The following is a 57,671-nucleotide window of genomic DNA, read 5'->3' as shown; positions in this document are numbered from 1 at the left end:
AAAGCGAATTTAAAACAGTAGCTGATTCCGGCTCATAAATATATTCCAGATTCTGGCCGGGAGGCAATTCCAGCGGCACTACCGGCAAAAGCTGCTCAAGAACAGGCTTCTGTACGGCGGTAGTTACAAACTGAGTATAGGCAATAAAAACCTGGTCAATTTCCCCACTCATAAAGTCATCCATAATAACTCTGGAAATGGGGAGGGTATCCAGGTAGCCGGGCCTATCCCCCAGATTTATAAACTCTGCCCGCATCTGCTGTTTGATACGGCGGATGAAATCCACACCCTTACGCCCTACAACTACGGCAGATACCGGAATCTTCTGCTCCAGCATAAACGTACCGGTCTTGCGGTTGATATTGGCAACCAGGCCGCCGCACTGACCCCTGTCAGGGGTTATGTGAAGTACGGCTATCTTTTTAACCGGCCTGCGTTCAAGCAAGGGGTGCAAAATTTCACCGCTCTGGGGTAAAGCCGCCAAAGCAGCAATAACCTCGGTGATTTTTTCACTGTAAGGCCTACCTGCCAGACCGCGTTCCTGGGCCTTTTTCATTTTGGAGGCCGCAATCATTTCCATAGCCCTGGTAATCTTGGCTATGTTACGGACACTGCGGATACGCCTTTTTATTATTCTTATATTAGCCATTTAACTTCCCGCCAGGTTCGAAATTTATACTACTAAACCCTTCTTGTAATCATCCAAAGCGGTCTTAAGGGCTGTCTCGGTTTCAGCAGAGATGGCATTTTCCTTGGTGATATTGTTCAGCACTGAAGCAAAGTTCGCTTCAAGGAAGCGATAAAGCCCGCTTTCAAAATCACGTACTTTAGCCACTTCTACACTGTCAAGGTACCCGTTGAGTGCGGCATACAGGATAGCAACCTGATTAGCCATAGGTACCGGCTGGTACTGTCCCTGTTTAAGTACCTCGGTGATTCTTTGACCGCGTTCAAGCTGCATACGGGTAGCTTTATCCAGTTCGGAAGTACCAAACTGGGCAAAAGCGGCCAGTTCACGATACTGACCCATATCCATCTTCAGCTTGCTGGCAACCTTTTTCATGGCCTTAGTCTGGGCGCTTGAACCTACTCGGGATACCGATATACCTACGTTGACCGCAGGGCGGATACCGGAGTTAAACATATCAGGTTCAAGGTAAATCTGACCATCAGTAATGGAGATAACGTTGGTAGGTACATAAGCCGAAACGTCTCCGGCCTGAGTTTCAATAATAGGCAAAGCAGTCAGCGAACCGCCGCCGAGCTTGTCGTTAAGGCGGGCAGCCCGTTCCAGCAACCGGCTGTGCAGGTAAAACACGTCACCCGGATAAGCCTCACGGCCGGGCGGGCGGCGCAGAAGGAGGGAAAGCTGGCGGTAAGCCCAAGCGTGCTTGGTAAGGTCATCATAGACTACCAGAGCATCCTGACCCTGTTCCATAAACTCTTCGCCGATAGCGCAGCCGGCATAAGGTGCCAGATACTGCAAAGCAACCGCATCAGAAGAGTTGGCCGCAACCACAATAGTGTGCTCCATAGCGCCGTACTGCTCAAGCAAAGCTACTGTCCGGGCTACTTTAGAAGCTTTCTGGCCGATAGCCACATAAATACAAACCAGGTCTCCGCCCTTCTGGTTAATAATGGTATCCAGGGCAATGGCGGTTTTACCGGTTGAACGGTCACCAATAATCAGCTCACGCTGACCGCGGCCGATGGGTATCATGGCATCAATAGCCTTAATACCGGTCTGAACCGGGGTATTTACCGATTTACGGTCAACTACGTTGGGGGCGATGCGTTCAAGAGGACGGACTGTTTCAGCCTTGATAGGACCTTTGCCGTCCAGAGGGCGGCCCAAGGGGTCTACCACGCGGCCTATCATACCTTTACCAACCGTAATTTCAGATATACGGCCGGTAGCCTTTACTTCATCGCCTTCTTTAATATTGGCATCATCACCCAGGATAACAGCGGCTACGCTGTCTTCTTCAAGGTTAAGGGCAATGCCCATAACACCGCCGGGAAATTCCAGAAGTTCGTTGTACTTGGCGTTGGAAAGACCATGAATACGGGCGATACCATCGCCTACTTCGATAACCGAACCGACGCTGGTCATACTGACCGGAGCCCCGAATTCTTTTATCTGCTCTTTAATAATAGATACTATATCTTGACCACGTGCGCTCAATTACGCCACCTCCTGAGGGTTATCAAATACGTCCCTGACTGATTTCGTTTTGCAGTAAGACCAGCCTCCGGCTGACAGAACCATCTATCAGTTTATCCCCGATTCTGGCTTTCAGACCAGCTATCAAGCCGGGGTCTGTTGCAGTTACTACATTTATCTTTTTCCCGGTTATCTTGCTTAACTGCTGTCTGATTATTTCAATATCCGCTTCGCTGGAAGGCTTGGCAGTGGTTACAATAGCATCCTCCACCCCTCTGGCCTCATTCAGCAAACGGTTATACTCACCTGAAACAGCCCTCATGATACCCAGCCTGCGGGTAGCCACCAGCATATCCACCAGGTTCAGCATCAGCGGATCTATATTGCTCAGCTTGGCAAGGACCTTGTGTTTTCTGGCAGAGGCAATTTTGGGGTTGCTGAGAAACTCTGCAACCGAAGCATCCTCTGTGAGGCTGGAAAGATCCTGTAAATCTTCCTGCCACTTATCCAGAGACTTTTGCTCCTTAGCCAGTTCGTATAATGCCTGCGCATAACGCATGGCTATAGCATAAACTCTTTTGGCCACTGCTTCTCCGTTGCTCTCTTTTAATTTTTCCGCAGGTTGGTGCTATTTTCAAGCACACTGTCAATCAGCGCCTGATGCGCCTTTTTATCTAAAGATTGGTCAATAACCTTACCGGCCGCCAAAATGGTCAGTTCGGCAAATTCCTTGCGCAGCTGGTCCACTACTTCATCCCGCTCCTGACGTATTTCAGTCCGGGCGCGGCTAAGCATGGCTTCAGCTTCAGCCCTAGCTTCTTCTATGGCTTTCTGGCGGATTTCATCACCGGTCTTTACAGCCCGTTCAATCACCAGTTGCCCCTGCTGGCTGGCTTCGCCAATCTTCTTTTTAAACTCTTCTTCCGCCCGCTGGGCCTGCTCTTTTACCTGGTCTGTCCGTTCCATGCTTTCCTTGATACGGGCGGAACGCTCGTCAAGTTTAGCCAGAATGGGCTTATAGGCAAACAGATACAGCAGACCTAAGAGTAAACCGAAGTTTACAACCTGGGCTATGAAAGAAGGTATATTTATTCCCAGTTCTGCCAGTTTTTCCACCGGTTTCCTCCTGTATTATGCCCCTTAGGCAACGAAAATAAGTACGATAGAGATAACCAGTGCAAAGATGGCGATGGACTCAGCGAAAGCCACCAAAAGGATCATGTTGGTAAAGATAGAACCCTTGGCTTCAGGATTGCGGCCAATAGCCTGCAAAGCACCAAAACCCAGAATACCTACACCGATACCAGGGCCAATTGCACCCAGACCCATTGCCAAGCCAGCCGCTAAGAGTTTGATTACATCAGCTTCCACTATTGTTTTTCCTCCCTTGTTCTAATTGCATAATACTTGATTAATGATTTTCTTCCCCGTGAGGCGTAACCGCTATCAGGGAGAAGACCAGAGCCAAATTACAGAACACCAGCGCCTGTACGAAGCCTACCAGCATTTCAAGACCGTAGAAAGGTATGCCGATGATGAACGGCGCAAGGAATGTAATCATAAGTATCAGGATTTCGCCGCCTATCATGTTGCCGAAAAGACGGAAGGTCAGGCTGATAATACGGACGAATTCCAGGAAGAATTCCAGTAAACCTACAAAGATGGTAATAAAGCCGTTAAATATACCAATTACCCCTTCTTTGTGCCGGAAAGCGTTTATCAGGGGTTTGAAGTTGAAAAATTTGCTGAGATAATGGAAACCGCCCAGAGTTTTAATACCCCAGTACTCTACCATAACAAAGGTTATGGCGGCCAAAGCCAGCGGCAGGTTGATATCGGTATTGGCACCGCGAAGCAAGTGGGCTTCGTGGCCGTTGCCCAGCTCTATAAATATGGTATTGTAACCGGGCAGCAGGTTCATCCAGGCATTTACGATAATAAAAAGAAAGATAGTGGCTACCAGGGGGAAAAACTTGCGGCCGAATTTTTCACCGGCAGCATCTACGCACATATTGTAAATCCAGCTAAGCACCATCTCCAAAGCACCCTGAAGACGGCCGGGGATAAGTTTCATTTTGCGGGTGGCGGCAATACTCAGCCCCACCAGTACCAGAATGGTAACCCAGGCAGTAAGGATAGTGTTGGTTATTGCCACCGGGCCTATGCTGAAAATTTCAGCAGACGGAAGTTCCGGTTTGGGAGTGGTAATTTTCATCCAGTCAGGAAATCCAAGATCACCAAAGAGGGCGACACCTATAGGGCCGGACAGGAAACCGACCACTAACATTGCCAGTATAACTATCATTACTGGCCAGAATACCGCTTTGGGCATACCTAAAATCTTTTTCTTTGGCACTGTCAATTCCCTTTACCGTTGTTAGTTATCTTCGGCAGCAACCGATAAACGCCGTAAAAGGCCAGAAAAACTCCGCTTAAAAGACCGATCAGTAAGAACAGGGGTGAAAGACCAAGTGCCTGATCCAGCCACCTGCCGCCCAGCGTCCCCAGCAATATGACAAGGGCAATGTACCAGCCCAAACCAAGATACTGAAGACCTGTACCCCATTTGTTCATTACAGCCTCAAAACGCAAAGTAGCATACCAGAATTAGTTCTTTAGGTCAAGAATGCCCGGTTGTACTAATACTTTTCAGGATTTGCGTTTGTCAAAATCTTCAAGGTCAAGGTTATCTACAAAATCACGGAAGGCGGACAGCCTCTTAATCTCTTCGTCACTGGCCTTGCGGGTTTTTTCACCCTTGCCGCCGGCGGGTGGTTCGGGCAAATCCATTTAGTCCATGGCCCGTTTATCCTGTTCGCGGTCCAGCATGATGCTGGCTTTTTCCAGTACACTGTCAGCCGCATATATAGGTACATTCACCCTTACCGCCAGTGCCAGAGCATCTGACGGGCGGCAGTCTATTTCCATCTGCTCGCTGTCTACCTCTAGTAATATCTTAGCGTAAAAAGTGTCATTTTTAAGGTCATCTACCACTATGGAACGCACCTTTGCCCCCAATACATCTATAACTGTACCGAGGAGGTCATGGGTAAGGGGACGGGGGACTGCCACACCCTGAAGTTTGACGGCGATAGCCTCAGCTTCGGCAGTGCCAATCCAAATAGGCAGATAGCGGTCGGCTGTTTTTTCCTTAAGCAGTACCACTCTCTGATAATTCATCAGGCTAACCCTTATGCTGTCTATCGTCATTTCTATCATAATTATATGCCTCCTAAGTTTGCCTGACGGCGTACCATGAATTCTACCCCCAAAGAAATAGGGTGTCAATTTGTGTAGCTGATTATAACAATCTAAGACCTCTGGCAGTATTGTAGACATATTAGCCCAAATCCTTAGTGCTCTACAGCCCTCTAATCTATCTCAATATTTCTCAAGCAAAACTTTGCAAAGATGGGGGACTTTGTGAAATAATACAGAGCTCCAGAATAATGATTTTAAATATCTGGGTGTGCTATCATAAACTACCTGAACCGTCATAGATGAAGGAGATCTACCGATGCAAAAAGGTCATGAGGCTATTGTCTGGTTTAACGAAGTTACGAAGAACGATATCCCTCTGGTCGGCGGTAAAGGCGCTAATTTAGGCGAAATGACCGGCGCCGGTATCCCTGTACCCCCCGGATACATCGTAACAGCCAATGCCTACTTTGACTTCATAAACAGCTCCAACCTTCGCCCCTCTATCAGCAAGGCTCTTGAGTCACTGGATATCAATGATTCCAAGCAACTGGCTGTTGTGGCTAACAGCGTGAAAGAAATGATTATGGCCACTCCTCTGCCTACCGAACTGGCCAGCCAGATTAAGGCTGCCTACGAGAAAATGGGCCAGGGTCTGGTGGCGGTAAGGTCATCAGCTACTGCCGAAGATTTGCCGGAGGCATCTTTTGCCGGACAGCAGAGCACCTACCTTAATATAGAGGGCGGTGACGAGGTGGTTGAAGCCGTGCAAAAATGCTGGGCTTCTTTGTTTGAGGCCAGAGCTATTTACTACCGGGTACAGCAAAACTTTGACCACCTGCAGGTAGGTATAGCCGTACCGGTACAGAAAATGGTACAGTCACAGGCTTCGGGAGTATGCTTCACTATTGAGCCCATTACTTCAGACCCCACTAAAATAGTAATTGAAGCTATATACGGTCTGGGAGAAGGTCTGGTGTCAGGGGAAATTACACCGGACCTTTATATTATAGATAAAGAAGGCCCGGCGGTTCTTTCGCGGACTATCAGCCACCAGGAGAGGCGGCTGGTACGCAAAAACGGCAACTCCGCCTCCGGCCCCGAAGATGAATCCGGCAACAACTACTGGCAGCCGGTTCCCTCCACCAAACAAGAGCAGCAAAAGATAACTGAAGATGATATTATCACTCTGGCCAAACTGGCCATGCTTATTGAGAAACATTATAACGGCCCTCAGGATATTGAATGGGCTAAAGAAGAAAATACAATCTATATTGTTCAGTCCCGCCCTGTTACCGCCCTGAAGGACGCCAGTGAACTGGAGCCCGAAATTGAAGCGCCTATCATGCTGCAGGGTGCGGCGGCTTCACCCGGTCTGGCTACCGGCGAAGTCAAAGTACTCCAAGACCCCTCTGAAATAGACCTGGTGCTTCAGGGTGATATTCTGGTAGCCGAAATGACCACCCCGGACTTTGTACCGGCCATGAAAAGGGCGGCAGCCATTGTAACCAACCGCGGCGGACGCACTTCCCACGCCGCCATTGTCAGCCGTGAACTGGGTATCCCCTGCGTGGTGGGTACCGGAGAAGCTACCAGACTGCTTAAGAACGAACAGATAATTACCGTTGACGGTACTCACGGCAAGGTTTATAACGGCAAGGTTACCCGGAATGTAAAAACCAGCAACATAGCTTCCATTGTACGGGAAGCTATCCGCACCAAGACCCGTGTTTATGTAAACTTAGCCCAGCCTGAACTGGCTGACAAAGTAGCCGCCCGCAATGTAGACGGCGTAGGTCTGCTGAGAGCCGAATTTATATTCAGCCAGATAGGCAAACACCCCCGCTACATGATAGAAATGGGTCAGCAGGAAGAATATATCCAGCAGGTATACGAAGGTGTTTTGTCCTTCGCCAAAGCCTTCCATCCCCGACCGGTAGTTTACCGTACCAATGACTTTAAGACTAACGAATACCGTGACCTGCTGGGCGGTGACAAATACGAAGGCCAGGAAGAAAACCCCATGCTGGGCTACCGGGGTGTTTCCCGCTATATTAAAGATATTGAAGTATTCAAGATGGAAATAGAAGCCATCAAACGGGTACGCAAGGACTACCCCAATGTCTACGTTATGCTTCCCTTTGTCCGCACCGTAGATGAACTGAAAAAAGTAAAGCAGATACTGGAAGATGAGGGCTTAAAGAGAGGGCCTGATTTCAAACTCTGGATGATGGTGGAAGTCCCCTCCAATATCTTCCTGATTGATAAGTTTATTGATGCCGGTATAGATGGCATTTCCATAGGTTCAAATGACCTTACCCAGCTGATACTCGGCGTTGACCGTGACAGCGAAATGCTGCGTGAAACCTTTGACGAACGCAACGAAGCGGTTCTGGTAGCCCTGGAAAAAGCCGTTACCACCGCTGCCCGCCGGGGTATTACCGCCTCTATCTGCGGACAGGCACCTTCGGTTTACCCGGAACTGACTGAAAAGCTGGTCTCATGGGGCATAACCTCAGTTTCCGTCAGCCCTGATATGATAGGCACCACCCGCGAGATTATTGCCAAGGCAGAGGCCAAATTAAAGATTAAATGATTAGCGAGCTTCGCATAAGGGAGCGCATTGAAGCAAGAGAGGAGAGCCTCTCCCCTTACGCAGTCAAGAGCCGCCTTTCCCGTGGCAGGCAAAAAGCTGAAGATCCGGACCCGGTTCGCACCTGTTTCCAGCGTGACCGGGACCGGATTATACATTCCAAGGCCTTTCGCCGCTTAAAGCACAAAACCCAGGTCTTCATTGCCCCTTTGGGTGACCACTTTGTGACCCGCCTGACCCATACGCTGGAGGTTACCCAGATAGCCCGGACTATTGCCCGGGCGCTCAACCTTAACGAAGACCTGACCGAAGCTATTTGCCTGGGGCATGATCTGGGGCATACCCCCTTTGGACATGCCGGCGAAGAGGTTTTAAACGAACTTTACCCCAAGGGTTTTCACCATAACGAACAAAGCCTGCGGGTGGTAGACCGTCTGGAGAAAAACGGGCAGGGCCTTAATCTCAGCTGGGAAGTACGTGACGGTATACTCAACCACTCCAAGTCACGCTCAAACATACTCGGAGAAGCCCATAACAAGGCCGCAACTTTTGAAGGGCAGATTTGCCGGATTGCAGATGCGGTGGCCTATATAAACCATGACATTTTAGACTCTATCCGGGCAGGCATTATCAAAGCAAATGACCTGCCGCTGGGTGCGGTTTCGGTGCTGGGAAACAGCCATTCCCAGCGGATAAACACCATGGTGTGTGATATCATAAAAAGTTCGTGGTCATGTACCGGGCTGATTCCCGGTGCGGAGCCGGAAGTTACCATGAGCAACAAGGTGCTGAGTGCCAGCAATACCCTTCGGGATTTCCTGTTTGAACAGGTATACCAGAGCAAAGACCGTAAGGCCGAACATGAAAGGGAAATAGTCCGTTTGTTATACAAATATCTGGTAGACCATCAGGATTTGCTGCCCATGGAATATATAGCCCTGTCTGATAAACCTGAACAGAGGGTTGTTGATTATATTGCGGGTATGACAGACCTATTTGCCCTGAGGCTGGCTAAAGAACTTAATCTGGCTGAATAATATGAATGACGCTGTAGAAGAAATAAAGCAAAAACTGGATATCGTGAGCTTTATCGGCCAGTATACCAAACTGACCAAAGCAGGCCGCACTATGCGCGGAATCTGCCCTTTTCACAGCGAAAAACACGGCTCTTTCTTCGTTTACCCCGAAGCCCAAAACTGGCACTGTTTCGGAGCCTGCAATACCGGCGGGGATATTTTCGCTTTCGTAATGAAAAAAGAAGGGCTGGATTTTAAAGGGGCACTGGAACTGCTGGCTGAAAAAGCGGGCGTAAGCTTGCCCAGCCAGATAAACCCGCAAATCAGAGACCAGCGTGAGCGTCTGTATGAAATAAATTTGGCAGCCGCCCAGTATTACCATAACCTGCTTTTAAACAGCCCCCAGGCGGAAAGTGCCCGCAGTTACCTTAAATCACGCGGCTTAAATGAGCAGTCTCTGGCAGATTTCCAGTTGGGATACGCCCTGCCTGAATGGCAGGGGCTTTATGACTATCTGAAAGAACGCAGTTATACAGATGAAGACCTGCTGAAAGCCGGTGTAATAGTCCGCTCTGACGAGGGGCGGATTCATGACCGCTTCCGCAATAATATTATTTACCCCATTGCCAACTACAAAGGGCAGATAGCCGGTTTCGGGGCACGGGTGATGGATAACTCACAGCCCAAATACCGCAATTCCCCCCAGACAGACCTTTTTAATAAAAGCAGCCTGCTGTACGGTTTGCATCTGGCTTCCGCCAGCATACGGGAAAAGAACCAGGCCATTATAGTGGAAGGCTACATGGATGCCATTATGTCCCACCAGGGCGGTTTTACCAACACAGTGGCCTGCATGGGTACTGCCCTGACTGACCGCCAGATAGCTTTGGTAAAACGCCAGACTAAGCACCTTATACTGGGGCTGGATGCGGATTCAGCCGGTGAGGAAGCCACCCTGAGGGCTATAGATTATGAAAACCAGATAGAGTCCGAAATACGGGTAGCCGTACCCGAAGGCGGCAAAGACCCGGATGAAATTATCCGCCATGCACCCCAGACCTGGCAGGAAATACTGGATAATGCCCGCCCCCTGCTGGACTATATATTTGAACACAGCCAGAAAGGTCTGGACCTGAGTTCCGCAGCAGGCAAAGCCGGACTGACCGACCGCCTGCTGCCCATAATATCCAAAATGGAAGACGGGGTACGCCAGTCCCATTACCTGGGCAAGCTGGCTGAAATGGTAAGCACCAGCCAGAACCGTATACTGGAGCGGATGAAAAAACTGAAAAATGAAACCCGGATTACCAAAGTTTTGGAAAAGGAAGCCCCTTCTAAAACAGTTTCAGCCGCCAAAAACCCGGCTCTGGAAGAGTATGCTCTTAGCCTGCTTTTCAAATCACCGGAACTCAGCCGCTTTGCCGGAAAACTTCACCCGGAGTATCTTGAAATACCCCAGTACCGGGAATTGCTGGCCGTTTATAGCCAGTCTGCCGAAAAAGACAACCTGCGGGCAGCACTTGATGAAAACCTGCGGGAATATTATGACAACTTGATGAATAAAAATCCGGCAAATGATAATATAGAGGATAAGTTTTATGACCTATGCCTGAGGCTGAGAGAAAGATACCTCAGGAACTTGGCGGTAAAACTTAATCAGGCCCTAAATGAAATCAGCCAGCCGGAAACTGCTGAATACCAGACGCTTAATGACCAGTGTGTAAAGGTCAACGAAGAATTGCGGAGTGTATTCAGCCTTAAAGACAGGCGAAACCAGAAACAGAGGAGACAATAAATGCCCGCTGAGAAAGATAAGAAAGAGTTCAGCCCTGACGATACTTATGATGACAAAGATATAGAGGATGGGCTGGAAGATATCCATGAGGAACAGGATGCCGAAGCTGAAAATGACAAAATGGCGGAGCCTGACCTCAAAGATATAGCCGATACCGACATCCCGGCCGAACTAACCGAAGAAGAGCTGGCAGCCGAAGCGGATATGATGCCGGACACGGACGAAGAAATCGGCCCGCTTAATATTGACCTTGAAATACCGCTTGAGCAGATAGATACCCAGGGTATAGTAGATGACCCGGTGCGCATGTATCTGCATGAAATCGGGCGGGTACCCCTGCTTTCCGCTGAAGACGAAAAAACCCTGGCCAAGAAAATGGAAGAAGGCAAACGCATACGCGAAATCCGCCAGGAGTGCCTGGAAAAACGCGGGCGTTACCCTTCGGCTGCGGAGTCTTTCCTGTGTATGCTCAGGGAACTTTCCCAAGCAACCGAAGTCCTGTTCCAGTTAGGACAGGAACTGGGTATGGATACTTCTGCCAGCTTGAAAAATGTTATCCATGACCCCAAACTAAGAACAGCTATTGACCATGAGATTGACCAGCAGCTCACTAAAAATATTTCGGATAATACCGGCAAGAGCATGGCGGAAATTGAGCAGTCATTTATCAATCTGGCTATCAACAGCTCTCTCCTGCCTAAGGTTATACTGGATGCCATACCTGAAAAAATGACTATCCCTGAAATAGCCACCTATACCAATGACCCCGCCTTTATAAGCCATCTGGAGCGGCATGAAGCCAGCCTTAAGTATTATCTGGACAACCTTGAGATAGACGCCAAACGGGCGGAACGCCACCTTATTCAGGCTAACCTCCGTCTGGTAGTCAGCGTGGCTAAAAAACACATCGGCAGAGGCATGCCCCTGCTTGACCTTATACAGGAAGGCAATATCGGCCTTATACGGGCAGTGGAAAAGTTTGACTTCCACCGCGGTTTCAAGTTTTCCACTTACGCCACCTGGTGGATACGCCAGGCCATTACCCGGGCTATTGCAGACCAGGCCAGAACTATCCGCATACCTGTCCATATGGTTGAAACTATCAACAAACTGCTTTCCATAAGCCGCCAGTTATCCCAGAAACTGGGGCGTGAGCCTACTCCTGATGAAATAGCGGTTGAGATGGACCTGCCGCCGGAAAAGGTGCGTGAGATTGCCAAGGTTTCCCAGCTGCCGGTTTCGCTGGAGTCCCCCATCGGCGAAGAAGAAGACAGCCACCTGGGAGACTTTATTGAAGACCAGAATGCACTGGCTCCGCCGGATGCCGCTTCACGCCAGCTGCTCAAAGAGCAGATAGATACAGTGCTTGGCAGCCTGACCCCGCGTGAACGCCGGGTACTTCAGCTGCGTTTCGGGCTGGAAGACGGCCGCAGCCGTACGCTGGAAGAAGTAGGCAAAGAGTTTAACGTTACCCGTGAACGTATCCGCCAGATAGAAGCCAAGGCTCTGCGTAAACTCCGCCACCCCAGCCGCAGCCGCAAACTAAAAGATTATCTGGAATAACCGCCAGACCCATTCATAACCAAAGGCCGCCCTTGCCCCAAACGGCAGGGGTTTTTTATCTGTGTTTACCGGATTATGCAAAATAAGTGGGTATTCCACCGACCATCCGCATGGCAGATGGCTTTATATTCCCCTTTTTATGCTAAAATATAGGCAGCAAAACTGGAGAATATTATGATTCCTGTCAAACTCAAAATAAAAAACTTTATGTGCTACCGCGGCGAAATTCCGCCTTTTTCTTTTAACGGGGTGCATACCGCCTGCATCTGCGGCCAGAACGGGGCCGGCAAATCTGCCCTGATAGATGCCATTACCTGGGCACTCTGGGGAAAAAGCCGGGCTAAAAGTGATGATGACGTGGTCTCTTTGAACGAACAGGAAGCCGAAGTAAGCCTTGATTTTGAAATTTCAGGGGAACTGTATCAGGTTATCCGCCAGCGGCAGCGGCCTAAAAAAGCAGGGGCAAACGGACAAAGCCTGCTGAGCCTGTTTGCCATTAAGGACGGGAAACCCCTGAATATCACCGGGGATACTCTGACCCAAACAGAGAAGAAGATAATTTCCATATTGCATATGGACTATGACACCTTTATAAACAGTGCTTTTCTGCGGCAGGGGCATGCCAACCAGTTTACCCAGCAGCCCCCCGGCAAACGCAAGGAAGTACTCTCCAATATACTTGGGTTAGAAATATATGACCAGCTGGAAGACCTGGCCAGACAGGCCGTACGCGAGGCAGAGGCTAAAAAACTGCTTATAGAGCAGAGTATTGCAGACGGCCAAGAAGGGCTAAAATCCAGACCGGAACTGGAAGAAACTTTAAAAAATACCCGCCTGGATCTGACAGATGGTGAGGAGAAACTGAAAACCCATCTTGCCAAACTGGAAATCCTAAGGCACAAAAAACATGCCTTTGATGCCAAACAAAGTGCCTGCCTCCAGATAGAAAAAGACCTGCGGGATATATCAAAAGACCAATCCCTTTGGCTTCAAAACCAGCAGGAAATAAAAGAGCGTATCAGCACCTTTGAAACACTCATCGCTCAGGAAGAAGCGATTCTCAAAGGCTATAAGGAATACTCAGACTGCCAAAGCCTGTATGAAAAACACAACCGAATACTGGCAAAACTAAGGCAGCTGGAAAAAGAAAAAAAACCGCTGGAAGATGCCGTTTATAAAGAAGAAAACAGCCTGAAAAACACCCTGACTAAATATCAGGAACACCTCAAAATGCGGCAGGAAACCGCCCAGACTTTGGGCACACTGGAACAAGAAAAAACCCTGTCAGACCAACTGCACCTGGAGCTGGAAAATGAAGAGACTGCCTTAAAAGCCCGGCAAACCAGGCTGGCGGATATGCAGGGGAGTTTAGCCGGACTAGAGACCGAGTATGCCGGTACAGCCAGGGAAATAAACTCTCTGGAAGAAAAACTAAAACTGCTTACCGAAGCAGGTGAAAGCCGCTGCAACTGCCCCCTGTGCGAAACCGAGCTGGGGCATGACAAACTCAAACTGGTATTCGGCAAATACCGGACAGAACAAGATGCTAAGGAAAAACAGCAAAGCAGCCTGAAACTAAAGCTTGAGCAGCTGAGGCTGGATATACAGACCCTAACTGCCCAAATTGAAACTGAAACCAAACGCTTAAACCAAAAGCGCAGGCAGTATGAGGGACAGCTGAGCGTACTGGAAAAAGGGATTGCAGACGCCAAAGATGCCGGAACCAAAGCGGCAAAAGGCAGAGAGCTGATTTCGGATATTGAGAAGCAGCTGAACCAACGCAGTTATGCCGTTTCCGAGCAAGCCAGTCTGGCAGTAATTGAAAAAGAAATACAGGAACTTAATTTTGATAACGCCGAATACACCCAAAACCAGCAAACTTTGGCCGGCCTGACCCATTTTGAGGAGCAAAAACGCAAACTGGACGATGCACAAAGCCGCCTGCCACGGGAAAAAGATAGCTTGGAAAAAACGGCTTCAGCACTGGCAGAACTCACCGCCCGCCATAATACTAAACTGAGTGAGCAGCAAACCCTGCAAAGAGAACTGGCTGAACTGCCCGCACTGGAGCAGGAGCTGGAAACCGCCGAAGCCGGATACAAGTCACTCAGCCAAACGCAAGATACCTTGAGGCAACAACTGGGTTCGCTCAGCCAGAAAGAAGAACAGCTGAACGAACTTGAAAAGAAGCTGAAAAAACAGGAGCAGGATAAAGAGCAAACCGCCAAAGAAATATACTACTTTGGTAAACTGGCCAGAGCTTTCGGCAAGAAAGACGGCATCCAGACCATGCTTATTGAAGACACCCTGCCGGAACTGGAAAGCGGGGCAGACCTGCTGCTGTCACGGATGACTGACGGGCGTATGCATCTGAGTATAGAAACCCAGCGTTCCACCAAAAAGGGAGACCAGACCGAGACGCTGGATATAAATATCTCGGATGAGCTGGGCACCCGCAACTACGAAACATTCAGCGGGGGTGAGGCTTTCAGGATAGATTTTGCGGTCAGGATTGCCCTGTCACGCCTGCTGGCAAACCGTCTGGGCGCACCCTTGCGGACGCTGATTATTGATGAAGGCTTCGGCACACAGGACTCAACCGGTATTGAACGTCTGAAAGAGGCTATAAACTCTATTCAGGATGAATTTGATAAAATACTGGTCATAACCCATATAGATGACCTGAAAGATTCTTTCCCCACCCGCATTGAGATAGATAAAACCCCGTCAGGCTCAGCTATACGCTTAAACTAAACATCCCGCAGGATAAAAACGTCATCTATATCTGCGTGCAGGGCTTTGGCTACTTTGTGAGCCAGAATAAGCGAAGGATTGTAAGTGCCCTTTTCAAGGTAAAGCATAGTCTGGCGACTGACACCCACCGTTTCAGCCAGCTCAGCCTGAGTAAGATTGTATCTTGCCCGCAGTTCCTTAATACGGGTACGCAGTATCATCAGAAGTTTCCCCTTGCTCTTTCTGTCCGTTAGCATAAAGTATTTATGTTAGAATTATATTACGTATGCGGGACAAAATGCAAAGGGTTAAAGTGTTTGCTGAAAATATTTAAAGCCCCAAATCAGAGGCAACAGCTTGCATAGCACCCAGAGAAATACGGATAAACTCATCCAGTTCCAAACCCAAATCGGAACAGGCGGCTATCTGTTCCCGGTTTGCACCGGCGGCAAAAGACTTTTCCTTAAAGCGTTTGGATACACTTTTAGCTTCCACACAGGCCAGCTTTTTATCCGGCCTGACTAACGCAGCGGCTGTAATAAGGCCGGTTATAGGGTCAGAGCAGAACAAAGCTTTTTCCATACGGCTTTCAGGAAGGATGCCATGAGCCGAATTATGCACCAGAATTGCCCGGCAGACATCTTCACTGGCACCCAAACCGGCGGCAATTTCGGCACCGCGTTTGCTGTGAAGCGACATATCGTCTTTTACTTCACCCAGGTCTATATCATGTATAAGCCCGGCCAAAGCCCATTCATCTTCGTTTTCACCGAAATATGCAGCCAAACTTTTCATGACGGCCTCAACCGCCAGCATATGTTTGACCAGATTTTTATTTTCTATCCGTTTTTCTACTTCAGCTAAAGCAAGCTGCCTGTCCATATTTATCTCTCCGCTGATTAGTCTTCACAAATTTGCCACTGCGCCTGACAGCAGACCGTAATTTATTAAGCCGGTTTAAGTTTCGGCAAAACCCGCCGCAAGTATTTGCCGGTAAGCGAAGCTTTATTTAAGGCTACATCTTCAGGCACGCCCTCAGCCACAATCTGCCCGCCTTTTACGCCCGCACCCGGCCCCAGGTCTATAATCCAGTCTGCATTTTTAATAACGTCCAGCTGGTGTTCAATCACAACCACCGTATTGCCGCTGTCCACTAGCCGCTGAAGCACCCGTAAGAGCGCCGCCACATCTTCAAAAGAAAGCCCGGTGGTGGGTTCGTCCAGTATGTATAAAGTCCGCCCGGTAGCCCGCTTGGAAAGCTCGGTTGCCAGTTTGATGCGCTGGGCCTCGCCCCCGGATAAGGTGGGTGCCGGCTGGCCGATGCGGATATATCCCAAACCCACGTCCTGCAATGTTTGGAGCTTGGAGCTGATTTTGGGGAAATTTTCAAAAAATTCCAGTGCCCTGTCTACCGTCATATCCAGCACATCAGCAATGGTCTTGTCTTTAAATTTTATCTCCAGCACTTCGCGGTTATAACGCGCCCCGTGACAGACCTCACAAGGTACGGTCACATCCGGCAGGAACTGCATTTCTATCTGGATAGAACCCTCACCGCCGCAGGTCTCACAGCGGCCGCCTTTTATATTAAATGAAAACCGCCCCGGCCCGTAGCCTTTTACTTTGGCTTCAGGTACAGAGGCAAACAGTTCCCTTATATGGGTGAATGCCCCGGTATAGGTGGCCGGATTTGAACGGGGTGTCCGCCCGATGGGTGACTGATTTATCTCTATTATTTTATCAATATGTTCAGTACCGGTTATAGCGTCTGAGCCACCCGCCCGGTCTTTTGCCCCGTAAAACACCTGGGCCAGATGTTTAAAAAGTATATCGGTAACCAGTGTGGATTTGCCGCTGCCGGATACGCCGCTGACACAGACCAGCTTGCCCAGCGGAATATGTACGTCTATATTTTTAAGGTTATTCTGTCTGGCACCCTGTATTATTATTTCCTGCCCGTTACCATTACGCCGCTTTTCGGGTACGGGTATTACTCTGGCACCGGATAAATACTGCCCGGTTAGCGAAGCCGGATTTTGCATTATTTCAGTGATATTACCGGTAGCCACTACCCGACCGCCATGTTCACCTGCCCCCGGCCCCATATCTATAATATAGTCCGCTGCCCGCATCACGGATTCATCATGCTCCACCACCAGTATGGTATTGCCCAAATCACGCAGCTTTTGCAGGGTTTCCACCAAACGGGTATCATCTGCGGGGTGCAAGCCTATAGTAGGTTCATCACAAACGTAAAGCACCCCCATCAGCCCTGAGCCTATCTGGGATGCCAGGCGTATCCGCTGGGCTTCACCGCCGGAAAGCGTCCCGGCAATACGGTCTATAGTCAGGTATTCCAAACCCACATTGTTTAAAAAGCCCAAACGTGAACGTATCTCCTTGAGTATCTGGGCGGCAATAAGCTGTTCGCGTTTGTTAAATATGGTATGTTTGCCAGCCAGTTCATTTGCCCATTTAAGCTGCTCATCTACAGACATGGCCGCAACATCAGCAATATTAAGCTCGCCTATTTTTACTGACAAGGCTTCCTTGCGAAGCCTTTTACCGCCGCAGGCCTGACACGGGCTGGCCAGCATGTATTTTTCAATGCTTTCCCTTACCCCCTGAGATTCGCTGTCACGGTAAAGTCTGTCCAGGCGGGGGATTACTCCCTCAAAGCCGCTGGTATATTCCCGTACCCGCCCGTAACGGTTGCGGTATTTATGGATATCACCGCCCTCACCATAAAGCAGCACCTGCATCTGGGCTGGCGTAAAAGTAGAGACAGGTTTATTAACCGAAAAACCCGCCCGGCGGGCTAAATCTTCAAGCTGCCCGAAATACCAGTTTTGGGTTTGATATGGGCTGATCGCCCCGTCAGCCAGAGACAAACTTTTGTCCGGTATAATCAAATCAGGGTCAAGCTCCATCTTGGCACCAAGCCCCATACAGGTGGGACAGGCACCGTGGGGGGTATTAAAGCTGAAAGTCCGGGGTTCTATCTCCCCCAGACTCACCCCGCAGTCCGCACAGGAAAATTTCTCTGAAAAGAGCATGTCCTGCCCGTCTACCACGGATATTATTACCAACCCGCCGCCCAGTTTCAGGGCAGTTTCAACCGAATCTGCAATCCGCCCCTGCACACCTGCCTGACCGACCACCAGCCGGTCTACTACGGCTTCTATATCATGTTTTTTATTTTTATCCAGCTCTATTTCTTCGGACAAATCCCTAATCTGCCCGTCTACCCTCACTCTGGCATAACCTGACTTACGCAGGTCTTTAAACATCTGGGCATACTCGCCCTTGCGCCCCCGCACCAGCGGCCCCAGAATAAGTATTTTTGTACCCTCCGCAAGAGTTTGAACGGCATCTGTTATCTGTTCCACGCTCTGGGCGGAAATCTCCTTGCCGCACTCAGGGCAGTGAGGGTGACCAGTGCGGGCAAACAGCAAACGCAAATAATCATATATTTCAGTCACTGTCCCCACGGTGGAACGGGGGTTGTGGCTGACGCCCTTCTGGTCAATGGCTATAGCCGGTGAAAGCCCCTCTATATGGTCTACGTCCGGTTTTTCCATCCTGCCCAGAAACTGGCGGGCGTATGATGAAAGAGACTCCATATAACGGCGCTGCCCTTCGGCATAAACGGTATCAAAAGCCAGTGAACTCTTGCCTGACCCCGAAAGCCCGGTCACAACCACCAGCTTGTCACGGGGAATCTGGACATCTATATTTTTGAGGTTGTGTTCGCGGGCACCTTTTATCTTTATATATTCCTGAGCCACAGGCTTGGTCTCCTGTTCATTTATATTAGTCCGGACAAATCAAAACATGTGTTCTAATATTTTACACCATAATGCTTAACAAGCCAAGACCAAACCCCTATTGGCGGTGTATCAGTTTAAAATCAAAAACCTGCCTATCCAAGCGTAAAAAAATAGTCTTTAAGCCATTACAGCAGAACGGCAAATGGTATTTAAGGTGGGTTTGGGATATAATCAGGTCAATGTCAGATAACAATCTTGCCAATATCAAAAGTGCTGTTATTAAAATGATTGACACTGAAAAGGGCAGTTTGGAAGAACTGTCTCTTAAGCTGCATGCCAACCCTGAGCTGGGTTATCAGGAATACAAAGCAGTGGAATGGCTGTGCGAATACCTGTCCAGACACAATTTCAGTATTGAAAGAAATACCGGCGGCCTTAAGACTGCCTTTAAAGCCACTTTCGGTCAGGGTAAACCGGTTATAGGTTTTCTGGCTGAATACGACGCCCTGCCCCAGCTGGGTCATGCCTGCGGCCATAACCTTATTGCCACCGCGGCAGCGGGTGCGGCTGTAGCCGCCCGTCTGGCCGCCAAACTTTACGGCGGTACGGTCTGTCTTATCGGCACTCCGGCTGAAGAGCTTAGCGGCGGTAAAATACAGATGGTGGAAAAAGGTGTATTTAAAGAGCTGGAGGCGGCGCTTATAGCCCACCCCGGCAATGATGATATTGCTACCACCCAGGCACTGGCCTGTGTAACATTAAACGTAGAGTATTTCGGTAAAGAATCCCATGCCGCCGCCCACCCGGACAAAGGCATAAACGCACTTGACGCCATAGTACTGGCATATACCAGCCTGAATTCCCTACGCCAGCACATAGAGCCGGGTGCCCGTATTCACGGCATTATTACCGACGGGGGCAAAGCCGCCAACATTGTACCCGGGCATTCCGCCGGCACTTTCCTGATACGTTCCCAAACTCTGCCCTACCTAAGAGAGCTGATGGACAGGGTACTGGACTGCTTTAAATCTGCCGCCCAGGCTACCGGTGCCCGTTTGGAGTACCGCTTTGATAAATCCATATATGCCCCCATGAATAACAACATGGCTCTGGCAAACCTATATGTAAAAAATATGGATATGCTGGGTCACCGGACTTTGCTTGAAGACCCTGAGATGAATTTTGGGAGTACCGATATGGGCAATGTCAGCCAGGTTGTACCCAGCCTGCACGGTTATTATGCCATTACCGGCAAAGATGTCTCCGGCCATACTCCGGAATTTGCTTCTGCCGCCTGTTCGGCAAAGGGTATTAAGGGTGCTTTAGATGCCGCCAAGGCTATGGCTATGACCGCGGCAGATTTATTCGGCAGCTCAGCCAATCTGGAAAAAGTAAAAACAGAATTTCAAAAATCTACCCGGCCATCCGCCTGACCCTTCCGGCCACAGGTTATTTAGATGAACATTTTTCTGGGCATTGACAGCGGTTCCGTATCTACCAAAATAATATGCCTGTCACCGTCTGCCGAACTGGCAGACTGGATATATCTGCCTACGGCCGGAGACCCGCTAAGTACACTGCGGACGGGGCTGAGGCAATTACAACACCGTTTGCCGGAAGATACCAGCGTACTGGGAGTGGCCGTAACCGGCAGCGCCCGTGAGCTAGTGGCAGATGCAGTGGGTGCAGATATGGTCAAAAATGAAATCAGCTCACAAGCCAAAGCGGCTGCCCACCTGATACCCGAAGTAAAAACAGTAATAGAGATTGGCGGGCAGGACAGCAAACTTATCCTGCTGGAAAACGGGTTTGTATCTGATTTTGCCATGAACACTGTCTGTGCCGCCGGCACCGGCAGCTTTCTGGAACACCAATCCCGCAGGCTTAACCTTTCACTGGAGGAAATGGGGAAACTGGCTCATTTCAGCCAAAACCCTATTGAACTTAAAGGCCGCTGCACGGTATTTGTAGAATCAGATATGATTCACTTCCAGCAAACCGGCAGCAGCCGTCCCGATATTGTTTACGGTTTATGTAAAGCTCTTGTCAGAAACTATCTGAATGACCTGGGGCTGCACAAGGAAATCCGCCAGCCGGTGGTTTTTCAGGGCGGGGTTGCCCGAAACCCGGCTATGAAAAAAGCCTTTGAAGAAGAACTGGGTTTTTCACTGATAGTTCCGCCCCGGCCGGAAATAACCGGGGCTTTGGGTGCGGCTTTGCTGCTTTGTCAGGAAAGAGAGACAGATAGTCCAGCCAAGCCCACCAACTTTCGGGGGTTTGAAACCCCTTTTCTCCGGGAGAAAGTATAGTCCCGGTTTTATTAAGATGAATTTTCAAAGAGGATATAGATGATAATAGCGGTAGATGTAGACGGGGGTGACTACGCCCCAAAGGAAATCATAAAAGGTGCGCTTAAGGCTGCCCAGGAGTACAAGATTGGTCTTATCCTGCTGGGTAAAAAAGAGGTTATTCACGTCCATGCGGGGCACTACCTGAAGAAATACCCTATAGAAATAGTCCATTGCCCCCAAACCATTACCTTTAACGAACACGCGGTGGAGGCAATCAAGGGCAAACCTAAGTCAGCTATTGTTATAGGCACTTCCCTGGTCAAACAGGGCAAGGCAGATGCCTTCATCTCTGCCGGTAACACCGGTGCGGTGCTGGCTGCCGCCTTTTTTATTCTGGGCAAAATAGACGGGGTTGAACGCCCGGCACTGGGTGCCATCATCACCACCCGCCCCCACATCCCTTCCCTGCTGATAGATGCCGGGGCAAATGCAGAGTGCCGCCCCAATCATTTAGATGAGTTCGCCCACCTGGGCAATATTTATGCCAAACAGGTGCTGGGGCTTGAAAAACCCCGAATCGGGCTGCTGAATAACGGCGAAGAAGAGGCCAAGGGTACCAAGCTCACACTGGAAACCCACCAGCTACTCAAGAAAAGCCAGCTGAATTTCATCGGCAATATAGAGGGGCATGATATCTCCCTGAATAAAGCGGATGTGATTGTAACAGACGGCTTTACCGGAAACGTTGTGCTCAAAACTCTGGAGGGGCTGGGGGATGCCCTGCTTAAGCTGCGGAAAGTAGGCCATGCCATTGACAGTGCCGCCCACCTGCGGGGCAGAGCTTTGCTGGCTGACGTGGGCTTGGGCTCTATGGTAAAAGGCATGGATTTTGAAGAATGCGGCGGTGCCTGCCTGCTGGGGGTAAAAGGAACAGTTATTGTTGCCCACGGCCGAAGCCATGCCAGAGCTATTAAAAATGCTATCGGGCTGGCTAAACGCACTGCCGAAAAAGGGGTGGATAAACTGATTGCCGAAGATGTCCGCTTGCGCACCCTAACAGCTACGGAAGGAGAACAAAACCATGTCACCACTCCTGTATGACGTAATAATTATAGGCGGAGGCCCGGCCGGGCTGACTGCCGCCCTGTATACGGGCAGGGCAAAACTGAAGACACTGGTTATTGAACGCGCTTTTATAGGCGGGCAGATAACCCGTTCGGAAAAAGTGGATAACTATCCCGGTTTTCCGGAGGGTATCACCGGCTTTGACCTGACCCAGCAGATGCAAATACAGGCCGAAAAATACGGGGCGGAGATAATTTCGGCAGAGGTAACTGCCCTTAATAAAGCCAAAGACAGCTTTGAACTTAGCACCGAAGCGGGCAAACTAAGCGGGCGTTGTATTATTATCTGCGGAGGTACCGAACGCAACAAGCTGGGCGTTCCCGGCGAAGAGGAGTTTTCAGGCCGGGGCGTTTCCTACTGCGCCACCTGTGATGCCCCTTTTTACAATGACAAGGTTGTGGCGGCGGTAGGCGGGGGAAACATGGCAATTTACGAAGCCCTGCACCTGTCAGAGTTTGCAAAAAAAGTTTACCTGATTCACCGCCGCCAGGGTTTCCGGGCAGATGCGGTATTAGTAGATAAAGCAAAGAGCAAGGGCAATATTGAAATGGTGCTGGATACGGTGATTACCTCCATAAACGGCAAGGACAGCATCCAGTCACTATCATTAAATAACCTTAAAACCCAAAAAACATCTGACCTGCCGGTAAACGGGCTTTTTGTAGCCGTGGGCTTACAGCCGAATACCGCTTATCTGAAGGGTGTGGTGGATATGGACAAAAACGGCAGCATACTGGTAAATGACCAGATGGAAACGTCAGTAAGCGGCATACTCTGTGCCGGGGATATCCGAAGCGGCTCAATAAGGCAGGTTATATCTGCCGCCGGAGACGGGGCAGTTGCCGCCCTTTCCGCCAAACGCTATCTTGACCGCTAAATTATATTATTTAAGAGTACAAAACTACTCCGCTTTTCCAGTATAATAATAAATTAAAAAGGGGTTGGCATGAAGGTTGCTTTTCTGAAAGATGTACCCGGCAGAGGGAAAACCGGGGATGTAAAAGAAGTAAATGACGGCTATGCCCGTAATTATCTTATACCCAACAAACTGGCTATGCCGGCTTCTGCCTCGGTAACCAGCGAAATAGCAGCCAAACAGGCGGCTGAAGACCGCCGCAAAGCTAAAGCCGAAGCTGAAATGGCGCAGTTAGCCAAAGAGCTTGACGGCACTAACGTAAGCATAAAGGCCAAGACCGGTGCAAAAGATAAACTTTACGGGCAGGTAACTACCACTGTAATTGCCGCCGAGATTGAAAAACAAACCGGCAAAGCCATAGATAAACGCAAACTGGAGCTCTCCGAACCTATCCGCCAGCTGGGCAGCTACGAGGTAGTTATCCGTTTTAATAAAGATTTGTCATCTAAAATAAACCTGATAATCACCGCTGAGGAGAACACTTAGTTGCTTGATGCTAAAATGCCCCCTTATGATGTAGATGCCGAGGAATCGGTAAGCGGCTCTCTGCTGATAGACGGGCAGGCTATTTTTGATATTATACCCATCTTAAAGCCGCAGGATTTCTTTACCGAATCTAACCGCCTTATTTTTGAGGCCTGTATGTCCCTTTACGGGCGGAGTGAAGCCATCAATCAGGTTACCGTAGCCCAGGAACTGGAGCGGCTGGGCAAACTGGAAAGATGCGGCGGGTCAGCCTACTTAAGCCATGTGGTTACGGTAGTGCCTACCTCACTGGATATTGAACACTATGCCCGCATAGTTTACCGTCTTTCGGTCATGCGCCAGCTGATTGAGGCAGGCCAAAAAATAAGCGAACTGGGATTTAAGGCCGACCCTGACGTATCGGATTCACTGGGCAAAGCCGAAGACCTGCTATTCCGCCTGCGCCATGAACGCTCAAGTCTGGGCTTTACCCATATTAAAAATATTCTGGATAAATATTTTGAACCTGTGCCTATACCCGGCAGCGAGGGTTACCAGGCCATACCCCATGTCCTTACCGGGCTGACCGGCATGGATACCTTCTTAGGCGGGCTGCAGCGTTCAGACCTTATCATTATGGCGGGACGCCCCTCCATGGGAAAAACCTCGCTGGCTTTGAATATTGCCCGGAATGCGGCGGTTGAACAAAGAGCCTGTACCGCCATATTCAGCCTGGAAATGTCCCGCGAATCTCTGGTGCAGCGTTTGCTTTCCAACGAAGCCGCGGTAAATTCACGTTCCATCCGCCTGAATGAAAGCAGCCCTGATGAAGAGCGTAAAATAATGGATGCCATCGGCGTACTATCCGAAGCCCCCATTTTTATAGATGACTCACCCCAGATAAGGGTAGCCGAAATACGGAGTAAAGCCCTGCGGCTGCGCTACGAGCAAAATATAGACCTTATTATTGTGGACTACCTGCAGCTTATTCAGGGTGAAGGCAGCGGCAAAGAGAACCGGGTGCAGGAAATAAGCTATATCTCCCGTTCGCTGAAAGGTATTGCCCGCGAACTGAATGTGCCGGTTATAGCTATATCCCAGCTTTCCCGTGCCCCGGAGTTCCGCTCCTCCCATCAGCCCCAGCTTTCAGATTTGCGTGAATCAGGCTCCATTGAACAGGACGCGGATATAGTGGTCTTTATATACCGTGACGAGTTTTATTATAAAGAAGATGAATGGGCAAACCTCCACCCTGACCAGGAATACCCGCGCGAAATTGCGGATATTATCATAGCCAAACACCGTAACGGCCCTATCGGCACTGTAAAGTGCCGCTTCCGGCATGACCTGACCCGCTTTGAAAATCTGGGTTCAAGCACGGAGCCCAGCTTCTTATGAGCAATGCGCCATTATTCCCCGCCAGACAGGAGTTTACCCCCGTATCCCGCTTTTTTATCCACCGGGTAGCTCCCCTAATAGAAGATATGACCGAACTGAAGGTAAGCCTGGCGGTATTCAGCCTTATTCAGGCAAAAAAAGGATACCCCAGATACACCACGCTGGCTGAACTGGCAGCCGAAGAAACCCTGGTAAAAGCCTTGGGCAAAACGCGGGACGAAAGCCTGCAATCACTGGATAAAGCCCTCCAAATGGCCGTAAAACGGGGAACCCTGCTGGGGCTGGAAATAAAAAGCGGCAAACACACCCACCAGCTTTATTTTGTAAATACCGAATCAGAAGCGGCAGTGGTGGAAAAGATAAAAACCGGCAATCTGGTTTTGCCCGGCTTAAAAGAAGCCTCAACCGAAGTAATAAGCGGCCAAGCCGAACAGCCAAATATATTTAAACTTTACGAACAGAATATAGGCATGCTGACCCCCATGCTGGCAGACAACCTGAAAGAGGCGGAAAAACTCTACCCCGAAGAATGGATTGCCGAAGCCATAAAAGAGGCGGTCAACCTGAATAAACGCAACTGGCGTTATATAGAACGAATACTGGAAAATTGGTCAAGTCAGGGAAAAAACAGTGGAACACATAAAGGACATACTGGGGAAACAGATAAATATAAAGGGCAGCTCTTCGACCACCTCGTCCAAAGGTAAGGCAGATAAAGCGGCCGAAGAAAACTTATGCCCGTTATGTAAAGGGGCAAAGTTCGTGTACCCTGTTTCCGCCGAAGGGGTAACGGATTTTAGCCGGGTAATCCCCTGCCAGTGCACCCAGACCGAATCCGGTGCGGACAGGGAAAAACGGCTGCTGACCTATAGCTGTCTGGGAGGTCTGCAAAAATACACCTTTGAAAAGCTGAATTCGCTGGGTAAAAGCGAAGAACCGCATAATCAGAATATGTTCAGCCAAGCTTACAATGCCGCCCTGAACTTTGCTTCCAACCCCGCCGGCTGGCTGGTTTTCAGCGGCCCGAGCGGTGCGGGTAAAACCCACCTCGCAGCCGCCATTGCCAACAAACGCCTTGCCATGGGGCAGCCGGTGCTGTATAAAAGGGCTTCCGAGCTGATAGATGACCTGAAAAAGTCTTTTGAACCTGACAGCGAGGCTGCTTACAGCCAGAGCTTTGACATACTTAAGAACGCCCCCCTGCTGATAATAGATGACCTTACCGTCCAGAGCGGTTCGGACTGGTCAAAAGAAAAACTTGACCAGTTGCTTACCTACCGTTTCAGTCAGGAACTGCCCACTATTATTACCCTGTCTACACCTATAAACGAGCTTGATTCCCGTATCCAGAGCCGTCTGCTGGATAAATCTGTATCCAGGATATATCCGGTTGCCTCAAACCCGGAGGACACCCTGGAATACCGCTGGGATAATGCTCTGGCGCTTCAAAAGAAAATGACCTTTGAAAATTATGACCACAAGCGTTCAAACCTGCCGCCTGAGCAACGCCAGAATATAGAAGCCGCTTACAACCTGGCTCTGGAGTTTTCCCGAAACCCCGAAAGCTGGCTGGTTTTTCAAGGAGAAACCGGCTGCGGCAAGACCCATCTGGCATCTGCCATTGTCAATGAACGTTACCGCCAGGGCAAACCCGCCATGTTTGTGGTCGTACCCGAATTTTTAGACCACCTGCGTTCAACCTTCAGCCCTGAGAGCAAAACCTCTTACGACCAGATGTTTGATGCGGTTAAAAACGCCAAACTGCTGGTACTGGATGATTTCGGCGAACAGTCCAGCACCCCCTGGGCTCAGGAAAAACTCTATCAGGTAATAAATTACCGCTATAACCGCCGTCTGCCCACCGTAATTACCACCAGATGCCCGCTGAGTGAAATAGAGGTAGCCATAAGCTCACGCTTTGTTGATCCCCAGATAAGCATGGTGTTTAACATCACTGCCCCTAACTTCCGCTGTGACAGCACCGGCCAGCAAAAACAGCGCCCGGTATCCCGTATTAACAGGACTACCCGCCCCCAACGCTAAGCGAACAAACTTGCCCTATATGAGGATTTTGTTTAGAATAAACTTAATCTTTCAGGGGGAAGCGGTGTTTGATGGATAACCATCAGGTACTGGTCTTAAACCAAGACTATCAGCCACTGAACGTATGCCACGTACGGAGGGCTGTTTTGCTTGTTTACCAGAGCAAAGCCGAGATGCTGGAAAACGGGTCAGGTTTCTGGCACTCTGAAAAAGACCTCTTTGCCCTGCCCTCAGTTATACGCCTATCCTGCCTTATAAAGCACCCGCCCCTCCGCCCCAAACTGAACCGGGCTGAAATATTCAGCCGGGATAAGCATACCTGCCAGTACTGCGGGCGCAAAGACCTGGAGCTGACTATAGACCACGTTAACCCCAAGCATCAGGGGGGACCCCATGTTTGGGAAAACGTGGTAACCGCCTGCCTGCACTGCAACCGCCTTAAAGCCGGACGCACCCCCGAACAAGCCCATATGAAGCTTCTGAGTACGCCGGGAGTACCCCAATACAGATACGGATATTCACTGCCCAGATCAAACGGCAGTATCCGCCATGAGTGGCGGCCTTACCTGGGGCTTGAAAACGAACCCAAATTAGCGGTGGAGTGAGGCATCAGGACGGCGGCCTTCTTTATCCGGGCGGATATCCTTCAAAGGCACTTCGGCGTTAGCCCCGCTTTCCAGCAGAACAAATACCATTTCTTCCAAGGGGTTACCGCCGACCACTTCACCTTTGCCTACCGGGGTGATTACCTTCAGCCCGTCCTTAGGCATCTTAGCCTTGGCGGCTTTGTAGGTTTCATATTCATAATCAAGGCAGCAAAGAAGCCTGCCGCAAACACCTGAAATCTTCTGGGGATTTAGCGGCAAATTTTGCTCTTTAGCCATTTTTATAGACACCGGGTCAAACTCACTCAGGAAACTGCAGCAGCAAAGTTCCCGTCCGCACCGGCCGTAACCGCCCACCATCTTGGCCTCATCCCGCGGGCCAATCTGCCGAAGCTCTACCCTGACTCTCAGCTTGCGTGAAATCTCCCTGACCAGTTCGCGGAAATCCACCCTGTCTTCGGCTGAAAAATATATGGTTACGTGGTTTTCATCCAGACTGTATTCCGCCCTGATAAGTTTCATGGGCAGATTCAGCTTGTCTACCAGCTCTATACATTCCGAAACTGCACTCTGGTTTTTCTCTTCCAGCTGGCGTTCTCGGGCCATATCTTCAGCGGTAGCCAGACGGATAACAGGCTTCAGCGGCTGTTCCAGACTGCTCTCCTCTACCTGTGAAGGAGAGGCAACCACCCAGCCCAGTTCTTCGCCACGGCTGGTTTCCACCACTACACAGTCATACGGGTAAAGTTCAAAACCGGCAGGGTCAAAATAATATATCTTGCCGGCTTGTTTATAGCGTATCTTTACAATATCAACCATTTTTATAGTCCTTCCTTTACCAAGGGCAAACTGAGCATAAGCACTTCCAGACAAAGCCTGGGGTTGGCATTTGCCCGCAGCTGACTTTGGGCCTTAAGTATATTATCTATACCCGCACGTATATCCACAAGCCCAAGCCCGCCACAGGCCTGATATAGTATATCTTTATAATCAATATTAGTCATGTTTTGGCCGGCATCAGCCTTAAGTAGCAGCATATCCCGAAAAAGCCCCAGCCACATATCCAGTACCTCTTCAGCCTCTGCCCGGTTTTTACCAAACAGATTTGAAACATCAGCGGCATAATTAAAGCGGTCTTCCTCGTCCTGCCCCAGTACCCGCATAATCTTATCAATCTTAGCTTTACGTTCTTCCAAAATTTCGGGGTTTGAGGCTGCTTCCATAGCCCAGCCCACCCGGCCATAACTCAGGTGAGACAAAAGTTCAGCTTTTTCTTCATCCAAACCTTGCTTAATAAATGCCTCATGGATAAGACCGGTTTCGGCATATTTTAATTCCAAAATCTGGCAACGGGATAAAACCGTGGGCAGCAGGAGTGATTTATCAGCGGTCAGCAAAATAAAGATATTTTGAGAACCCGGCTCTTCCAGCGTTTTCAGAAGGCGGTTTGAAGATTCTACTGACAGCTTTTCAGCCTGATGGATAATAAAAACCTTGTACTTGCCCTCAAACGGGGGCAAACTGGCGGCGTGCTGGATATCCTCTACCTGTTTAACCCCTATTTCGGCCTTAGCTTTGCCGTCAGAGGAATCTTCGGCTGAAAGAAGCTCTATATGGATAACATCCGGAAAGTTTCCGGCCATGATGCGCTCACACACCGGGCATTCCTGACATGGGGGTGAGGCAGCCTGACAATTTAGCGCCTGAGCAAAACTAAGTGCCATCCGTTTCTTACCCACCCCGGACTGGCCGTAAAACACATAGGCGTGGCAAAGCTTGTCCTGATTGAGGCTGTTACAGAGGAAGGAGACTGCCTTGTCCTGACCTATTATCTGCCACATATAAGAAACCCGGCTTAGACCGAATCCAGACGGCTAAGGTCTTCCACAGTTTCGCGCCGCCGTATCAGGCGGTCTTCACCATTTTTCAGCATCACTACAGCCGGGCGCTGATAGCCGTTGTAATTGCTGGACATAGGCAAACAGTAAGCCCCGCAGCAGGGCACTGCCAGTATATCACCTGTCTTGAGGACAGGCAGCTCAATATCGGTTATAAGTATATCACCGGATTCGCAAAACTTGCCTGCTACAGTTACCTTTTGTTTTTCTGAAGACTGGACATTATTTGCCACCACCGCCTCATACTTTGCCTCATACAAAGCCGGGCGGATATTATCACCCATGCCCCCGTCCACCGAGGCATACACCCGGATACCGGGAATATCTTTAATAACCCCCACCGTATACAAGGCCACCCCTGCCTGAGCTATGACAGCCCGCCCCGGTTCAATATTAAGGCTGGGGGGAGTCAGCTTTAAGCTGTGGCACTTGGAGACAATCTTAGCGCCGATAGCCTCCGCATAAACAGATACCTGGGGTGCAGGTTTATCCACTTCGTACTGAACGCCGTAACCGCCGCCGATATCCAGCTCCTCTATGTCAAAACCATAGCGTTCCTGAACCTGAGCGGCAAATTCCAGCACCAAATCTATAGCATCAAGGAAGGGCTGGGTTTCAAATATCTGGGAACCGATATGGAAATGGAAACCGACCAGATTCAGACTGGCCTGCGCCATAGCCAAACCTACCGCTTCGGCTGCCTGAAACAGGGGGAAACCAAATTTGGAATCCAGCTTGCCGGTAGTAATATGGTGATGGGTATGGGCATCTACTCCCGGAGTAAGCCTGAGGAGTATATCCGGAATATGCCCGCTCTCATCCGCCAGTTTTGACAGCAGTTTGATTTCATCAAAGCTGTCTACCACAATCCGCCCGACATGCAGACGGAGCGCCAGCCTTAGTTCATCAGCAGATTTGTTATTTCCATGGAAATAGACCATATCCATAGGGAAACCGGCGCTGCTGGCAATAGACAGCTCTCCGCCGGAAACCACGTCCAGACTCATACCCTCTTCGGCAAGTATCTTCAGCAAGGCCGGATGCAAAAAGGCTTTTGAGGCATAACTCACCGAACTGTCTGCGTAGCGGCGGGAAAACTCCCGTTTAAAGTCACGGCAGTTCTGGCGGATAGTAGCCTCGTCAAAAACGTACAGGGGCGTGCCGTATTTGGCACAAAGCCCGGCAACATCTGCACCGCCGATAACCAGGCGGTTATTTTTTACTTCAGTGTTTTTGGGGAATACCTGTATTCTTGGTTCCATAATTGCTTATCATACCAGTGCTAAAGCAACTGCGTCAATGAAGATTGCCATGTTAATTAAACCTGCCCTCCGTTCAAATTTGCTTTAATTTATTTTATTAGACTAGAATGAAGCATAAAATAATACCCTGGAGTGCCAGATGATAAAAGGTGTTTTCTTTGACCTGTATAATACCCTGATAGGATACCAGCCCAGCCGCGAGGAGATGACGGTTAAGCTGCTTGCCGAACTGGGCTACACGATAAATGAAGATGACCTCTACCTGCCCGTGAACAAGGCTGACGAATATTTTTACCAGCAAAATGCCCAAAAACCTATAAGCCTGAGGGAAAGAGCGGAACAAATGGCGGTTTGGAGCCACTATTACCGGATTATCCTTGAGGAAATTGGTATTGAGCCCAAACCTGAGCTTATAAATAACCTGATTAGCCGCTGGAAAAACCTGAAATGGGAGATGACCCTCTATCAAGATGTAATACCCTGCCTGGAAAACCTGAAAAAGCGCAACCTGAAAATAGGGCTTATTTCAAACGCCGAGAAAGATATGTCCGAACTTTTTAACAAAACCGGATTAAATAAATATCTGGAAACGGTAGTGATTTCTCAGGAGGTGGGCGTAACTAAACCCAATCCCCTTATTTTTCAGGCAGCCCTGAAAAAAAGCGGCCTGACTGCCAAAGAAGTACTATACATAGGTGACCAGTATCAGGTAGATTATATGGGAGCAATGAATGTCGGGCTGAACCCCGTTCTGCTTGACCGGCGTAACTGTTATCTGGATTTGAAAGATTGCCGCAGGATAACCGGGCTGGCTGAGCTGGAGTATTGCATAGACAATACTTAGAGGAGGCGGATATGCTTCTAGGTAGTAGTGCATTTGCCTGCGGAGAGTATATTCCCCGCCGTTACTCCGGTTTGGGCGGCAACATTTCGCCCCCTCTGGAGTGGATGAAGCTGCCGGAAGGCACTAAAAGCCTGACCCTTATACTGGAAGACCCGGACGCCTCCAAAACATTTACCCACTGGCTTATCTACAATATCCCGTCTGACAGGGAGGGGCTGCCCGAAGCTGTTCCCGCTGAGCCCAACCTGCCTGACGGTATCCGCCAGGGTTTAAACAGCGCCGGAGAAACCGGCTATACAGGACCTTATCCCCCGCCCAACCGGGTGCACCACTATCATTTCCGCCTGTTTGCTTTGGATACAGTGCTGCGGCTGAAAGCCGGCAGCCACCAGGCAGACCTTATCAAGGCTATGGAAGGGCATATAATTGACCAGACAGACCTTACCGGCCTGTTTGTAGCCTGAGAAATACCTACTCTACTGTGACGCTTTTAGCCAGATTGCGGGGGGTATCTATGTCACGCCCCAGCTCATAAGCCGCATAAAATGCCAGCAGCTGAAGCACTACTGAAAAGAGTATGGGACTGAACAGCCGGTTGAAGGGCGGAATTTTTATCACCCGGTCTGCCAGCTGTTCAAGCTGGTCGTCTCCGTCTTCACCGATAACAATCAAAGGTGCGCGCCGTACCTTTATTTCCCGCAGCCCAGTCAACATGGCTTCATAGGTTTGGTCACGGCTAACCAACGCCAGCACCGGCGTTTCCGGAGAAAGCAGGGCAAACGGCCCGTGTTTCAGTTCCCCGGCAGCATAGCCCTCCGCATGGATATACGAAATCTCCTTTAGCTTCAAAGCACCCTCCAGGGCAATAGGATAGTTAATCCCCCGGCCTATAAAAAAGGCACTTTTAGCTTTGGCTACTTCTATAGCCGCATCTTTAATATTCTGGTGGCTGCCCAGTATTTTCTGGACAGCACCGGGTAAAAGCCGCATAGTGCTTAAATAATCCTGATAACGCGGGCTGGCAGCAGAAGCACAGGCAAAACACAAAGCGTACAGGACTACCAGCTGGGCAATAAAACTCTTGGTAGCTGCTACCCCTATTTCCGGCCCAGCCTGAGTATATATAACATGGTCTGCCAGACGGGCAGCCGTACTGCCGGCTACATTTGTTATGGCCACTATCATACAACCGGCTTGCTTTAAACGGCGCATGGCCCGCAAAATGTCTGCGGTTTCGCCAGACTGGCTAAGCACCACGGCCAGTTTGCAGGGCGGTAAATGCTGCATATAGTTGAACTCTGAAGCCACCTCCAGACGGACGGGTATATTCAGATGTTCCTCTACCAAATAGCGGCCGGTCAGAGCCGCATGGTATGAACTGCCGCAGGCTAGAAACAGTATGCCGGTCTTACGGCCCTGCTCCAGCAGCGGGGATTTATAAAAAGACTCCGTCAGGGGCATATTTATCAGGGTATTTTGAATAACCTGCGGCTGTTCGTGTATTTCTTTAAGCATATAGTGGCTGTAGCCGCCCTTCTGGGCTTCATCCGGCGTCCAGTTTATCTTCTCTACACGGGGAATAATATATTCGCCATTCCGGTTTATTTTCAGGCTGTCCGGGCTGATAACGGCAATATCCCCCTCTTCCGGATATATAACCCGGTTGGTATATCCTAAAATAGCAGGCACATCTGAAGCTACCAGATACTCACTGTCCCCCACCCCGATAACCAGCGGACTGTCCTTCCGCACCGCTACCAGGGTATTATCCCCGGAACGCATCACCACCAGAGCATAAGAGCCATCTATCTCCTTCACTGCCTGACGGACGGCTTCTTCTAGGTTTCCTTTATCGTACTCCTCTATCAAATGGGCAATAAGCTCGGTGTCCGTATCTGAAACAACCTTGTGGCCATTAGCCTCAAGCCGTTTGCGGAGTTGGGCATAGTTATTTATTACCCCGTTATGCACCAGGCTGATTTTGCCGGTGCAGTCTATGTGGGGGTGGGCATTTATCCGGGTTGGTTCACCGCAGGTAGCCCAGCGGGTATGCCCCAGACCGGCTGTACCCTCAAACCGGGGGGCATTTTGAAGTATGTTACGGACTTTGCCTGCATCTTTAAAAACCTGCACCTCAGGCGTGTTTACGGCTATGCCGCAGGAATCATACCCGCGGTACTCCAGACGGCACAAACAATCATATAAAACAGCCTGTGCCTGGCGTTTACCGGTGTAACCCACTATACCGCACATTCTAGACCACCAGACTGCCGTCAGGTATACTGCCCGACAGGGTTTTTAAAGGGGCTATACGGCTGGAATTTCCCACCACCGTACCGCCCTGAAGAACTGCACCGTTCCCCACCATACAGTCTTCACCCATCATAGTACCTACTTTTATTTTATGTAATTCATCATTTATGCGGGTTTCCACCTCGGCGGAAGGGGCGCTGAACTGGCCGCGAATCACACAGCCCCGGTCTATAACCGAATCTTCAATAACCGAAGCCACCCCGATACTGTTACCGCTGTAAATAAGGCTGTTTTTTATCTGGCAGAAAGGGGCGACAGTGACATTGTCTGCAATACTGGTGGACGGGTAAATACAGACACTCGGCCCGATATCACAACCCTCACCGATTATCACCGGGCCTGTAATATATGAATTGGAGCGGATAACCGTATTTTTGCCGATAAGCACCGGCCCTTTCATCACCACGCCGCTTTCAATAGTACCGGCTACGCCCGGCTTGAGTGTATCTGAGACAACTGCATTAAGTGAGAGCATATCCCACGGGTAGACTATATCCAGCCAGACACCCCGGCTTTCTGCTACCCGTATATCCAGCCCGTCTTTAATCATGGACTGCAAGACCATCGGGATATCCAGATGCTCAGCAATATAGTCAAACACCCGGGTTGAAAAGGAGTAAATGCCGGTATTTATCAAATTGCTCTTAGCTATACTGGGTTTTTCCTCTATAGAGGTCAAACGCCTGCCCGAAGAGCTTACCACCCCGTACCGCCTGGGGTCTTCACCGTTTATAGCTTTTACCATAACAGCCTGGGGCGGCTCTTTTACAAAATCACCTATGGTTGCCGGACTAATAAGCTGGTCTCCGTTTAATACCAGAAAATCCCCTCTGATTTTGTCTCTGGTTTGCTTAAGGGCATGGGCTGTACCCAGCTGGTTTGGCTGACTGACATAGGTTATCTCTACCCCCAGATGCCCGCCATCTCCGAAATAATCAAAGATACGCTCACGTTTATAACCCACTACCAGAATAATATCCCGGATACCGTTTCGGGCAAGGGATTCAATAACGTACTCAAGCAGTGGCTTACCCGCAATAGACAACATAACCTTTGACTTGCTTGAGGTAAAAGGCCTAAGACGCTGTCCTTCACCGGCCGCCAGTATAACTGCCTGTTTCATATTTCACTCCCCGCCTTAGCCGATGTATGAGTTCGGTTCAATAACACCGCTCACAACCGCACCGGGCCCTATACGGCTGCCTGCGCCTATAAGGACGCCCGGATTAAGGCTTACGTTAATACCGGTCTCAACCCCATCCCCCAAGACCGCACCCAGCTTGCGGCGGCGGGTATTGACACCCCCGGCTGTAATATCCGCGCCGTCAAAACGCAGGTTTGCCAGCTTGGTTCCGGCCCCCAGATTGCAGTTTTGCCCGATAACACTATCCCCCACATAATTCAGGTGAGGTATTTTGGTATTATCCATAATAATAGAGTTTTTTATCTCAACCGAAGCCCCAACCCGGCAGTTATCCCCTATGGAGGTAGCCGGACGGATATAACAATTCGGGCCTATGTCACAGTTTTTGCCTATTATCACCGGCCCTTCCAGATACGCCCCCGAACGAACACGGCTGCCTTCGCCTATTTCCACCGCCCCCCTGATAACCGCATTTTCCTCTACCTGGCCGCAAATACGTTGGCTAAGGCTTTTAAGCATGGAGGCATTCAGGTCAAGCAAATCCCACGGGTAGCTGACGTCCTGCCAGTAAGTAAGCGGGCGGTAACCCACCGCCAGGCCGCTGTCAATAAGCATCTGGATAGATGCGGTTATTTCATATTCGCCCCTAAGTGACAGCGGGGTATTGTTTATGGCGGCAAATATACGTGGGGTAAAGAAATACAAACCGGCATTTGCCAGATTGGTGGGGGGATTTGCGGATTTTTCATGGATACGTTTTACCCGGCTGCCGTCTGTTTCAAGCACCCCCAGGCGGCGTGGGTCTGATGCTTCAAAAACACCCAGTGTAGTTTCGGAAGATGCCGCCAGAGCGGCGATATCAGCTGATTTTGCCAGTATATCCCCGTTCATAACCAGAAAATCAGCCTGCAGCTGCTTTTCAAGCTGCTTTAAGGCGTGGGCGGTACCCAGCTGACGGGTCTGCTGGCAATAGCTGATTTTCAACCCCCACCTGGCACCGTCTGCAAAATACGAACGCACCTGTTCATCACGGTAACCCACCACCAGTATAAACTCCGTGATACCGGCAGCGCTGACCTCCAGTAAGAGGTGCTCCAAAATAGGCTTGCCCGCAATGGGCAGCATAACCTTGGGGCGGGTAAATGTAAGCGGACGCATGCGGCTGCCTTCGCCCGCTGCCAATATGACTGCCTTCATTTTATTTCTCCCGGGAAAGACAGCTCTTCAGGCACTTAAGCCCGGTTTGGTAAATAGTCTCACAGTACTCCGGTGTTCTGGCTTCGGCCGTCAGGCGGATTTTAGGCTCTGTACCCGAAGGGCGGATAAGCAGCCAGCCATCTTTCAGGTTTAATTTTATACCGTCCAGCAGGCTGGAGGAAAGAGGATTCAGGCACTGGAGTGATTCCTCAACCAGGGCCAGATTCAAACCGCTGCCTTCCACACTGCCTCTCTTCATGGAATATTCCGGTATATCCGAAATAAGTTCTGAAAGGGGCTGGTGAGAAACCAGGTTTAGTAGTCTGGCAGCGGCATAAATACCGTCAGGGCAAAGAGAGCTTTCGGGAAAGACCCAGGCACCGCAGGGCTCACCCCCGAAGTTACCCTGCCGTTTAAGTTCCTCGGAAACATAGTTGTCACCCACAGCCGTACGGATAACCTTAAACCCCATCTCGTCTACTGCCATAGAAGCATCCAGAGTGGTAACCACCTTGTCTGCCCTGGCAGCTCTGGCAAAAAGCACCAGCATCTTGTCACCCGAAATAAAGTTTCCGTGCTTATCCACCGCTACCATCCGGTCGGCATCACCGTCATGGGCAATACCCAAATCAGCATCGCTTTCTTTGACGGTCTGTATCAGCCCGCTAAGATTTTCAGCCAGCGGTTCAGGCGGGTGAGGGAAAAAGCCGTGGGTAGTATCATTCAGGGAAATCACCCGGCTGCCCATACGCTGAAGCAGCCAAGGGGTTATAACGGATGCCGCCCCGCCGCCGCAATCCACCACCACCTTAAGACGGCATTTGTCCGGCAAATAACCAAGTATATGCTCCATATGTTTTTCAACAGTAGAGGGAAAGGCATTTATCTGGCCGAAACTATCCCACTTCATGGGGTGGGCACGGCTTGATTCAACATCTTTGGTTATTTCCTGCTGCTGCAGGTAACTGAAGGCTGAGCCGTCAGGATTAAGAAACTTGATACCGTTGTATTCAGCCGTGTTGTGTGAAGCGGTTACCATCAGACCGGCATCAAAATCCCGGACCATAAAGGCCAAGGTAGGCGTAGGCACCAATCCTATATCAACTACATCTGCCCCGGCGGAAACCAGCGCCCCGCTGAGTATGCGTTTGATAGCCGGGGTTGAAGTGCGGCTGTCACCCGCCAAAACCACTCTCCGGTAGCGTTTTCCTACTGAAAACCCTACCTTCAGAGCTATTTCCATTAAACGCTCATCTACCAAACGGCGGATGCCGGAAGTTCCGAATAATCCCATACGGCTAAATCCTAGCCCTTTTACCCATCATTAGTCAATGCCCGCCCGGCTATTAAGGCTGAAAACTGAACAATAAATTGACAAGCCAACTGCCCCAGTTTAAACTTAAGTTAGAATACTCTCTAAAGGTGACCACCTTGACTGAACTCAGAAATATTGCCCATGAACTTTCCCAACAGCTTTACCACTACCGGGCAGACTATCTGGAAATCCACCTGGAAGAAAGCTCCGGCAGCTATATCTCTTACCGGGGGCAAAACCTGGATACTGCCGGACGCAGCAGTGACCTGGGCGGCAATATCCGGGCGCTGGTAAATGGCGGCTGGGGTTTTGTCAGCTTTAACAGTCTGGATGATATCCAGAAGCGGATAGATCAGGCAATCCATCAGGCTGCCCTGGCCGGTTCTGCCCAGAGCCAGTTTGCGTCTGCCCCTTCGGTTACATACGCCCAGCCGGATGAACTGTCTCAAAGCTCGGTGGAACGCCCGCTTGAAGATAAAAAACGGGTGCTGGACGAATATAAAGACCTTATCTGGCAAACCAAAGGCATAAAAACATCGTTTATCCGCTTTTCAGACGGCTACCGCCGCCGCTTTTACGTAAACTCCCGCGGCAGTGTCATAGAGCAGTCACGCGCAGATATAAATTTCAACGCCACTGCCATTGCTTCGGCAGACGGCGAACTCCAGCAGTCCAATATCTCGGTAGGCAGCCGCGGAGATTACAATGCCATAACCAGGCTGCACTCCCAGATAAAAGACATGACCGAACATGCCGTAAAACTGCTCACCGCCCCCAAAGTCAAAGGCGGCGAATATACCGTAATACTTGACCCCATACTGGCGGGGGTATTTGTCCACGAAGCCTTCGGCCATTTGTCCGAAGCAGACCATATATATGAAAACCCCCAGATGCGGGAAGTAATGGTGCTGGGCAAAAAATTCGGCCCGAAAATACTGAATATTGTGGACAACCCCACCATGCCGGACCTCCGGGGCAGCTATAAATACGATGACGAAGGGGTAGCCGCCACTAAAAATTACCTTATCCGTGAGGGTAAGCTCAGCGGCCGCCTTCACTCACGTGAAACTGCCGCCAAAATGAATGAGCCACTTTCCGGCAATGCCAGAGCCATATCATACCGCTATGCCCCCATTGTACGTATGAGTAATACCTATATAGAGCCCGGCACTTCCACTCTGGAAGAAATGCTGGACGGGGTAAAAGAAGGTATTTATGTAAAGAACTGGTACGGCGGAACTACCAGCATGGAAATGTTTACCTTCTCCTCCGGAGAAGCATACATGATAAGGGACGGCAAGATAGCCGAAGCCCTGCGCCTGGTGGTTCTGTCCGGAAATGTATTTGATACCCTGCATAATATAGATATGATAGGCAATGATTTGGATATGAACCAGGGCGGCGGCTGCGGCAAGGGCGGCCAGTCTCCCCTGCCGGTTTCCAACGGCTCACCCCATATCCGTATTCAGAAATGCCTGGTAGGTGGTGCCTGATATGCTTGAAAAAATAATTGAGCAAGCTAAAAAAGTGGCTGAACAAGCCGAATGTTTTATGGTGGAATCTGAATCCGCCCCCATTCATTTCGAAGCTAATCATCTGAAAAATATTGAGTCCAAGCAGAGCCTTAGCCTGGCTTTGCGGATTATCAAAGACGGCAAAATAGGTTATGCCGCCAGCTCCAACCCGGCCAACTGGCCGAAACTGGCGGATATGGCTCTTGAAACAGCCGCTTATGGTCAGACGGCCCGTTTCCAGTTCCCGGCCACCCAAACCTGCCCTGAGGTCAAAATATTTGACCCTGAAGTAGAGACGGTAAGTCTGGAGGAGATGGTAAAGCTGGGCAAAGATATGATAACCGGGCTGCTTGAAATAAACCCTGAATTGGTCTGCAGTGCCAGCCTTGCTAAAAGTACCTTCAGGATACGCCTGCTGAATACCAGCGGGGCTGATATCAGCTATAAAAAAAGCCATTTTTCCATGGGGCTGGAAGGCACGCTGGTACGGGGCACGGATATGCTTTTTGTAGGTGACGGGCTTAGCTCCTGCCGCCCTATCCGCTCCGGCAGCGAAGTAGTAAATCTGGTTGGCAAACAGCTTGAACGTGCCAGCCGGAATGTAAATCTGCAAAGCGGGGAAATGCCGGTTATTTTCACCCCCCACGGGGTAGGTAGCACCATTATCCCGGCCCTGTCTGCCGCACTTAACGGCAAGCTGGTACAGGAAAAAGCATCTCCGCTGGCCGGCAAACTGGGGGAGCAGATGTTTGACCCTGCCTTTAGTCTGGTTGATGACCCTACCCAGAGTTTCAGCCCGAATTCACGCCCTTTTGATGATGAAGGCACGGCCAGCCAGATAACCCCCATGGTGGAAAGCGGAGTTATTAAAAACTTTATTTATGACCTCCGCACCGCCGCTTTGGCCAAAGCCAAAAGCACCGGAAACGCCGAAAGGCATGGCGGACAGCCTGCGCCCGGTTTCAGCGCCCTGATGATAAAGCCCGGCACGGTTTCTTTTGAAGAAATGGTTTCAGGTATAAAAGAAGGCCTGATAGTGGAATTTATGATGGGGGCGGAACAGGGAAATGTGCTGGGCGGAGATTTCTCCGGCAACGTCCTGCTGGGCTACAAGATAGAAAACGGTCAGATTGCCGGAAGGGTAAAAGACACCATGCTTTCCGGGAATATATATAATGCACTTAAAACCATAAACGCCATTGGCAGTGACGGACGCTGGCTGGACGGTGAGCTTTTCAGCCCGTCCATATATTTCCCGAAGCTGTCTGTAGCTGCCAAATAAGAGAGACAGATATATGGACAAAAAATACAAGCTTAATTCCAGGCCCAAATTAAAGTCTCCCTGCCTGCTTGCCGCCTGGCCGGGCATAAGCAATGTCGCCCTTATTGTGGCTACCTATCTGGCACGCAAACTGGAGTTTAAGGAGCTGGCCGAAATAGATTCCCCCAGTTTTTTTGACCCTATCGGCGTACTGGTCAAAGACGGGGTAGTGGAAGAACCCCAGTTTCCCCAAAACCGCTTTTATTACCTGAAAAACAAACAGGATAACGATATTATCTTATTCATAGGGGAAGACCAACCTTCTGCCAAAAGCTACGAACTGGCTAACCTTATTCTGGACGTGGGGCAGCGTTTCGGCGTTAAAAAGATATATACCTTTGCCGCCGCCCTGACCCGTATTCACCACAGCGAACAGCCGCGGGCATGGGCAGTGGGTACCAACCCCCAGGTAGCCAATGAACTGGTAGAACGGGGGCTGAGCGGCAGCGGCAACCTCCAGATTTCCGGCCTGAACGGCCTGCTGCTGGGGGTAGCCAAAGAACGCAATATAGACGGGGTCTGCCTGCTGGGCGAAGTACCCAGCTACGCTTCCCGTCTCCAAAACCCCATGGCAGCCCTGGTAATTGTTCAGATTTTGTCTAAACTGCTCCAGCTGGAAGTGGACATAAGCGAACTGGAACAAATAGCCTCTGAGGCCAAGCAGCATGTATCCCAGATTGCAGCCGAAGCCATGGAGGATTATATAGATTACTTTACCGAACCTATCTGGGAAAGCGGTGAAGACGACGATGATGACCTTGATAATGATGACGATGATGACAACGAGGAAGCGAGTAACAACTGATGAGTCAGGAAAATACCGAAATAACCGAAATTTTTGACAGGCTGGCAGACGAAAGCACCGGCCTTAAGCACACAGATTTAGCCCTGCTGTCTGACCTCAACAGCCAGGAAATAGCCGCTTTCAAGGATTTCTGGATACGTCTTAGCCCCGAAAGACGGCTGGATATAGTCAGCCGCCTGGGTGAGCTGGCCGAAGATGATGTGTCACTTGATTTTGAAAGTATTTTTCTGCGCACTATGCATGACCCCAACCCGGAAGTGCGCGCCAAATCCATTGACGGCCTTTGGGAATGTAACCGCCCCTCACTTATTGACCAGCTGCTGTCTTTAGCCAATGAAGACCCGTCTATAGAAGTCCGCATAGCCGCAACCGCCACTCTGGGGCGTTACAGCCTTATGGGTGAATTCGGCCAGCTGCCGGAAAAAACCAGCCAACTGCTGCAAACCAGTCTGCTGGCCATTTTCCAAAATACCGAACTGCCGCTGGAACTGAGACGCAGGGCGCTGGAATCAGTTTCACCTTTCGGTCAGCCGCAGGTAACCATGGCTATCTCCCAGGCTTACAACTGCCCCGAGCATCTGCTGAGAATAGGTGCCGTTTATTCTATGGGGCAGAATGCCGGCAGCCAGTGGGAATCGGTAATAACCTCTGAACTGAACAGTGATAATAATGACCTCCGCTATGAAGCCGCTGTAGCCGCCGGAGAACTGGGCATGGAAAGTTTCGTACCTAAACTTATCTCCCTGATTGAGGACTCTGACATGGAAGTCCAGCTGGCATCAATCCAGGCACTGGCCAAGATAGGCGGCAAAAATGCCAAAAAGGGGCTGACAGAAAGTCTGGAGCATACCACAAGCCAGGCTGTCCGCGAGATGATAACCACCGCTCTGGCAGATATAGAAGCAGAGGAATCCGCTTCCGGCCTGCCGGCCATTAAACCGGAAGAATAAGGCTGTGATATACACTCAGGGAAAGCTGACCCGGCTGAGAGACAAGCGTCTGGAAGATGCCTCGCTGGATTATGTCTGGCAAACTGACCCGGAGCTAAGCCGCCTGGATGCGGCCGAGCCTCTGACGATACCCTTCAGAACCTTTCTGGGGGAATATTTATTCGTGCTGGAAAATTCTTTAGCCCTGCGGGTGCAATTCGGCATTGAAACCCTGAAGGGGGAATACATTGGTTACTGTGCCTGCTACAATCTGGACAGCGCTGCCGCCGAAGCAGAAGTAGGCATAATGATAGGGCAAAAAGAGTACTGGGGGAAGGGTTACGGCAGTGATGCCCTGAGGCAGATGATTGACTATGCATTTAAAGGGCTTAAGCTGAAAAGACTCCACCTAAAAACCCTGCATGACAATAGCCGTGCCCAGTTATGCTTTAAAAAATGCGGCTTCAAACCTTTCGCAGAAAAGGAATCAGGCCAGTACCGGTTTTTACTTATGGAACTTTTAAAAGCAGACTGGCTGAAAAACAAAGACATGCTGGCTGAAGACTGCCAGCCTAATAAAGTATAACAGCCGCCGCCGTTACCGTTTTATCACCGGCGGTATCTTCCGCCCAGAGTTTCAGGCTCAGACTTTTGCTTTCAGGTGTATCTGCCTTTGAGGATACTATACCTTTCAGAACCAGGTTTTCACCCAAAGGCATCATCTTTTTATAACTGACAGACAGTTTGGCAAGCCTGCCGGAGGGGCAGGCAAAACGGGAGGCCAGACTGCCAAGCATAGCCCCCACCAGTTGCCCCGGCACTACCACCCCGCCTAAGCCCTTTTTCAAAGCTATGTCTTTATCATAATGAATGGGGTTATAGTCCCCCGAAGCCCCCGCCCAAATAACCAGGTCACGGCTGCTAAAGGCAAGCATCTGGCAGGCTATTTCCTGCCCTTCGGTTATGTTTTCAAAAACACTGGTCATGCCGAATATATTATAGCCAGCTGGCAAACCCTGGCCAGCAGCTCCCCTTTGTTATTTGATACCTGCATTTCAAAATTAAGAAATGACGAAAGCCCCATTTTGCCCGGACGTTCCCTTAAACTTAGCAAGCTGGTTTCCACCACCACTTCCTGCCCTATTTCAAGGGGTTTTAGGCTTTCCAGCTCACTTGAGCCATGAAGAACGGTAATATTATCCGCCGAGATAGCTTCCAGCATCTGCCCGAAACCCAGAGTAAGTGCCAGTGAGGGAGGTGCCTCAGTTTGCCAGTTATTCATATCATCCCCAACAGCCCGGCAAAAACGCTCAACCATACCCCGCTCAATCACCAGCTTAAGAGGCGGTAACCTCAAGCCGGGGTTAGCCCGTAAATCTTCCAGAGTATATTTTATGTCTTGCATTCGGCCAAGCTTATAATACAACCTTGCATTTTGTCAAAATAATGGCTGCCTTATGTTATAATAGGCCATTATTTGAGATGGGAGGCATACAAATGGCCGCCACTTCAAAAGCACCGCCGGAAATACCGGCTATTGAAACCGCAGATTTAAGCCGCTCATACGGGCAGCTTCTGGCAGTGGAGAAACTTAACCTGAATATCCGAAGGGGGGAACTGTTTGCCCTGCTGGGGCCAAACGGGGCAGGTAAAAGCACTACCATAAATATGCTCTGCTGCCTGCTGAAACCCACCGCCGGAACAGCCCGGATAATGGGCTTTGATATAAATACCCAAAGCTACCAAGTCAAATCTACTATTGGCAGTTCCCCCCAGGAAACCGCCATTTCAGACCACCTTACCCCGGTGGAAAATCTGGAACTTTTCGGCAGGCTGAACGGGGTAGCCCCCGAAAAACTGAAGGAATGGATACCCCGCTTTCTGGAAATAATGGGGCTGGAAGACCGGGCCAAAAGCCAGGTACGCACCTTTTCCGGTGGCATGAAACGCCGCCTGAGCATAATGATGGCACTTATCCACAACCCGGATGTAGTCTTTTTAGATGAACCCACCCTGGGCTTGGACCCCCAGGTACGCCACGCCATGTGGGAATATATAAAATCCCTGAAGGGTCAAAAAACTATACTCCTTACCACCCACTATATGGAGGAAGCAGACCAGCTGGCAGACCGCATAGGCATTATGGACCAGGGCAAGATAGTGGCACTGGGGACACCGGTTGAGCTGAAACAGAGCCTCATAAAAGAGCCCACCATGAAGATACAGGCCTTTAATATTTCCCAGAAAATAATAGCCGATTTAAAAACTTTCTACCCCAAGGTGGAGTTCTCAGGCGGCACTCTTTCCGTTTCGGCGGAACACCTGGAGTTTAACGAGATAGTAAACCGGCTGCAAAATGCCGGGGCGGTTATCCGCTCTGCCCAGATAAAAGACCCCAGCCTTGAAGATGTTTATCTGAAACTGACCGGAAAGGAGCTGCGGCCATGAGATTCTGGCAACTGGGTATCCGCGCCCTAAAGGAAACTTACCGTGACCCCATGGCTCTTGGTTTCCTGCTGGGTTTCCCCCTTATGTTCATGCTTCTTTTCGGTTTTGCTTTCTCCGGCGAAGGCAGTGCCAGCTACCAGATTGGGGTAATAGATGAAGACCAAACACCCGTTTCAATTGCCTTTGCAGATGAAGCCCTGCCTAACGTACCCGCTTATGAAATCAGCTATATAAATACCCCTGACGAAGCCCTGACCAAGCTGAAACAGTCTGACATACGGGCATATATAATAATACCGGCCGGCTTCGGGGAAGAAGTAAACAAACTCTGGGCGGGTGAAAACGGCAATATATATCTGGACGTGACCTATGACGAAAGTGATATACAGGCCGCCGGTGAAATCCTCTCACAGCTGAACGCAGTTTGCCGCGCCTTTGCCAAAATAGAAATACCCCTGAGCATAAATGCCCAGCCGGTAAATATTGAAAACAAGATAACCAACATAGATTTTATCTCCCCCGGCATTATTGTATTCGGGCTGCTCATCCTTATCCCCACTTCCGCCAGAATAATGGTGCGAGATAAAGAAAAAGGATTTATGTCAAGAATGCTGACCACTCCCAGCCGTCCCGTGGACTTTATACTGGGGTATTCGCTTAGCATGACCTTTATCTGTATAATCCAGATAATATTTTTTATGCTGCTGGGTTACCTGTTTGGCATGGATATAACGGGTAATATAGCTTTGGCTTTCCTGATATTCTTCCTGACCGGGCTGTCCAGCATAGGTATCGGGATGGTGATTGCCGGTTTTTCCAAGAGCGAAAACCAGTCAGAATCTATCAGCTGGTTTTTCTCCATGCCGCTGGCCATGGTATCCGGCACCTGGTTTTCTATCCAGTTTATGCCGGACATACTCAAAGGGCTGGGATACGCCTTCCCCTACTCCCATGCCATTGAGGCATCACGCCTGGTAATCCTGCGGGGGGCAGATTTTTCGGCCGTAAGCAGTGAAATAGGCATACTGGCCGTCTGGACAGTAGCTATCTTCGCCCTGGGGACAATAATATTCGGAAGGACTATGCGCAGCTGATATGAAAGCAATTGAGTGGCGGGATAACCGCCTGATAATACTTGACCAAACCCTGTTGCCGCTGGAAGAAAAATACCTGGAACTAAATGACTACCACGCCGTTGCCGAGGCCATCAAGACCCTTAGGGTAAGGGGCGCACCCTCCATAGGCGTAGCCGCCGCTTACGGCATAGCTCTGGGGGCACTGGGCATAGAAACCCAATATTGCAGTGAGTTTCTGCCCCTTTACCAGCAGGTATCAGCAGAGATTGCCTCCACCCGCCCTACCGCTAAAAACCTGTTTATGGCGGCAGAACGCATGGACCATGTGGTAGCTTCGGGGACAGATGTTTCACAGGTAAAAATATCTCTGGTAGAAGAAGCGGTAAAAATCCACCATGAAGAAGAAGAGGCCAGCCGCAAAATATCCGCCTTCGGGGCGGAGCTGATACAACCCGGCTGGACCGTGCTCACCCACTGCAACGCAGGCCCGCTGGCAACGGCCGGTTACGGCACGGCTCTGGGGGTGATTATAGCCGCCCATCAGCAGGGCAAAAATATTTCTGCCTTTGCCACCGAAACCCGCCCCCTTCTTCAAGGGGCACGCCTGACCGCACTGGAATTGAAAGAAGCCGGCATACCCTTTAAACTGATTACCGACAGTATGGCCGGACACTTTATGCAAAAAGGGGTAATCAACGCGGTGGTAGTGGGGGCAGACCGTATTGCCAAAAACGGAGACACCGCCAACAAGATAGGCACTTACTCTCTGGCAGTGCTGGCGCTGGCTCACGGCATACCCTTTTACGTAGCCGCACCCAGCTCCACCTTTGATAAATCCATTGAATCAGGCCGGGATATAGTTATAGAAGAGCGCAAACCTGAGGAAATAACCCAAATAAGGGGGCAGCGCATAGCCCCGGAAAACATAGCAGTAGCCAACCCCGCTTTTGACGTAACTCCGGCTAACCTCATAACCGCTTTTATAACTGAAAACGGGATAATACGGCGAGAGGCTAAAAATTAGTCGCATCTGCCATGCTACCCGGCAGACTAACTGCCCAAAGACACATAAAACCTGAGGAGGTCTTTAAAATGGTAAACTACGCTAAAATAGGCGTTATCGGGGGGACAGGCCTGTATGATATTGAGGGGCTGACCGATATCCGCGAACATAGCCCGGACACCCCGTTCGGCAAACCCTCAGACACTATCGTTACCGGCAATTTGAACGGAGTAGGTGTGGCTTTTCTGCCCAGACACGGGCGGGGACACCGCATACTCCCCTCGGAAATCCCCTCCCGCGCCAATATATATGCCCTGAAAAGTTTGGGAGTGGAACACATTATCGCCATAAATTCAGTAGGCAGTTTTAAAAAAGAGGTCAAACCGGGGCATCTTTTAATACCTGACCAGCTGATAGACCGCACCAGCCAGCGCACCAATACATTTTTCGGCAAAGGAATTGTAGCCCATATAGCGTTCTCCCAGCCCTTCTGCCCGGATTTACGCAAACTCCTGTATGAATGCGCCAAGGAGGCGGGTGCCGATGTGCATAACGGCGGCACTTATGTAGTTATGGAAGGGCCTGCCTTTTCCACCCAGGCCGAAAGCCGCCTTCACAAAAGCTGGGGGGCAGATGTTATCGGCATGACCGCCCTGCCCGAAGCAAAACTGGCAAGAGAAGCTGAAATCTGTTACGCTATTATCGCCTGTGCCACCGACTACGATGCCTGGCATGAGGAAGAAGAAGCCGTAACGGTAGACAAAGTGATTGCCACCCTGCGCGGCAATATAAACCTTTCAAAAAATATAATAAAACTGGCCGTGGGGCGCATTGGAGAAGCCCGGAACTGCGAATGCAGCACCGCCCTTTCCAACGCCATCATGACTTCACCTGAGGCAGTGCCGAATACCCGTAAGCGTGAATTAGCTTTGATAATTGATAAATACATGCCCGCAGCGAGTGAAAATGACTAAAACTGATTTTCATTTTCTGCCTACCATGATAGGCAGTATGCCCCATACAGACCCGAAGGCGGCGGTGGATATTATTACCCATTACCTTCAGGATATACCCGTTTGGCCGCAGCTGCCCCGCAGAAGCTGCCTTGAAGGTATGTCCGCCCAGTTCAGCCAGGGGCTGCCGGGGGTAAAAATAAACCAGGACAAGGTGTGGATTGAACCAAACCCCAGTTTTGAGAGCGAACTGGAAAGCCTGTATCAGGCCTATCTGGATAATGATTTTAACAAGTTTCCCATAGGGGCGGAGTACGCCGCCGGGCTTTATGAGCTTGCTTCCCGCAATCTTTCCCCCCTGCTGGTAAAAGGGCATATAACCGGCCCGCTGACCTACTGCATGTCTATCAAAGACCCTTCGGGCAAAGATATTCTGTATGATGAAGTCCTTTCAGATGCGGCTACCAAGCTCCTTAAGCTGAAGGCAACCTGGCAGGAACATTTTCTGAGCAATATCTGCCGTAATACCATTATCTTTGTGGACGAACCGGCCATGAGCGCCTACGGGTCAGCCTACCTGCCTCTCTCCCGTGAGCAGGTTACCGGTATGTTTGATGAGGTTTTTTCAGGCATATCCGGCCTGAAAGGCGTACACTGCTGCGGCAATACGGACTGGTCAATTCTGATGGATACCAGGGTGGATATTATAAATTTTGACACTTATGCCTATGCAAATTCGCTGTCTATATATACTGATGAACTCAAAGCCTTTATAAAAAGGGGCGGAGCAGTTGCCTGGGGGATTGTACCCACAGATGAAAAAGCATTAAAAGAAGAAACTGCCGCCAGCTTGAAAGACCGTTTGGAAGCGGCCATGTCCCACTTTGACAGCCGCGGCCTGCCCTTTGCCGAGCTTGCCCGCCACTCACTTATCACCCCGGCCTGCGGTCTGGGCTTAAAAAGCCCCGAAGCGGCAGAACGGGCTCCCCAGCTGCTGGCTGAACTTTCCGCCCTGCTTAGAAGGAAACACGGAACAGTATGAACTGCGCAACCGAACTTAATAAAGTAAACTGCAACTGTACATATGAACCCTGCGAAAGGAAAGGCAAGTGCTGCCGCTGTATCTCGTACCATCTGTCCATGGATGAACTGCCCGCCTGCGCTTTTCCAGATAATATTGAAAAAACACATGACCGTTCCTTCAAATGCTTTGCCCGAATGGTCAGCAAGGAAAGCTGATGTCTGATTTGCCCTTGTATGCCCAGGCTATGCTGAGGCCTGACTTTTACCCTGAGCCTACCAGCAAAGTGGAGCTGGTGCAAACCCAGATGTCTTTTGTTTTCCTGACTGACCATTTTGCATATAAAACCAAAAAAGCGGTTAATCTGGGATATCTGGACTACTCTGAACTGTCAGAACGCAAAGCCCTGTCTGAAAAAGAGCTGGTCCTAAACCGCCGTTTGTGTGACTATGCCTACCTTGAGGTTTTGCCTGTTACTGAAAATGAGGGGGGTTATTCGCTGGGTGGATGTGGGGAGGTGGTGGAATATACCCTGAAAATGCGAAGATTACCCGAAGACCGCATGTTGATAAATCTGCTGTCAACCGGCGGTGTCAGCAGCGGAATGCTGGAAAAACTGGCTGAAAAACTGGCCGTTTTCCATCAAACCGCCAGAACCGATGCCGAAGTCCAGAAATACGGCAACCTTGAGGCTATTAAATACAATACCGAAGAAAACTTTGAACAGACCGGCAGTAAAGTCGGCCTTACCGTAAGCCCCGGAGAATACGCCCGTATCAGTTCTTTTACCCGCAGTTTTATCTCTGATAACCAAGCCCTTTTTAACGCACGGGTAAACGGGGGCAAAATACGGGACTGCCACGGAGATTTGCACGCCGCCCATATCTGCTTTATGGACAATATCTGCATATATGACTGTATAGAGTTCAATGACCGCTTCAGATACGGGGATGTAGCTTCCGAAGTGGCTTTTCTGGCTATGGATTTAGACCATTACGGCAGGGCTGACCTTTCCCGCCGCTTTGTAAACAGCTATATCCAAAAAAGCAAAGATACCGACCTTTATAAACTGCTCCGCTTTTACAAATGCTACCGGGCTTATATCCGGGGCAAGGTGGAAGGCTTTAAGCTGGATGACCCGTATATCTCCGAGGCTGAAAAAGCCAAATACGTCCAAAAATCCAAAAATTATTACCACCTGGCAGATTTCTACGCCAGCCCCAAACCCACCCTCTTTATAACAACAGGGTTTTGCGGCTGCGGCAAGAGTACTCTTGCCCAAAGTCTGGCTGAGGTATCCGGTTCGGTAGTTATTTCTTCGGATATTGTCCGCAAGGGACTATCAAATATAGATTGCCATCAGCACTGTTTTGAAGACGCTGACCAGGGCATATATTCGCCTGAGATGACTAAGAAAACCTATCAGGCCATGTTTGACCAGGCCGGTGATGCCCTGAAGGAAGGCTACTCAGTTATACTTGATGCCACTTTTTTAAAAGAAGACCAGCGAAAGCAGGCTGAAGAGTGCGCCGGCCAGAATAATGCCAAATTTGTGGTACTGGAAGTCAAACTTTCACCTGAGCTGGCTAAAAAAAGGCTTGAGGAGCGTCTGGACAAACAGAGCGTCTCTGACGGGCGCTGGGAAGTGTATTTGAAGCAAATTAAGTCATTTGAGCCTCTGGCTGTTCAACCAAATCGTGTTATAATTGATAGTTCTAAACCAACGGATAAACAACTTTCAGACATACTGGAGTTTTTTAAATCCAATCAAGGAGAATGAATTCGTAATGCCAAATTTTGATGTCAAGGATATGTCTCTGGCCGCGCTGGGCAAAAAACGCATAGACTGGGCTGGCCGTGAGATGAAGACCCTGTCCCTTATCAAAGAACGTTTTGAGCAAGAAAAACCCTTTAAGGGCATACGCATAGCGGCCTGTTTGCATATCACTACCGAAACCGCTAACCTGGGGCTGGTGCTAAAGGCAGGCGGTGCTGACCTGACCCTGTGTGCCTCCAACCCCCTTTCCACCCAGGACGAAACCGCCGCCGCTCTGGTAGAACACGGTATAAATACCTTTGCCATACACGGCGAAGACAACGAGAGTTACTACCGCCATATAGCTGCCGCACTTGATGCCAAACCCCAGCTGACCGTAGATGACGGGGCTGATTTGGTGGCTACCCTGCACAGCCAGAGAACCGAACTTTTGTCCGGCATACTTGGCGGTACAGAGGAAACCACCACCGGCGTTATCCGCCTTAGGGCTTTGGCTGAAAGCGGCAAACTCTGCTACCCTATCATTGCGGTAAATGACGCCAAAACCAAATATATGTTTGATAACCGCTACGGCACCGGCCAGAGTACACTGGACGGGATTACCCGGGCTACCAACTTTCTCTGGGCATCCAAGACTGTGGTAGTGGTGGGTTACGGCTGGTGCGGACATGGGGTTGCCATGCGTGCCAAAGGCTTGGGTGCGCATATAATCGTCACCGAGGTTGACCCGGTAAAGGCACTGGAAGCAGTGATGGACGGCTTCAGCGTAATGCCCATGGCCGAAGCTGCCAAAGCGGGTGACATCTTCATAACCGTTACCGGAGACAAGCACGTTATAGATGCTAACCATTTCAAGCTTATGAAAGACGGGGCAACCCTGGCCAACAGCGGCCACTTCAACAGCGAAATAAATATCCCCGCCCTGGAAACCCTTGCCTGCGGCAAGGAGACTATCCGCCCCTCGGTTGAGGAATATAAAATGAAAGACGGGCGGAGGATTTACCTGCTGGGTGAAGGACGGCTGATAAATCTGGCGGCTGCCGAAGGCCACCCGGCCGCCGTAATGGATATGAGCTTTGCCAACCAGGCTCTGTCACTGGAATATCTGGTAAAAAACCACACCAAGCTGGAAAAGAAGGTTTACGCTGTGCCTGAAGAAATTGACCGGGCAGTAGCGGCCACCAAGCTTTCCTCCTTGAACGTAAGTATAGATACCCTTACCGAAGAGCAAATAAAATACCTGTCCAGCTGGCAGGAAGGAACTTAAGGAGAAACGATGTCTCAGACTTTTGGGAATTCTTCAAAATATCTTTTTACCTCGGAATCAGTTACCGAAGGACACCCGGATAAGATTTGCGACCAGATTTCTGACGCAGTTCTGGACGCTATCATAGCCAAAGACCCCAATGCCCATGTTGCCTGTGAAACCGCCGTAACCAATGGTCTAGTGGTAGTCATGGGTGAAATAACCACCAGTTGCTACGTGGAAATACCCGAACTGGTCAGGGGGGTTATAAAAGATATAGGCTACACCAAGCCCGAATACGGCTTTGATGACCGCACCTGCGGCGTACTCACTTCTATTAACCGCCAGTCTCCTGATATAGCTCTGGGAGTTAACAAATCTCAGGAGGCCAAGAGCGGGCAGGTAGATGAACTTGACCTGACCGGCGCCGGTGACCAGGGAATGATGTTTGGTTATGCCTGCACCGAAACCCCGGAATATATGCCCCTGCCCATTTCTTTAGCCCACCGCCTGAGCAAGCGTTTGTCTGAAGTACGCAAAAACGGCACGCTGGCCTACCTGCGTCCTGACGGCAAAAGCCAGGTAACAGTGGAATACCACAACGGAGAGGCCAAAAGGATAAGCAGCGTGGTTATCGGCGCTCAGCATGACCCGGATGTAACTACCGAAAAAATTCAGGCAGATATTATCCGGGAGGTTATCAAACCTATTATCCCCACCAACCTGCTAGACGAAAATACCGAATATTATGTAAACGCCACCGGCCGCTTTGTAGTAGGCGGTCCGGTTTCTGACACCGGTTTTACCGGACGCAAAATCCTGGTAGATACCTACGGCGGTTTTGCCCGCCACGGCGGCGGCGCTTTCTCCGGCAAAGACCCCACTAAAGTAGACCGCTCTGCCTGCTACATGGCCAGATATATTGCCAAAAATCTGGTAGCGGCCGGACTGGCAGACAGGCTGGAAATTCAGGTAGCTTATGTTATCGGGGTTGCCCACCCGTTGTCAGTTTCCATTGAGACTTTCAACACCGCCCGCATGAGCCATGAAGATATCCTGTCCATTATCCAGAAACACTTTGATTTGCGGCCGGAAGCTATTATCCGTAACCTGGGGCTTCGCCGCCCTATTTACCGCCAGACTGCTGCTTATGGCCATCTGGGACGCCCGGAACTGGACCTGCCGTGGGAACGGCTGGATAAGGTAGATGCCATAAAGGCCACTATGGAATCCCTAAGCGTATCCAAGTAAAAAATATTTACTACCGACAGGAAGGTGTGCTTATGATAAAGACTGTGTTGCTGGCCTTCTTTGGGGCGATTATAGTTGAACTGGCCGTAATTGTGCTGGCTACCGTAATGGGGCTGGCCGGACTTACGTTCGTCATCATGGTACTATTCCTGCCGGTAGTACTTATTCTGGGCTCTGTTATCTTTATATTGAGCAAAATATTCAAAGGAGACAGCCAAAATAACAAGCCAAATTAAGTTCGGCACTGATGGTTGGCGGGGCATTATTGCCAAAGATTTTACCTTTGATAATGTCTCTGTCTGTGCCCAAGCTACTGCCGCATACCTGAAAAATACCAGCCCCCGCAACCTTTCACTGGTAATAGGGTATGATACCCGCTTTGCCTCAGCGGATTTTGCCCGTTCGGCTGCCGAAGTCATGGCAGCAAACGGCATAAAGGTTTATTTTTGTTCATGCCCCACCCCTACGCCGGTAATCAGCCACGGGGTGGTAAACCTGAAAGCGGCCGGGGCTGTAATAATTACCGCCAGCCACAACCCCGCCAGATGGAACGGTTTCAAGGTTAAATCCGCCGATGGAGCCAGTGCCCCCACCCAGATGATAACCGGTATTGAAGCAGAGATAGCCAAACTGGGTGATAAGCCGCCTGTGCTTAATCTGGATTTTGATACGGCAGTTTCCCGCGGTCTTATTGAACATGTAGACCTTGCTCCGGCTTACTTTGAAAAAATAGGCGGGCTGGTAGATATTGAAAAACTTAGGGATGCCGGCTTTAACATAGCCATAGACTCTATGCATGGTGCCGGTATAGGCTACTTCAAGCAACTGCTTGACGGCGGCTGCAACCGCTTAAATGAGATAAATGCCGAACCCAACCCCAATTTCCCCGGTATGCTTCAGCCTGAACCTATCACCCCTAATCTGGCTAAGCTGATGAGGCTGGTCAAGGATATCCGTTCAGATATAGGGCTGGCTACCGACGGGGATTCTGACCGTCTGGGTGTGGTAGATGAAATGGGCAACTTTCTTAACCAGCTGCAGGTCTTTTCCCTGCTGGCACTTTATATGCTGGAAGTAAAAGGGCTGCGCGGGCCGCTGGTAAAAACTATTACCAACTCCAGTATGATAGATAAACTGGGTGAGCTTTATAATGTGCCGGTATTTGAAACCAAAGTCGGCTTCAAGTATGTCTCCCCGGTTATGCTTGAGCAAAATGCCCTTATCGGCGGTGAGGAAAGCGGAGGTTACGCTTTTACCGGGCATGTACCTGAGCGTGATGCCATACTGGCGGGGGCGTATTTTCTGGATTTTATGATTACCACTGGCAAATCACCCGCCGAGATGCTGGAATATTTATATTCCAAGGTTGGGCCTCACTATTACAACCGGGTTGACTATACCTTTGCCGAAGCCCGCCGGGAAGAAATAATAAAACACCTGACGGACCAAAAACCGGCTAGTCTGGGTGAAACCAAAGTAGTTTCTACAGACAAGCTGGATGGCTTCCGCTATAAACTGGAAGACGGCAGCTGGCTGCTTATCCGCTTTTCGGGCACTGAACCGCTCTTACGGGTATATGCCGAAAGCCCCAGCCAGGCTAAAACCGCCGCTTTGCTGGAAGACGGCCGCCAACTTTCCGGTATTTAAAATATTGTCTTGGGGATATACCTGATGGATATTAGAAACCTTGATGACTTAAATATTTATACAAAACTTGACCCCAACCATATGCTGGATGAACTTCGGCGTATGCCCTCACTCTGCAAACAGGCCTGGGAGACTGCCGAAGCCCTAAACCTGCCTGAAGATTACCGGGCTGTCAAACAGGTGGTAATACTGGGTATGGGCACTTCCGGAGTGGCTGCCCAACTGGCTGAGCGGATAGTGCGGGATGAATGTAAAATACCTATCTACCTCCATCAGGATTATCTGCTGCCGGCATATGTATCGGCTGATACACTGGTTATTGCTTCCAGCAGTTCCGGCTCAACCGAAGAAGTAGTATCCTGTTTTAATCAGGCAGCCAGCCGCCAGGCCAAGCTGCTGGTCTTAACCACCGGCGGCGAACTGAAAGAAATGGCGGCCGGACATAATATACCGGGACTGGTTTATGACTATACTTACCGCCCAAGCACCGCTATTGCCTATGGGGTGCTGCCTGTTTTAAGCATCCTGCACAAACTGGGCTTTATACCCAACAAATCTGCCGAAGTAAGCGAAAGCCTGATAGTCCTTTCTCAGATTGCAGAAAGGCTGTCAGAAAAATACCAGACCAGCAACAACCCCGCGAAACAGCTGGCTGATAAACTGGAAGGCCGGGCAGTCATGGCATTCGGCTCAGGAGTAACTTTCCCGGCTGCCCGCCGTTTTAAAACCCAGCTGAATGAAAATGCCAAATGTTTTGCTTTTGCCGAAGAAATACCTGAAATGAACCACAACTCGGTAGTCGGATACCAGCTGCCCCAAAATTCCGGCCGATACTGGGCAGCGGTTATGTTTAAAACCACCTTTCTATCTAAACGTATCCACCAGCGCATGAAAATTACCACCGATATTCTCCACCAGGCTAAAATACCTGTTTTCAGCATTGACGGTTACGGCTTCAGCCCCTTATGCCAGGCCCTCAGCTTAATCCTCCAGGGAGACTTTGTAAGCCTGTATCTGGCTTTTCTGAATGGAGTAGACCCCTACCCGATAGATGCGGTAGACTACTTTAAACAGGAGTTGGCCGAAAGTTAGTTTTCTCTGGCATTTTAAAGCACGAGCCAAGTGCCAGACCACCCCTCTAAAGGCACAGGGCGGCTATGCAGATGTTTTGCTGCCACCGCAGCACCATATCCTTATATTACCGCCCGGTCAGGCGTGTGATGTGCTTAAAGGTTTTTACTAAACCCGATTAACTGCCCGGAAATAAGGCACTGAGCCCAAAGTTACTTGGCTGAAATGGCGTGAACACCAGACGGATTCAAATACTGCCCTATCCTCTAAAACCCAAATCAAAGCGGCAGTGTGTTATAATATCTAGACTAATTTCACGGAGTAATTCATGAAAACCAGCCTTTTTTACCTTGGTTTGGGAGTAGTGATGATAGGTATAGGTATCTTTACTTATCTGCAGCCGGCCAGCATTGATAGTCTGGCATTTTCCCAGACTGTTTTGGGTATTCTGTCTATGGCTATTGGCCTGTTGACAATAATTATCGGGGCAGTGCGTTATTTCAGGGACGAACGCGGACACTAAAACTATACTTTTTTAAACAATAAAAAGGCCGGAACCTTGAAGTTCCGGCCTTTGGCTTTTGTATATAGGATAATGTCTTAACGTTTAGTGTACTGGGGAGCTTTGCGGGCACGTTTCAAACCGGGCTTCTTGCGCTCTTTAGTCCGGTCATCACGGGTAAGAAGACCGTTGCTCTTAAGAGTAGCGCGCAACTTATCGTCAGACTTTTCAAGAGCACGGGCAATGCCGTGAGCAATAGCCCCGCTCTGACCGGCAACACCACCACCCAGAACTTTTATAACAGCGTTATACTTGCCCATAGTATCAGTGACCATCATGGGATTCAAAATAACGTTGCGTTCCTGCACACGGGTAAAGCGTTCTTCAATGGGCTTGCCATCAATTACGATAACGCCGTTGCCGCTGGTAAGTTTGACAGTGGCAACTGCGGTCTTACGCCGACCAACACCGATAAAATATGTATTCTTCTCTACCATTATTATCTCCCGTTAAGACTCCTTGCTTACTTCGCCGGTCTGAGAGGCATGAGGATGTTCCTCACCTTCGTAGACCTTTAATTTAGCCAAAATCTGGGCACCTAAAGTATTGCGGGGAATCATGCCCTTTACAGCATGTTCAATTACAAATAAAGGCTTAGTTTTCAGAAGGTCACCCAGTTTTTCCTGACGGAAACCGCCGGGGAAACCGGAATGACGATAGTAAATCTTCTGGTCCAGCTTGTTGCCGGTAACTGTCACTTTCTTTGCATTTATAATAACCACATAATCACCGCAGTCCAGATTGCGGCAGAACATGGGTTTGTGCTTGCCCATAAGGTATTTAGCGGCTTCGGCAGCCACCTCACCCAGCACACGGCCGGAAGCGTCTATCACGTGCCAATCCCGTTTTATGTCACTAGCTTTAACTGTGTACGTATTCATCTTAACTCCCAAAAGGTTCTCTATAGTTTACCCGAACGAGGCTCAGTCCACAAGCCGGCGCTGCCGGCCCCGCCAGTCCGGGGGTTTTAGCCTCAAATAATGCCTCAAACTCACTCATGCTCATAGTCCCGCGTCCTAACTCCACCAGTGTCCCGATAGTATTCCGTACCTGGTGGGTAAGAAAGGAATTGGCCTCTATATTGAATATCAGCCTATCCTCCCTAATACCTAACCGGGTCCAGTTAACCCGGCGGACAGTTTTCTTTATCTCCGGCCCCAGACTGGAGGCAAAAGCGATAAAGTCATGCTCCCCTTCAAGCATCTTAAAAGCCTGTTCCATTAGCTTTATATCTAGCTTGTAAGGCACCTGCCAAGCCTGAAGCCTGGCAAGCGGCGAGCGAGTTTTACTATTTAATATTTGGTAAGAGTACTCCCGGCTGATAGCCCGGCGTCTCACATCAAAGCTTTCAGCTACGAAGTGGACTTCTTTTACGGCTATGTCCGGCGGCAGGTAAAAA

The 57,671-nt window shown here is 49.9% G+C and carries 56 protein-coding genes and 1 pseudogene (2 of these 57 only partly in view); 34 read left to right on the top strand and 23 right to left on the bottom strand.

Annotation, left to right across the window (positions count from 1 at the left end; translation table 11 throughout):
• The 8 genes and pseudogenes from atpG to DET_RS02960 form a co-directional block, all read right to left on the bottom strand.
• Positions 1 to 649, bottom strand: partial view of an ATP synthase F1 subunit gamma gene (atpG, locus tag DET_RS02995; protein ID WP_010936339.1) — the 5' portion only. 209 nt of this gene lie to the left of the window's left edge; 649 of the gene's 858 nt are visible here — the first part of the coding sequence; its start codon is at positions 647 to 649; the stop codon falls past the left edge of the window.
• A 24-nt stretch (positions 650 to 673) separates the two neighbouring features.
• Positions 674 to 2,185 carry a F0F1 ATP synthase subunit alpha gene (atpA, locus tag DET_RS02990; RefSeq protein ID WP_010936338.1) on the bottom strand — a complete coding sequence of 504 codons (1,512 nt, stop codon included), beginning with the start codon at positions 2,183 to 2,185 and terminating at the stop codon, positions 674 to 676.
• A 22-nt stretch (positions 2,186 to 2,207) separates the two neighbouring features.
• Positions 2,208 to 2,750, bottom strand: a complete 543-nt coding sequence (atpH, locus tag DET_RS02985; RefSeq protein ID WP_010936337.1) for an ATP synthase F1 subunit delta — start codon at positions 2,748 to 2,750, stop codon at positions 2,208 to 2,210.
• Between the two features lie 20 nt (positions 2,751 to 2,770).
• Positions 2,771 to 3,280, bottom strand: a complete 510-nt coding sequence (gene atpF / locus DET_RS02980; RefSeq protein ID WP_010936336.1) for a F0F1 ATP synthase subunit B — start codon at positions 3,278 to 3,280, stop codon at positions 2,771 to 2,773.
• A 24-nt stretch (positions 3,281 to 3,304) separates the two neighbouring features.
• Entirely contained in the window at positions 3,305 to 3,535 is a 231-nt protein-coding gene (atpE, locus tag DET_RS02975; RefSeq protein WP_010936335.1) for an ATP synthase F0 subunit C, read from the bottom strand.
• 40 nt (positions 3,536 to 3,575) lie between these two features.
• Positions 3,576 to 4,520, bottom strand: coding sequence for a F0F1 ATP synthase subunit A (locus tag DET_RS02970; protein WP_010936334.1), 945 nt, complete (start codon positions 4,518 to 4,520; stop codon positions 3,576 to 3,578).
• Between the two features lie 2 nt (positions 4,521 to 4,522).
• Positions 4,523 to 4,738, bottom strand: coding sequence for an AtpZ/AtpI family protein (locus DET_RS02965; RefSeq protein ID WP_233417664.1), 216 nt, complete (start codon positions 4,736 to 4,738; stop codon positions 4,523 to 4,525).
• A 75-nt stretch (positions 4,739 to 4,813) separates the two neighbouring features.
• Positions 4,814 to 5,383 (bottom strand): annotated as a pseudogene (locus DET_RS02960) (bifunctional nuclease family protein).
• A 298-nt stretch (positions 5,384 to 5,681) separates the two neighbouring features.
• Here DET_RS02960 and ppsA point away from each other — a divergent pair.
• The 5 genes from ppsA to DET_RS02935 all read left to right on the top strand — a co-directional run bounded on the left by ppsA (position 5,682) and on the right by DET_RS02935 (position 15,083).
• A complete protein-coding gene (gene ppsA, locus DET_RS02955) occupies positions 5,682 to 7,958 on the top strand; it encodes a phosphoenolpyruvate synthase (protein ID WP_010936331.1) in 2,277 nt (758 codons plus the stop codon).
• Positions 7,955 to 8,992, top strand: a complete 1,038-nt coding sequence (locus tag DET_RS02950; protein WP_010936330.1) for a deoxyguanosinetriphosphate triphosphohydrolase — start codon at positions 7,955 to 7,957, stop codon at positions 8,990 to 8,992. The genes ppsA and DET_RS02950 overlap by 4 nt, the downstream gene beginning before the upstream one ends.
• 1 nt (position 8,993) lies before the next feature.
• The gene (gene dnaG / locus DET_RS02945; RefSeq protein WP_010936329.1) at positions 8,994 to 10,766 is read left to right on the top strand and encodes a DNA primase; all 1,773 of its coding nucleotides are present in this window, start codon (positions 8,994 to 8,996) and stop codon (positions 10,764 to 10,766) included.
• On the top strand, positions 10,767 to 12,329 hold the full coding sequence (gene rpoD, locus DET_RS08875; RefSeq protein WP_010936328.1) for an RNA polymerase sigma factor RpoD: 1,563 nt from the start codon (positions 10,767 to 10,769) through the stop codon (positions 12,327 to 12,329). It begins immediately after the preceding gene.
• A 174-nt stretch (positions 12,330 to 12,503) separates the two neighbouring features.
• Positions 12,504 to 15,083, top strand: coding sequence for an AAA family ATPase (locus tag DET_RS02935; protein ID WP_010936326.1), 2,580 nt, complete (start codon positions 12,504 to 12,506; stop codon positions 15,081 to 15,083).
• Here the strand turns inward: DET_RS02935 and DET_RS02930 are convergent.
• The 3 genes from DET_RS02930 to uvrA form a co-directional block, all read right to left on the bottom strand.
• A complete protein-coding gene (locus DET_RS02930; RefSeq protein ID WP_010936325.1) occupies positions 15,080 to 15,283 on the bottom strand; it encodes a helix-turn-helix transcriptional regulator in 204 nt (67 codons plus the stop codon). The genes DET_RS02935 and DET_RS02930 overlap by 4 nt on opposite strands.
• Before the next feature lie 109 nt (positions 15,284 to 15,392).
• Positions 15,393 to 15,944 carry an HD domain-containing protein gene (locus DET_RS02925; protein ID WP_010936324.1) on the bottom strand — a complete coding sequence of 184 codons (552 nt, stop codon included), beginning with the start codon at positions 15,942 to 15,944 and terminating at the stop codon, positions 15,393 to 15,395.
• A gap of 65 nt (positions 15,945 to 16,009) precedes the next feature.
• On the bottom strand, positions 16,010 to 18,850 hold the full coding sequence (uvrA, locus tag DET_RS02920; RefSeq protein ID WP_010936323.1) for an excinuclease ABC subunit UvrA: 2,841 nt from the start codon (positions 18,848 to 18,850) through the stop codon (positions 16,010 to 16,012).
• A 221-nt stretch (positions 18,851 to 19,071) separates the two neighbouring features.
• On the opposite strand from uvrA, the gene DET_RS02915 reads away from it, so the two are divergent.
• The 9 genes from DET_RS02915 to DET_RS02875 all read left to right on the top strand — a co-directional run bounded on the left by DET_RS02915 (position 19,072) and on the right by DET_RS02875 (position 27,675).
• A complete protein-coding gene (locus DET_RS02915; protein WP_010936322.1) occupies positions 19,072 to 20,265 on the top strand; it encodes a M20 family metallopeptidase in 1,194 nt (397 codons plus the stop codon).
• 24 nt (positions 20,266 to 20,289) lie between these two features.
• The gene (locus tag DET_RS02910) at positions 20,290 to 21,141 is read left to right on the top strand and encodes an acyl-CoA dehydratase activase (RefSeq protein WP_010936321.1); all 852 of its coding nucleotides are present in this window, start codon (positions 20,290 to 20,292) and stop codon (positions 21,139 to 21,141) included.
• Positions 21,142 to 21,180: 39 nt separating this feature from the next.
• Positions 21,181 to 22,224: a phosphate acyltransferase PlsX gene (gene plsX / locus DET_RS02905; RefSeq protein WP_010936320.1), complete on the top strand. Its 1,044-nt coding sequence runs from the start codon at positions 21,181 to 21,183 to the stop codon at positions 22,222 to 22,224.
• Positions 22,205 to 23,125: a thioredoxin-disulfide reductase gene (gene trxB, locus DET_RS02900; RefSeq protein WP_010936319.1), complete on the top strand. Its 921-nt coding sequence runs from the start codon at positions 22,205 to 22,207 to the stop codon at positions 23,123 to 23,125. The genes plsX and trxB overlap by 20 nt, the downstream gene beginning before the upstream one ends.
• A 69-nt stretch (positions 23,126 to 23,194) precedes the next feature.
• The gene (gene rplI, locus DET_RS02895; RefSeq protein WP_010936318.1) at positions 23,195 to 23,650 is read left to right on the top strand and encodes a 50S ribosomal protein L9; all 456 of its coding nucleotides are present in this window, start codon (positions 23,195 to 23,197) and stop codon (positions 23,648 to 23,650) included.
• Positions 23,651 to 25,027: a replicative DNA helicase gene (gene dnaB, locus DET_RS02890; protein WP_010936317.1), complete on the top strand. Its 1,377-nt coding sequence runs from the start codon at positions 23,651 to 23,653 to the stop codon at positions 25,025 to 25,027.
• Positions 25,024 to 25,734 (top strand): DnaD domain-containing protein, encoded by a 711-nt coding sequence (locus DET_RS02885; protein WP_010936316.1) that lies wholly within the window; start codon positions 25,024 to 25,026, stop codon positions 25,732 to 25,734. Before dnaB ends, DET_RS02885 begins: the two co-directional genes overlap by 4 nt.
• Positions 25,658 to 27,070 (top strand): ATP-binding protein, encoded by a 1,413-nt coding sequence (locus DET_RS02880; RefSeq protein ID WP_041223338.1) that lies wholly within the window; start codon positions 25,658 to 25,660, stop codon positions 27,068 to 27,070. Before DET_RS02885 ends, DET_RS02880 begins: the two co-directional genes overlap by 77 nt.
• Before the next feature lie 71 nt (positions 27,071 to 27,141).
• Positions 27,142 to 27,675: an HNH endonuclease gene (locus DET_RS02875; protein ID WP_010936314.1), complete on the top strand. Its 534-nt coding sequence runs from the start codon at positions 27,142 to 27,144 to the stop codon at positions 27,673 to 27,675.
• Here the strand turns inward: DET_RS02875 and DET_RS02865 are convergent.
• The 3 genes from DET_RS02865 to lysA are packed head-to-tail and all read right to left on the bottom strand — an operon-like array spanning position 27,661 to position 30,835.
• A complete protein-coding gene (locus DET_RS02865) occupies positions 27,661 to 28,494 on the bottom strand; it encodes a PSP1 domain-containing protein (RefSeq protein WP_010936313.1) in 834 nt (277 codons plus the stop codon). The two genes, DET_RS02875 and DET_RS02865, sit on opposite strands and share 15 nt — an antisense overlap.
• A 2-nt stretch (positions 28,495 to 28,496) precedes the next feature.
• Positions 28,497 to 29,516 carry an ATP-binding protein gene (locus DET_RS02860; protein WP_010936312.1) on the bottom strand — a complete coding sequence of 340 codons (1,020 nt, stop codon included), beginning with the start codon at positions 29,514 to 29,516 and terminating at the stop codon, positions 28,497 to 28,499.
• A 14-nt stretch (positions 29,517 to 29,530) separates the two neighbouring features.
• Positions 29,531 to 30,835 carry a diaminopimelate decarboxylase gene (lysA, locus tag DET_RS02855; RefSeq protein WP_010936311.1) on the bottom strand — a complete coding sequence of 435 codons (1,305 nt, stop codon included), beginning with the start codon at positions 30,833 to 30,835 and terminating at the stop codon, positions 29,531 to 29,533.
• A 139-nt stretch (positions 30,836 to 30,974) separates the two neighbouring features.
• Here lysA and DET_RS02850 point away from each other — a divergent pair, with 139 nt between their 5' ends.
• A complete protein-coding gene (locus DET_RS02850; protein WP_010936310.1) occupies positions 30,975 to 31,679 on the top strand; it encodes an HAD family hydrolase in 705 nt (234 codons plus the stop codon).
• 11 nt (positions 31,680 to 31,690) lie between these two features.
• The gene (locus DET_RS02845) at positions 31,691 to 32,143 is read left to right on the top strand and encodes a YbhB/YbcL family Raf kinase inhibitor-like protein (RefSeq protein WP_010936309.1); all 453 of its coding nucleotides are present in this window, start codon (positions 31,691 to 31,693) and stop codon (positions 32,141 to 32,143) included.
• A gap of 7 nt (positions 32,144 to 32,150) precedes the next feature.
• Here the strand turns inward: DET_RS02845 and glmS are convergent, their stop codons facing one another.
• The 4 genes from glmS to glmM are packed head-to-tail and all read right to left on the bottom strand — an operon-like array spanning position 32,151 to position 37,627.
• Entirely contained in the window at positions 32,151 to 33,932 is a 1,782-nt protein-coding gene (gene glmS / locus DET_RS02840; protein WP_010936308.1) for a glutamine--fructose-6-phosphate transaminase (isomerizing), read from the bottom strand.
• A gap of 1 nt (position 33,933) precedes the next feature.
• Positions 33,934 to 35,115, bottom strand: coding sequence for a bifunctional sugar-1-phosphate nucleotidylyltransferase/acetyltransferase (gene glmU / locus DET_RS02835; RefSeq protein WP_010936307.1), 1,182 nt, complete (start codon positions 35,113 to 35,115; stop codon positions 33,934 to 33,936).
• Between the two features lie 15 nt (positions 35,116 to 35,130).
• The gene (gene glmU / locus DET_RS02830) at positions 35,131 to 36,333 is read right to left on the bottom strand and encodes a bifunctional sugar-1-phosphate nucleotidylyltransferase/acetyltransferase (protein WP_010936306.1); all 1,203 of its coding nucleotides are present in this window, start codon (positions 36,331 to 36,333) and stop codon (positions 35,131 to 35,133) included.
• Between the two features lies 1 nt (position 36,334).
• On the bottom strand, positions 36,335 to 37,627 hold the full coding sequence (gene glmM / locus DET_RS02825) for a phosphoglucosamine mutase (protein ID WP_010936305.1): 1,293 nt from the start codon (positions 37,625 to 37,627) through the stop codon (positions 36,335 to 36,337).
• A 137-nt stretch (positions 37,628 to 37,764) separates the two neighbouring features.
• Here glmM and DET_RS02820 point away from each other — a divergent pair, with 137 nt between their 5' ends.
• From DET_RS02820 to DET_RS02800, 5 genes are read left to right on the top strand one after another with little or no spacing between them, the layout of a single operon-like run.
• A complete protein-coding gene (locus DET_RS02820; protein ID WP_010936304.1) occupies positions 37,765 to 39,141 on the top strand; it encodes a TldD/PmbA family protein in 1,377 nt (458 codons plus the stop codon).
• Position 39,142: 1 nt separating this feature from the next.
• Positions 39,143 to 40,444 carry a TldD/PmbA family protein gene (locus DET_RS02815; protein ID WP_010936303.1) on the top strand — a complete coding sequence of 434 codons (1,302 nt, stop codon included), beginning with the start codon at positions 39,143 to 39,145 and terminating at the stop codon, positions 40,442 to 40,444.
• Between the two features lie 13 nt (positions 40,445 to 40,457).
• On the top strand, positions 40,458 to 41,288 hold the full coding sequence (locus DET_RS02810) for a PAC2 family protein (RefSeq protein WP_010936302.1): 831 nt from the start codon (positions 40,458 to 40,460) through the stop codon (positions 41,286 to 41,288).
• On the top strand, positions 41,288 to 42,238 hold the full coding sequence (locus DET_RS02805; RefSeq protein ID WP_010936301.1) for a HEAT repeat domain-containing protein: 951 nt from the start codon (positions 41,288 to 41,290) through the stop codon (positions 42,236 to 42,238). The genes DET_RS02810 and DET_RS02805 overlap by 1 nt, the downstream gene beginning before the upstream one ends.
• A 4-nt stretch (positions 42,239 to 42,242) precedes the next feature.
• Entirely contained in the window at positions 42,243 to 42,803 is a 561-nt protein-coding gene (locus DET_RS02800) for a GNAT family N-acetyltransferase (protein WP_010936300.1), read from the top strand.
• On the opposite strand, the gene DET_RS02795 is transcribed toward DET_RS02800, so the two are convergent.
• Entirely contained in the window at positions 42,790 to 43,230 is a 441-nt protein-coding gene (locus tag DET_RS02795; protein WP_234943835.1) for a MaoC/PaaZ C-terminal domain-containing protein, read from the bottom strand. The genes DET_RS02800 and DET_RS02795 overlap by 14 nt on opposite strands.
• Positions 43,200 to 43,622 (bottom strand): FAS1-like dehydratase domain-containing protein, encoded by a 423-nt coding sequence (locus DET_RS02785; RefSeq protein WP_041223337.1) that lies wholly within the window; start codon positions 43,620 to 43,622, stop codon positions 43,200 to 43,202. The genes DET_RS02795 and DET_RS02785 overlap by 31 nt, the downstream gene beginning before the upstream one ends.
• A 92-nt stretch (positions 43,623 to 43,714) precedes the next feature.
• On the opposite strand from DET_RS02785, the gene DET_RS02780 reads away from it, so the two are divergent.
• The 13 genes from DET_RS02780 (at position 43,715) to DET_RS02715 (ending at position 56,233) form a co-directional block, all read left to right on the top strand.
• Complete coding sequence (locus DET_RS02780) at positions 43,715 to 44,665, top strand: daunorubicin resistance protein DrrA family ABC transporter ATP-binding protein (RefSeq protein WP_010936297.1); 951 nt, start codon at positions 43,715 to 43,717, stop codon at positions 44,663 to 44,665.
• Positions 44,662 to 45,759 (top strand): ABC transporter permease, encoded by a 1,098-nt coding sequence (locus DET_RS02775; RefSeq protein WP_010936296.1) that lies wholly within the window; start codon positions 44,662 to 44,664, stop codon positions 45,757 to 45,759. Before DET_RS02780 ends, DET_RS02775 begins: the two co-directional genes overlap by 4 nt.
• Position 45,760: 1 nt before the next feature.
• Positions 45,761 to 46,765, top strand: a complete 1,005-nt coding sequence (gene mtnA, locus DET_RS02770; protein ID WP_010936295.1) for an S-methyl-5-thioribose-1-phosphate isomerase — start codon at positions 45,761 to 45,763, stop codon at positions 46,763 to 46,765.
• 68 nt (positions 46,766 to 46,833) lie between these two features.
• Positions 46,834 to 47,718 (top strand): S-methyl-5'-thioadenosine phosphorylase, encoded by an 885-nt coding sequence (gene mtnP / locus DET_RS02765; RefSeq protein WP_010936294.1) that lies wholly within the window; start codon positions 46,834 to 46,836, stop codon positions 47,716 to 47,718.
• Positions 47,711 to 48,739: a methionine synthase gene (locus DET_RS02760; RefSeq protein ID WP_010936293.1), complete on the top strand. Its 1,029-nt coding sequence runs from the start codon at positions 47,711 to 47,713 to the stop codon at positions 48,737 to 48,739. Before mtnP ends, DET_RS02760 begins: the two co-directional genes overlap by 8 nt.
• Complete coding sequence (locus tag DET_RS02755) at positions 48,736 to 48,936, top strand: DUF6485 family protein (protein WP_010936292.1); 201 nt, start codon at positions 48,736 to 48,738, stop codon at positions 48,934 to 48,936. The genes DET_RS02760 and DET_RS02755 overlap by 4 nt, the downstream gene beginning before the upstream one ends.
• Positions 48,936 to 50,498 (top strand): AAA family ATPase, encoded by a 1,563-nt coding sequence (locus DET_RS02750; RefSeq protein WP_010936291.1) that lies wholly within the window; start codon positions 48,936 to 48,938, stop codon positions 50,496 to 50,498. Before DET_RS02755 ends, DET_RS02750 begins: the two co-directional genes overlap by 1 nt.
• A gap of 7 nt (positions 50,499 to 50,505) precedes the next feature.
• Positions 50,506 to 51,762 carry an adenosylhomocysteinase gene (ahcY, locus tag DET_RS02745; RefSeq protein WP_010936290.1) on the top strand — a complete coding sequence of 419 codons (1,257 nt, stop codon included), beginning with the start codon at positions 50,506 to 50,508 and terminating at the stop codon, positions 51,760 to 51,762.
• 9 nt (positions 51,763 to 51,771) lie between these two features.
• Positions 51,772 to 52,992 (top strand): methionine adenosyltransferase, encoded by a 1,221-nt coding sequence (metK, locus tag DET_RS02740; RefSeq protein ID WP_010936289.1) that lies wholly within the window; start codon positions 51,772 to 51,774, stop codon positions 52,990 to 52,992.
• A gap of 32 nt (positions 52,993 to 53,024) precedes the next feature.
• Positions 53,025 to 53,228: a hypothetical protein gene (locus DET_RS02735; RefSeq protein WP_010936288.1), complete on the top strand. Its 204-nt coding sequence runs from the start codon at positions 53,025 to 53,027 to the stop codon at positions 53,226 to 53,228.
• Entirely contained in the window at positions 53,224 to 54,639 is a 1,416-nt protein-coding gene (locus DET_RS02730; protein WP_041223336.1) for a phosphoglucomutase/phosphomannomutase family protein, read from the top strand. Before DET_RS02735 ends, DET_RS02730 begins: the two co-directional genes overlap by 5 nt.
• Before the next feature lie 24 nt (positions 54,640 to 54,663).
• Entirely contained in the window at positions 54,664 to 55,731 is a 1,068-nt protein-coding gene (locus tag DET_RS02725; RefSeq protein WP_010936286.1) for a bifunctional phosphoglucose/phosphomannose isomerase, read from the top strand.
• 307 nt (positions 55,732 to 56,038) lie between these two features.
• The gene (locus tag DET_RS02715; RefSeq protein ID WP_010936284.1) at positions 56,039 to 56,233 is read left to right on the top strand and encodes a hypothetical protein; all 195 of its coding nucleotides are present in this window, start codon (positions 56,039 to 56,041) and stop codon (positions 56,231 to 56,233) included.
• Positions 56,234 to 56,310: 77 nt separating this feature from the next.
• Here the strand turns inward: DET_RS02715 and rpsI are convergent, their stop codons facing one another.
• The 3 genes in view from rpsI to truA are tightly spaced (at most 12 nt apart) and all read right to left on the bottom strand, a layout consistent with a single transcriptional unit that may run on beyond the window.
• Positions 56,311 to 56,709, bottom strand: coding sequence for a 30S ribosomal protein S9 (gene rpsI / locus DET_RS02710; RefSeq protein WP_010936283.1), 399 nt, complete (start codon positions 56,707 to 56,709; stop codon positions 56,311 to 56,313).
• 12 nt (positions 56,710 to 56,721) lie between these two features.
• Complete coding sequence (gene rplM / locus DET_RS02705; protein WP_010936282.1) at positions 56,722 to 57,153, bottom strand: 50S ribosomal protein L13; 432 nt, start codon at positions 57,151 to 57,153, stop codon at positions 56,722 to 56,724.
• Between the two features lies 1 nt (position 57,154).
• A protein-coding gene (gene truA / locus DET_RS02700; protein WP_010936281.1) for a tRNA pseudouridine(38-40) synthase TruA crosses the window boundary here: on the bottom strand, positions 57,155 to 57,671 show its 3' portion. 230 nt of this gene lie beyond the right edge of the window; the window shows 517 of its 747 coding nt (coding positions 231-747); its start codon lies off the right edge, out of view; the stop codon is at positions 57,155 to 57,157.

Source organism: Dehalococcoides mccartyi 195 (assembly GCF_000011905.1).
GTDB classification, from domain to species: Bacteria; Chloroflexota; Dehalococcoidia; order Dehalococcoidales; family Dehalococcoidaceae; genus Dehalococcoides; species Dehalococcoides mccartyi.
This window is presented reverse-complemented; position numbering and strand designations above follow the sequence as displayed.

Coding starts and splice junctions, on each gene's coding strand:
- DET_RS02965 (WP_233417664.1), bottom strand. CDS start 4,738: ATGAACAAATGGGGTACAGGTCTTCAGTATCTTGGTTTGGGCTGGTAC.
- ppsA (WP_010936331.1), top strand. CDS start 5,682: ATGCAAAAAGGTCATGAGGCTATTGTCTGGTTTAACGAAGTTACGAAG.
- DET_RS02950 (WP_010936330.1), top strand. CDS start 7,955: ATGATTAGCGAGCTTCGCATAAGGGAGCGCATTGAAGCAAGAGAGGAG.
- dnaG (WP_010936329.1), top strand. CDS start 8,994: ATGAATGACGCTGTAGAAGAAATAAAGCAAAAACTGGATATCGTGAGC.
- rpoD (WP_010936328.1), top strand. CDS start 10,767: ATGCCCGCTGAGAAAGATAAGAAAGAGTTCAGCCCTGACGATACTTAT.
- DET_RS02935 (WP_010936326.1), top strand. CDS start 12,504: ATGATTCCTGTCAAACTCAAAATAAAAAACTTTATGTGCTACCGCGGC.
- DET_RS02930 (WP_010936325.1), bottom strand. CDS start 15,283: ATGATACTGCGTACCCGTATTAAGGAACTGCGGGCAAGATACAATCTT.
- DET_RS02925 (WP_010936324.1), bottom strand. CDS start 15,944: ATGGACAGGCAGCTTGCTTTAGCTGAAGTAGAAAAACGGATAGAAAAT.
- DET_RS02915 (WP_010936322.1), top strand. CDS start 19,072: ATGTCAGATAACAATCTTGCCAATATCAAAAGTGCTGTTATTAAAATG.
- DET_RS02910 (WP_010936321.1), top strand. CDS start 20,290: ATGAACATTTTTCTGGGCATTGACAGCGGTTCCGTATCTACCAAAATA.
- plsX (WP_010936320.1), top strand. CDS start 21,181: ATGATAATAGCGGTAGATGTAGACGGGGGTGACTACGCCCCAAAGGAA.
- trxB (WP_010936319.1), top strand. CDS start 22,205: ATGTCACCACTCCTGTATGACGTAATAATTATAGGCGGAGGCCCGGCC.
- rplI (WP_010936318.1), top strand. CDS start 23,195: ATGAAGGTTGCTTTTCTGAAAGATGTACCCGGCAGAGGGAAAACCGGG.
- DET_RS02885 (WP_010936316.1), top strand. CDS start 25,024: ATGAGCAATGCGCCATTATTCCCCGCCAGACAGGAGTTTACCCCCGTA.
- DET_RS02875 (WP_010936314.1), top strand. CDS start 27,142: ATGGATAACCATCAGGTACTGGTCTTAAACCAAGACTATCAGCCACTG.
- DET_RS02865 (WP_010936313.1), bottom strand. CDS start 28,494: ATGGTTGATATTGTAAAGATACGCTATAAACAAGCCGGCAAGATATAT.
- DET_RS02860 (WP_010936312.1), bottom strand. CDS start 29,516: ATGTGGCAGATAATAGGTCAGGACAAGGCAGTCTCCTTCCTCTGTAAC.
- lysA (WP_010936311.1), bottom strand. CDS start 30,835: ATGGAACCAAGAATACAGGTATTCCCCAAAAACACTGAAGTAAAAAAT.
- DET_RS02850 (WP_010936310.1), top strand. CDS start 30,975: ATGATAAAAGGTGTTTTCTTTGACCTGTATAATACCCTGATAGGATAC.
- DET_RS02845 (WP_010936309.1), top strand. CDS start 31,691: ATGCTTCTAGGTAGTAGTGCATTTGCCTGCGGAGAGTATATTCCCCGC.
- glmS (WP_010936308.1), bottom strand. CDS start 33,932: ATGTGCGGTATAGTGGGTTACACCGGTAAACGCCAGGCACAGGCTGTT.
- glmU (WP_010936307.1), bottom strand. CDS start 35,115: ATGAAACAGGCAGTTATACTGGCGGCCGGTGAAGGACAGCGTCTTAGG.
- glmU (WP_010936306.1), bottom strand. CDS start 36,333: ATGAAGGCAGTCATATTGGCAGCGGGCGAAGGCAGCCGCATGCGTCCG.
- glmM (WP_010936305.1), bottom strand. CDS start 37,627: ATGGGATTATTCGGAACTTCCGGCATCCGCCGTTTGGTAGATGAGCGT.
- DET_RS02815 (WP_010936303.1), top strand. CDS start 39,143: ATGCTTGAAAAAATAATTGAGCAAGCTAAAAAAGTGGCTGAACAAGCC.
- DET_RS02810 (WP_010936302.1), top strand. CDS start 40,458: ATGGACAAAAAATACAAGCTTAATTCCAGGCCCAAATTAAAGTCTCCC.
- DET_RS02805 (WP_010936301.1), top strand. CDS start 41,288: ATGAGTCAGGAAAATACCGAAATAACCGAAATTTTTGACAGGCTGGCA.
- DET_RS02785 (WP_041223337.1), bottom strand. CDS start 43,622: ATGCAAGACATAAAATATACTCTGGAAGATTTACGGGCTAACCCCGGC.
- DET_RS02780 (WP_010936297.1), top strand. CDS start 43,715: ATGGCCGCCACTTCAAAAGCACCGCCGGAAATACCGGCTATTGAAACC.
- DET_RS02775 (WP_010936296.1), top strand. CDS start 44,662: ATGAGATTCTGGCAACTGGGTATCCGCGCCCTAAAGGAAACTTACCGT.
- mtnA (WP_010936295.1), top strand. CDS start 45,761: ATGAAAGCAATTGAGTGGCGGGATAACCGCCTGATAATACTTGACCAA.
- mtnP (WP_010936294.1), top strand. CDS start 46,834: ATGGTAAACTACGCTAAAATAGGCGTTATCGGGGGGACAGGCCTGTAT.
- DET_RS02760 (WP_010936293.1), top strand. CDS start 47,711: ATGACTAAAACTGATTTTCATTTTCTGCCTACCATGATAGGCAGTATG.
- DET_RS02755 (WP_010936292.1), top strand. CDS start 48,736: ATGAACTGCGCAACCGAACTTAATAAAGTAAACTGCAACTGTACATAT.
- DET_RS02750 (WP_010936291.1), top strand. CDS start 48,936: ATGTCTGATTTGCCCTTGTATGCCCAGGCTATGCTGAGGCCTGACTTT.
- ahcY (WP_010936290.1), top strand. CDS start 50,506: ATGCCAAATTTTGATGTCAAGGATATGTCTCTGGCCGCGCTGGGCAAA.
- metK (WP_010936289.1), top strand. CDS start 51,772: ATGTCTCAGACTTTTGGGAATTCTTCAAAATATCTTTTTACCTCGGAA.
- DET_RS02735 (WP_010936288.1), top strand. CDS start 53,025: ATGATAAAGACTGTGTTGCTGGCCTTCTTTGGGGCGATTATAGTTGAA.
- DET_RS02725 (WP_010936286.1), top strand. CDS start 54,664: ATGGATATTAGAAACCTTGATGACTTAAATATTTATACAAAACTTGAC.
- DET_RS02715 (WP_010936284.1), top strand. CDS start 56,039: ATGAAAACCAGCCTTTTTTACCTTGGTTTGGGAGTAGTGATGATAGGT.
- rpsI (WP_010936283.1), bottom strand. CDS start 56,709: ATGGTAGAGAAGAATACATATTTTATCGGTGTTGGTCGGCGTAAGACC.
- rplM (WP_010936282.1), bottom strand. CDS start 57,153: ATGAATACGTACACAGTTAAAGCTAGTGACATAAAACGGGATTGGCAC.